Raw genomic sequence first — 56,990 nt, 5'->3', positions numbered from 1 at the left:
GCAATCTGGTCATGGTTGACAGCTGGCCGGGCCAGTCCCGTTCCGTTTTTGGTGACCACGACCGTTTTGTCCAAACCTACTTCTCCACCTTCCGTGGCATGTACTTCACCGGTGACGGTGCCCGTCGTGACGAAGATGGTTATTACTGGATCACTGGCCGTGTTGATGATGTCATCAACGTTTCCGGCCACCGCATGGGTACCGCAGAAGTGGAAAGTGCCCTGGTTGCTCACCCGAAAGTGGCTGAAGCAGCCGTGGTCGGTTACCCGCACGATATCAAGGGTCAGGGTATCTATGTTTACGTCACTCTGAACTCGGGTGAAGAAGGCAGTGATGAGCTGGTGCAGGAGCTGCGCAAGTGGGTTCGTACCGAGATTGGTCCGGTGGCAACGCCGGATCTGATCCAGATTACCCCTGGACTGCCAAAAACCCGTTCCGGCAAGATCATGCGTCGTATTTTGCGCAAGATTGCCGCCAACGAGCACGATGCATTGGGTGATGTCTCAACGCTGGCGGATCCTACCGTGGTCGACAGCCTGATTGAGAATCGTAAAAATCGCTGATTAACAGACGTTGATTCACAGACGCTGATCGATCAGACTCAAACACGCCGATTGCAGTTGGTTCTGCAGTCGGCGTTGTTTTTTGTCGGCTTCCCAGCCCGTTTAAGATGATCCGGCCTGACCGACCGGAGGCATCACCGAGCAGCGATACGCTGTTCGCTCAGGAGGACCCCATGCAGCTTGCCCAAAAAATAATTATTGCAGACGATCACCCGTTATTTCGTACCGCGATGCATCAGGCCGTGAAACAGTTGGTACCTGATGCCGATATCCCCCAGGCGGACTCGCTGCCGGAATTACAACGCGTCGTTGAACAACATTCCGATGCCGATCTGATCTTGCTCGATCTGCAAATGCCCGGTGCTCACGGTTATTCCGGGCTGGTATATTTACGCTCCCACTACCCGGAAATTCCCGTAATTGTGGTATCGGCCTGTGAAGACCCGGCCATTATGTGTCAGGCGCTGGATCACCAGGCGTCGGGATACATTGCCAAATCCTCGCCGTTAGAAGACATCGCCATCGCGATTCGCAAGGTACTGGAAGGAGAGTTGTATTTACCCGATATTGCGCGTCGTCATCAGCATCACCCTAACCAGAATGCATTGGACATCGCTGCGCGCCTCGCCAGTCTGACGCCACAGCAATTTCGTGTTCTGACCATGATGGCGGAAGGGATGTTGAACAAGCAGATAGCCTACGATCTTGACGTCAGCGAAGCTACCATCAAGGCCCACGTCACCGCTATTTTTCGCAAGCTGGGTGTGCGTACCCGAACCCAGGCGGTGATTGCGGTGCAAAGTCTGGATATTGAAAAGCCAGATACCCAGATGGCGAACGCACAATCCGGGAGTTGATCGTTAGCCTGTTCGGCACGTGATACGCGGTGATAGAGGCCGATGTTGTGGTTCAACAGAACAGGGCGGAACAGGTTAAACCAATCGTCGGATCAAGGCCCTCAAGGCTGCCGGGCGTATCGGTTTACGCAAAAAGTAATACCCCAGCGCCTTGGCTTCTTCGGCTACTGACTGGCGCGGGTCGGCTGAAATCAGAATGCCTGGAATCGCCTGGTCGCCAAACCGCTCGCGCAGGTACGACATGGCCTGCAGGCCGGTTTCATCGTTGTCCAACTGATAGTCCGCCAGCATAATGGCGGGCTTGAAGGGAATCTGTCGGGTCATTTCCAGATCCTTGCAGGCGTACACATCACAATGCCAACTGCCCAGCAATGCCTGCATGCCCGCGAGCACCTCATCATCGTTGTCGATACAAAAGGTGGGAATGCCCTCGAAACTGGCGGTAGCGATAACGGTCTGGTCGTGATTGTCCTGACGGGTAACATCGGCCTGGGCGAGGGGTAGGGTCAGGCTGAAGCAGGTGCCTTTGCCTGGGATGGATCGTACGCTGACCTGGTGATCCATGCGTTTGGTCATCCGGTCGACAATCGCCAGACCGAGCCCGAGGCCTTTGATATCCTGTTTGCCTTCGTTCAGCCGTTTGAATTCACCAAAAATTTCCTGCAGCTTGTTGGCCGGTATACCCTGACCGGTATCCCATACCTGTACTACAATGCGGTTGTGGCGGCGTCGATAGCCCAATAATACGCTGCCATGGTGGGTATAGCGCACCGCGTTACTGAGCAGGTTCTGTAAAATGCGGCGCAGCCAGTGAGCGTCACTGGTGACCCAGATATCCTCACAGGGGCGTACCCTCAGTTGCAGGCCCTTGTCGGCTGCCAGCGCGGTAAATTCATCACGCAGGGGTTTCAGCACGGTACTCAGTTGCACCGGGTGCAACACCGGTTCCATGGCACCAGCATCCAGCTTGGCAATTTCGACCAGTACCGATAACACATCTTCTGACGATTGTAAGGCACCTTCGAGGTGGTTCAGCAGGCCCTGTTGTTCTTCATTGAGGTGCTTCTGGCTGAGTGTTGAGGCAAACAGCTTGGCGGCGTTGAGTGGCTGCATCAAGTCGTGACTGGTGGCCGCCAGAAAGCGGGTTTTGGAGTTGTTTGCTTCAATTAACTGGGAAGTTAAATCGTCCAGTTTCTGAGAACTTTTTTCTACCCGGCGCTCCAGTGAGACATTCGCTTCCTTTAACGCCTGTTCGGCCCGGCGGTGCACGGTAATATCGGTGAAGCTGGTAACAAATCCGCCGTCGGGCATCGGATGCCCCTGCATATAAATCACCACACCATTCGGTAACAGCCGTTCAAACTGGTGGGCTGACCCGGAACTGAGGAAAACCATACGGCGGTTTACCTGCTCGGCGATGTCTCCAGTACCGCAGAAACCACGCCCGGCATTAAACGCAATGACTTCCTGAATAGGTTTGCCGGTATGGATAAAACTGGACGGGTAATTGAATATTTCCAGGTAACGCCGGTTCCAGGCCACCAGTTTCAGATCACGGTCCACCACACTGACGCCTTGTTGCAGGTTTTCCAGTGCCGCCTGCAGTTGTTCCCTGCTCATTGAAAAGGCCTGACTGGCTTCGCTGGCAAGGAATGTCAGATCGCGAATCTGGATGCGCTCGCCACCCAGCAGGGTTGAGAAAATCACCCGTGCTGATGAAGAACCAACGACCGAAGCCAGCAGTTTTTCGGCTTCCTGAATCAGGGTGCTGGTAGCGATGGCATTGTCGTACTGGATGCCGTGGCGAGATTGATAGTCGTTGAAAAAATCATCGGTTTTGCGGAAGCCGAGAATACGTTCCAGTACCACCCGCACGTCATCTACCTTGCAGTCAAAGGCGGGAGTCAGTCGATCATTCTGATTCATGGCATGGGCGCTGGTGAAATCACCGGCGAGCATTCGCTCACGCACCGATGCATTGGTGACGACCGAGAACAGCACATAGAAAAACAGGTTGGCCAGCAAGCTGAGCATGACACCGGTACTGAAGTCATCAAGGTTCAGGTCACTGGCCATATGCACCAGATTGTTACTCCCCATGCCGGGTAAATTCTGGGTGATAAATGGCCACATCAGGCCATAAAACCAGACACTGGTCCCGGCGATCAAACCGGCAATTGCGCCCTGTCGATTGCCTCCCTGCCACAGCAGACCGCCGATCAGCGGCGGTGCAAACTGCGCTGCGGCGGCAAACGACAGCATCCCGATCGCCGCTAGTGAGTCGAACTCGCCGACCAGCCGATAAAACAGATAAGAGCCCAGAATCATCACCAGAATCACCAGCCGCCGCACGGTCAGCACCAGTGTCCTTACCTTGCTGGAATGTTGTAGATCCTCGTTGTCTTGCTGGCGGAAAAAGGCCGGCAGGATCAGTTCGTTGGAGACCATGGTACTGACGGCAATGGTCGCGACAATGATCATGCCAGTGGCGGCACTGCCACCGCCAATAAAGGCCATAACGGCCAGGCTTTCCTGGCCGAGGGCAACGGGCAGGCTGAGGACATAGGTATCCGGGGCAAAACCGATGTCTTGCATAAACAGGTGCCCTGTCAGGGCGATCGGCACCACAAACAGCATCATCAGAAACAGATAAAGCGGGAACAGAATGCGCGCCGTACGAATATGCTGGGACGATTCGTTTTCAATAACCGATACCTGAAACTGCCGTGGCAAGCCCAGTACGGCAAACCCTGCCAGTAAGGTTTGCAGCAGAAACGACAGACTGATGATGTTGTTATTCAGCAATGGGTGATCGGGCAACACCTGGGTGGTCAGCTCCAGCAGTTCCGACGGGTAGTCATAAAGAAAGGTCATGACCCAGATGCCGACGGCAACAAAGGCGACCAGCTTGATCACCGACTCAAAGGCGATAGCCAGGATCATGCCGGGGTGCTGTTCACTGGCATCGATATCACGGGTACCAAAGATAATCACAAACGAGGCCATCGCCAGGCTGATGTAAAACGCTGTGTCTTCCCAGAAATGGTGCACCCCCATGACATTACGCCCGAGTGGCAGCGTTAGCAGCTCAAAGGTGGTCGAAATGGCTTTGAGTTGCAGCGCTATATAAGGTACGACGCAGAGAATGGCGACCAGGGTAACCAGTACCGCCAGGGTATGGTCACGGCCATAGCGAGTAGCAATAAAGTCAGCAATGGAGGTGATGCGCTTTTCTTTGGCGATGCGGGTGATTTTGGCCAGTAAACGCCAATAAAAGAGCAAAAACAGCATGGGGCCGATGTAGATCGACAAAAAGCTCCAGCCACTGGATGCAGCCTGACCTACAGCACCATAAAACGTCCATGAGGTACAGTACACTGCCAGAGACAAGCTGTAGACCAGTCCGGTGTTATGAATCGGACGGCCTTCATGGGAGCGCCGGTCACCGTACCAGGCAATCCAGAATAGCGTGGCTATATACAGAACAGAAATAGTCACCAGTTGCCATACCGGGATCATAAGCACCCTTATTGTTAGAAGTGGTTGGCGTGAGTAGCAGCGCCGCATGGCGAACGGGCGAGCATACCATGTGAGCCGCACAGGTCGGTTAGCCCGCCCGTGATGGTAATACTAAGGTAGCACAGTGTCGGTATGCAGGAATCCGTCAGCTGTGGCCGGGGTGTCTGCTTTAGTCACATGGTTTGATCACGGACAATCCGCCACTATGCCAATAGCAGCAAACAGAACAACAATAACGAGCGGCTCAACCGCCGTTGGAGGCCTGTATGACCATTCAGATCAACCTCAACCAGCCGCCATTTTCTTTTCTTGATGCTGATCAACTCGATTGGCTGACCAGCCGTCTTGATCTGGTGTTTTTTAATGCTGGCGCACCGATTCTGCAACAGGGTGATCAGGCTCCCGGTATCTACATTATTTACAAAGGAGTGGTGGAAGAGCGTGACCCTGAAAGTGGTCAGGTATTCTCCCAATACGGCAAGGAAGACTTGTTTGACGTCCGTGCGGTACTGGAAAAGAGTTGCAAACATACCTTCGCGGCGGTGGAAGAAACGCTGTGCTACTTGTTGCGGGCTGACGATTTTATCCAGTTGCTGGAGCAGTCGGGCGATTTTTCCATCTATTTTAATACCGACCTCGGCACCCAGCAGTCGATGGTGGAGCGCCAGGACTCCAGCGTGTCGGAATTTATTCTGTCGCGGGTGGATGACGATGTGATTCGTCCGCCGGTGTATGTCTCGGCCCAAACCAGTCTGGCACGCGTTGCGGCGTTGATGTTCGAGAAAAAACACGATGCCCTGCTGGTTCGTAACGGCCAGGACATCGGCATTCTGACCGGCACGGATCTGATCAAGGCGACCCTGATTGGCGACAAGACCAAACAGACTCGCGCCGCCGACATCGCCCAGTTCAACCTGATCGGCGTTGAGTATGGCGAGTTTTTGTTCAGCGCCCTGCTCAAAATGACCCAGCATAAAATCGAACGGGTAGTGGTGCGCAAGGAAGGCCAGATCGTCGGCTTGCTGGAGCTGATGGATATGCTCAGTACCTTTTCTACCCACTCGCACATCATCGCCATGCGAATCGATCAGGCCAAGTCGCTGAAAGAACTGGTCGTAGCGGCGAAACGGGTGGAAACCCTGATCGAAACCCTGAATGGCCAAGGTGTGAAAATCACCGCACTGATGGAGCTGGTGACCACGCTCAACCGGCGGCTGATATTCAAGGCGTTCGAACTGGTCTTTCCGCAACGTTTGCGCCAGTCGGTTTGTATTCTGGTCTTGGGTAGTGAGGGGCGCGGCGAGCAGATCCTCAAAACCGATCAGGACAACGCCATTATTCTGGATAACGAACACGACCGCGAAGCGGTATTACCCCTGCTGCAACAATTACATCAGGCATTGCTGGATTTTGGTTACCCGCCCTGTCCGGGTGGGGTGATGTTTATTAACGACAGCTGGATTCATACCGTTGAAGGCTGGCAAGAGCGAGTGGATCGCTGGCTGCATTCCGGCAAGTCGGATGCAATGATGAATATGGCCATTTTTATGGATGGTGAACCGGTGTGTGGCAATCCGGAATTGTTCTGGCCGATCAAGGCCAGCTGGCAACTGGAGACCCTGCGTTCCAGTATCGTGTCAGCGCGCTTTGCCAAATCGGCGTTGCAGTTTGAAACCCCGCTGACCTTTTTGGGTAACATTCGTGAGGATCATGGCAAGATCGACATCAAGAAAGGGGCGATTTTCCCATTGGTTCACGGCGTGCGGGCGTTGGCATTCGAACATGCGATAGACGAATGCAACAGCCTCGAACGGCTGGCTATATTGACGGAAAAAGGCGTTCTGGATAGCGAGACCGCGCAGGGCTTGCGTGATGCGCTGGTGTTCTTTTTACGGGTGCGGTTACGGCAGCAGCTGGAGAGTGAAACCCCCAATCGTGGCCTCAGCCAGCAATTGGATATCAACCAGCTACGCAGCGTCGATCGCAACATGTTGCGCCATGCCTTGCATCGGGTGAAAAAATTCAAGCAGCAACTGGTGCAGCACTTTCATCTGGAGAACTTCTGATGCTACGTCGCTGGATAGAAGAGCGTCTGCCACGGCGGATGCTGCCGGAAGGCCGTTGGTCTCATCTTGCCGATCCATATGATGGTGATGAGGTGGTGGTGCTGGATTGCGAAACCAGTGTGTTCGACAAAAAAAAAGGCGAATTACTGAGTGTCGCGGCGGTACGGGTGCGCGGTAATCAGATCCGTTTGACCGAAGCACTGGATCTGACCATTCGCTCGGACGCCGTGACCGACCCGAAAGCGGTGCGGGTGCACTACTTGCGTCGTGAAGACCGCATGGAAGGGGTTGCGCTGGCGGAAGCGATTGAAAAGTTACTGGATTTTATCGGCAATCGGCCAATCTGCGGGTTTTATATCGAATACGACCGCGCCATTCTGAATCGCTATATTCGTGAACTGTACAACTTCAAGCTGCCCAATCGTTTTATTGAAGTGTCGGAAATCTACGTCAAGAGCAAGCGCCGCCACCATATTCACGAAGTGCACCTGGATCTGACGTTCGAAGGGTTGGCCAGAGACCTGCAAGTGCCCATCGTCGAGCGTCATACCGCCCTGGGGGATGTGATCTCCACGGCGCTGATGTACATCAAACTCACCGGCTTTGGTCAGCCGCGCTGAGCTGGCGGATATTGGCGGCGGTCAGCTGAACGATATTCTGGCGGGCTGGCGGACTGATCCAGGCGTTATGAGGCGTTACCATCAGATTCAGCCCGGTATTGAGCGCTTGCAGCAGCGGATGACCCGCGACGGGTGGCTCGGTTGGCAAGACATCCACCGCCAGTCCGCCCAGCTGCCCTTGTTGCAAGGCGTTCAGGGCAGCCTCTTCATCAATGATGCTGCCCCTGGCACAGTTCACCACCAGACAGCCGGGTTTGATCCGTGCCAGATTGTCGGCATTCAGCAGGTGTCGGGTGTGCTCGGTGAGAGGGCAGTGAAAACTCAGTAGATCTGCCGTTGGCAGCAGGCTGTTAAGGGTCGGGCGGGGATCCTTTGCCTGGCCTGGACGTGCCGCAAACTCTACCTGCAGACCGAAGGCTTCAGCCAGACGTGCCACCGCACGGCCAAGTGTACCTTCTCCGACCAGAATCAGGCGTTTGTTGGTTAACTCCAGCGTTGGATGGTTCAACAAACAAAAGAACGGACTCTGTTGCCAGGCACCAGCGGACAAATCCTGTTGATACAAGGGTAGCCGGGCGGCTAATGCCAGCATCAGCATCAAGGTGTGTTGGGCGACTGAAGCGGTGCCGTAATTCTGGACATTCAGCACTGGCAGCTGCAGCTGCCGAGCGGCTTCGAGGTCGACGTTATTGAGCCCGGTGGCAACAATCAGAATGCCTTTTCTACCCGCCATCACCTCCGCCGGAATTCTGACCTTATTGGTGATAATCAGCTCGGCATCCCCAATATGCTGGTGGAGTTCGGCTGGCAAGGTGGTGCCGTAAACGGTCAACTCACTCACACAATCCCGAATCGGCGTCAGATCGACATCGTTCAGCGTGTCGGCATCCAGAAATACGGCTTTCATCTTTATTTCTCGTCTGAGTGGGTGTCACTCCGGCTGTTGGCCAAAGAGGGAGAGTGGTTATCAACCACGGTGTAACTCGTACAGGCTCATGTTCACGGCAGCGGCCAGATTCAGCGACTCAATCTGGCCGCTGCCGTGAATAGTAAACGCCGTCACTCTCAGTGATTCAAGCAAGGCGTGCGGTACGCCACGTGCTTCATTGCCAAACAGGTAGGCATCAAATTCAGCGAAGCGGTGAGACGACAGCGGCTCGCCGTCCATATCCAGAGTGGCGATTCTGGGGTAACGGGCCTGTAACTGATCGAGTGTTATATCCAGCTCCACCGGCACATGAAAGGTCGCTCCCATGCTGCTGCGCACTACCTTGGGATTAAACGGATCAACACTGTCGGGGCTGAGCAGTAAACGCCAGCCGCCAAACCAGGCCAGCGTTCGCAAGATGGTGCCGAGGTTACCGGGGTCTTGCACCTGATACAGGTATAACACCCGTTCGACACGAGCTGTCACCTGACTGGCTTCCTGACTGGCTTCCTGACTGACTTGTTGTGCCCGCGCCAGGGTTTCCTGCATTGGCACGACCGCGACCAGCCCCTGCGGGGAGTGGGTATCCGACAGTTGCGTCATCTGACGCTCACCAATCAGCGTTTTGCGGAACCGGGTTGGCCAGTGCTCATGGGCTGCGGTGACAAACAGCTCGGCTTGCTGAATGGCAGATTTTTCCAGCTCCAGCAGCAGGTGCTCGCCTTCCACCAGATAACAGCCGGTCTCGGTACGGTATTTTTTCTGATGCAGCTTTTTGGCGAGATCAACTTTCATCTGGATATTCCGACGGTTATTAAGCCGGACATTGTACGGTCTGGGCTGCTGTCAGGGAATTTTCCCGGTCTGCTGTTGCCAACTCAGGTGAATTTTCCTGTCTCGTGAATTGGCCAGATTGGGGAGTTGAGACTGGTTTTGGCTTGCATGTGCTCAACTCAACCGTCAGCCTTTGATCGGACAGCAACCGCCAAGAGGTCCTTATGGCTCTTCGAAATGCCGTCCAGATGATCTGTTACCCCGACCGACTCGGGAACAGCCTGAAAGATTTGCATACCGTTCTTAATACTCACTTCACCGACGCCATTGGTGGCGTTCATATTTTGCCGTTTTACCCGTCCAACGCCGACGCCGGTTTCTCGCCTCTGACCCACAAGGAAGTTGACCCTGTTTATGGCGACTGGGGCGACATCGAAGCAATTGCGGCGGAATACGATGTGTGTGCCGATGTCACGGTGAATCATATCTCTGATGAATCGGTAGAATTTATTGATTACCTCGCCAACGGCAAGGCATCGCCATACGCTTCGTTGTTTGTGGATGTCGATGAAATGGGGGAAATCAGTCACGACGACCTGATGAAAATCCACATTCGTAAAGAGAAAGAGCCGTTTCGGGACGTGGTATTTGCTGACGGCAGTACGGGGCGGGTGTGGTGCACCTTTACTGAACACCAGATCGACCTGAATTACGATTCTGAGCAGACCTTTGATTATATTGCCAACACCTTCCGCTTTCTGACCGACAAGGGCGTCAAACTGTTTCGCCTGGATGCCTTTGGTTACACCACCAAGCGTATTGGTACCAGTTGCTTCCTGGTGGAGCCGGATGTGTACCAGACTCTTGACTGGTGTAATGAAGTGGCGCAGAGCCTGGGAGCAGAAATCCTGCCCGAAGTGCATGACCACTCCAGCTACCAGTACGCCATTGGCCGACGTAATATGCACCCGTATGGCTTCGCCTTGCCGCCGTTGCTGCTCTATTCGCTGTTAGATGGCAACAGTGAATACCTCAAACACTGGTTACGCATGTGTCCGCGTAACATGGTCACCGTGCTGGATACCCACGATGGTATCTGTATTCCAGATGTCGAAGGGGTCTTGCCGGATGAAAAAATCCGCATCCTGATCGACAATATCAACGACCGCTCGGCCGATCCGATTTTGCGCCGGTCGGCAGCCAATATTCACAGTGTCGGGGCGATTTACCAGCTCACCTGTACTTTTTACGATGCTTTGATGCAGAACGACGATGCCTACATTGCCGCTCGCGCCGTGCAGTTTTTCACCCCAGGTATTCCGCAGGTGTATTACGTTGGCTTGCTGGCCGGTGAAAACGATCACGAATTGATGGAGCAGACGGGCGAGTTACGTGACATCAATCGGCATTACTACAGCATGGATGAAGTGGGTGAGGCAGTGCAAAAACCGGTGGTGCAACGGTTGCTGAAACTGATGCGCTTCCGCAATTCACATCCGGCCTTTGATGGTCACTTCGAGCTGAATTTCTCCAATGACGCCAGTGTGGATATGGCCTGGCGCCATGGTGAGCACTACTGTCGGGCGTTTGTGGATTTGCAGTTCAATACCGCACGATTGAATTACACCGACCTTGAAAGTGGTGAAATGCAGGAATTTCAGGCCTGATCCAGAACTGACCTTCTCCCGGCTTCCCCTTATCAAGGGGAGGGCCGGGGTGGGGTTGCAGGGCCTGTTCTGAAAAATGCGAATCACCATCCAGCTCAATCACCAGTTTCCACTCAGAGCGATAAAAATAGACAATGTAATGGCCAATGCCATGCAGCTGCCGAAACCTGGAACCCGGTACGTTCACGCGGCATCATGATCGTGGCACTCCCATGACCGCCCACTGCTATCTGGATTTGCTGGGTGAGTTGACGATGACGGCCAGTCATAGCCGCCCCCGAGTGAGCAACGACAACGCGATGAGTGAAGCACAGTTCAAGACCCTGAAATATCAGCCGGACTACCCGGGCCGCTTCGACAGCTACGACCATGCGGTACATTGGAATGAGGACTATGTCCGCTGGTACAACCATGATCACCACCACAGCAGCCTGGCCGGTTTTACGCCCCATCAGGTGTTTAGCGGGGAATACCTTGAAATCGCTCACCTCCGGCAAGCGGCACTGGACGAGATGTACGCTCAGCACCCTGAGCGCTTCAGTAAAGGCCGTTCAAACGTGCCGCTGCCACCGGCCGAAGTCTGCATCAATCCGGTGCCAGAGGATGCTGATCAGGCGACAATCGAAAAAGGCGTTAACTTCCCAACGTTGCCACGGGCGATCACAAAAGCAATGTAATGTTTAAAAAACTGGCTCAAATGACGTTGACACGTTCCGCATGGCTCGAAAGAGACAGCCTCCGGCGAGTGCGTATAAGCAGTAGCAGGGCTTAAGTTAATGGCATTGCTGTCATAATCGTTATAAAAGAATCAAGGTATAGTGAATTAAGTTAAACGCGAGATGCTTCTGAGAACAATCAAATGAAGAGTAGAATTTATTCATATCGACGGCCTGTATCTGCTAACCTCTCGCGTTTATCGAATAGACAAACTTAAATGCAAGGAACGCAAAACGACCCAAACTACGTAAGACGCCTGAAACCAAAAAAGATTTTTTTCTGGTTCGTACGGCTGTTGCTGGCCATCATCTCTGCGCTGTTTATCGCGCCTTACGTTGCTATGTTTTTCCGTGCGGGTCGATACCTGTCATTTGCAGAAACGCCAATTGACATGTGGCTGAATCTGTCCGTGTTTCCACTCTGGTATCTGGCGCACTGGAAACAATGGTCCTGGCCTTTGGCTGGCTTAATGGCGACGGTTTTTGGTGCTCAAACAGCAGTACTGCTGCTCTATTTTTATCAGCTCCATACAGTCAGCCTGATCATCGTTCCCATTGCAATACTAGGCATACTGGCCATAGCTCGTCTGCCAACGCGCATGGACTGGATGGTTACTTTCCCTATCCTGTTCTGGGCTCACTGGTGCGGCCTTTGGGATATGAGTTTTGATACCGAGGATGCTTATCTGGAGCCTTGGGACAGTGTGGAAATCAGCATTTCAGAAGGCTATCTCAGATTACGGCCGCATGGTGTTATTCCTTACGACTACCCGTTCCAATCCTTTGATGGTCTGATCGATCTGAGCCAATGTAACCTGTCGCGACGCTATCCTGAGAGATCCGATAACCTGACCGGAGAATGTACCGTCGCAGGCTTTAACGTAGAGCTCTGGATACCAAAGAAGTCTATTGTCATAACTTATGACCAGCTGCCACGATTCCAGCAAATCGTTTACGGTGATTGCCACAAAAACGAGTGTTTAAGCCATAGCAGTAACAGTATTGGCTGTTATAGCAAACAGGATTTACGTTATATTCCTCTTAATGAAATTGAGTTCACTTGCGATACAGGCTGGTAAGCCGATAGGCATGGCTCACAGCTCCAATGCCTGAAAACCTTCGCAGTGAGTTCGCTCTGTTTCCTGTACAGATAGTGGTACAATCCAGAATCACCCTGACTGAATCTATCTAACGACCGCTTTATGCAATCCATCGCGCGCTACCCAACAGAGCAGTCGTACCGGGTAGCTCTGGCGGTAAGTATCGACGAAGCGATATTTCACTTCATTTCTTTCGCAAAGAAAGCGGAAGCTTTTTTAAAATCTCTTTCTCCATACGCACTCGTCCCTGCAAAAGTGGGCATTTCGTCAAGCGGCCCATTCCCTAGCCTGTTCCCATTCGAATTCAGACTCGTACGCCCCATCTATTACCCCTGATAACACCCAGAATATGAGCGCAAAAAGAGACCTCAGGTGCCTCAGAATTCTTCTCAGGTTCTGACCAACTCCGCACAGCAGAGCGTGGATGCAATCTCCAACAACCCCTTTCAGCCAGTTTCTTTTCATGAGTCCGTCTGACTTCATGTGACCGATGATCGGTTCTATGCCATTGCGCCTTGACTGTTCCGGGTGCGCTTTGCCTCGTCCTTTCTTTTGATGGCTGATGCAGACATCGACGGCGGCTATACTGCTGTCGTGTTGCGCTCCCCGGTACCCTCGGTCGACCAGGATCTCTTGCGGTTTAATCCCGGTGTTTAGCCAGCTTTGAATCAGATTCCAGTACAGGGGATGGCCGTCGTAGGGGTTGTCAGGGACACAGTAGCAGGCGGTGATGAAGTGACTATCAGCACGGCCACTTTTTGACCAAATTCATAGCGTGTCGACTCTTGCCTTTGGCGATGCACTGAACGTCTGGTTCATGCAGGCTGTACCGTTTCGGGCCTTCCCAGTCTTGCTGTGTTTGCTTGATGAGTTGAGAGGCTTGCACGGCTTTTTCAAGAATAAGCCGGCTTTGCTCGGTGACTGGCAGCTTGCGCAGGATGTCTCGCGTCAGTCGCCCAACCAGCGTCGCCATTTTCTTGAGAGCCTTCTTCAAACGCTTGAACTGTCGGGCATGGGCGTAGCCCGCCGCTTTGTGTTTGAGATGAGTCAGTTCTTTTTCGTAGCTCTGACGTAACGAAATGCCTTGGGCTTTGGCTAACATCCCCCGCTGTTCCTGTACACGTTTGAAGAGTCGGCTGTCGGTCGGATAGGCAATGGCTTTTTCCATCACGGTCGTGTCCGCGACCAAGGTCTGACAGCTGGCTTCGTCGATGATATTCAGTTCCAACCCTAGGCGAACCGTCATTTTCATCAGTGTCTTTAACCCGTCCTCGCCGAGACGTCGGCGGAAACGCCCGAACGTGGTGGAATCAATCGGCGGTCGATGTTGGAAATACTGCTCGCCGCGAAGTGCTGCCAGTAGGGGTTTTCTACCCAGCGGGCGATGCAGTGTTCATCCGATAGCGCGTAGATGTGTTTGAGGAGTCAGGCCAATCATTAATCGGGACGATGATCCAGGGCGTCTGTTGTTTGAGCAGTAAAAACTCTGGCAGTGACGCTCCAGTTCAGCCCAGCCGATACGTTGACTGAGCTGAACAAGTTCATGCCTGGGGTCGATCAGGTCAAGCAGCTCCGGGCGCAGGAAATCTTTCTGTTTATCGTGCTGTTTGTCCTTGGGAGTCATGGCGATCTACCAGATTTTGATATCGTAATATGATTTTACGGGTAGAAAGTCTGGCCGTAACAGGCGTGAAAGGCTGTTGAATGCTGGCGTCGAAGGTGTTGCAGGGACGACTAGCTAAGGTTGATGATGTTTTGAAAGAGTCAGGGGTTCGGGAGTTCCAACACAAAATGTATACTTCCAAGGGTATGGACATGTCCCCTATTCCGATAATGGCCATGAACTGTATGGGGGTAAGGGGAGGCTTTATGGACACATCATCCGTAGCGATGATTTGCCTGCCCATCTCAAGGCCAGTTTATTGGGCCATAGTGTGATGATTCCGATCACTGGCGGTGAGCTGAATATGGGTATCTGGCAAGGAATTTACCTCGGCGAACACCGTGACAGTGGTGGTAGCCGCCGTGTATTGGCAACCCTGCAGGGTCAGGGTCCGGGCCAGTAACCTGGAACGAATGTATTTTTACTGACTTGTTTGTAGCGGTTGCCGGAGTAACCTGATGATTGTTCGTGAACGCCCGCATACGCTGGCGCTGTTATTTGTTTGGCGTGGTTCTATTTTGCCCGATATTGCGTTGCACCTGCTGGCGTTGCTGTTGTTTGCTGCCGGGGTGGTGGTGATTCATACCGATCACTGGGCCAATCTGGCGCAGTATTCAGTCGCTCCTTTTACCTTACTGGGCATTGCGTTATCGCTGTTTCTCGGTTTTCGTAATAACGCCTGTTATGACCGCTGGTGGGAAGGTCGTCAGCAATGGGGCCAGATGATTTCTAACGTGCGTTCGTTAGCGCGCTCGGCACATATTCTGTTGCCCGCATCCCGTCGTTTAACATTATTGGCCTGGTGCTCGGTGTTTTATCACGCCTTGCGGCTGCAATTACGTCAGCAGCCTCTGTCTATGGATGTCTTGCAGCAACAATTACCTGCCTGGGTGCTGGCGTGTTTGCCCGTTGCTGAACTGGAACAGGTGATCGGCAGCGGTAATGTCGCTGACGGTGTGTGTCAGAACATGGCAGAACAGTTGCGTCAGGCGTATGCCGCCAACGAGCTGGATACTCAGGGGATTCGTATTCTGGATGACCATGTGTCGGGCCTGGCGGCAGTACAGGCCGGTTGTGAGCGGCTGTCATCGACCCCTTTGCCCTTCGCCTATTCCTTGCTGACTCATCGCACGGCGTATCTGTATTGTTATTTATTGCCCTTCGGGCTGGTCGGCAGTATGGGTTGGATGACACCGGTATTTCTGGTCATTGTTGCTTACACTTTTTTTGGTCTGGATGCCCTGGCGCAACAGCTGGAAGAGCCGTTTGGCAGCGCCTCCAATCATTTGCCACTGGATGCCCTGTGCCGGGTGAATGACCGCTCGCTGGCACAAGCGTTGGGATTGCCTGTGCCGGATTTAATGACACCGGAACATCATGTGTTGCGGTAGAGGGGTATGATCCCGTCACTCTTCGGTTACTCAACCCGCTGTTCGATGCACTGCTCAAAGTACCGTTCGATACGGCGGTAGCCGTATTCCTGCGCCACCATATCCATCGACATAACGGTCAGAAAAAACAGCATGGGACCGTGTCGTGATTCCGGTGTGGTGTGTTTCAGCAGCCAGCTGACGACTCGGGCAGCAGTCACCGGAATATGGGTGATACGTGGTTTCGAGTTCCCTGCGGCCACAAAAGCGAGTCGGGCAATTTCTTGATGAGTGAGCGTTTCCGGGCCTCCGATGGGAAGCTCCAGCAGTGGCTGGAAGGGGGCGTTGACACACATACGCGCCAGGTCTTCGCCATGAATCGGATTGTAGCGTTGCTGACCATTCCCCAGCAGCCAGATTCGTCCTCGCTGAGCCATGGCCAGCATCTCGTTCAGCTCGGGAAAAAAACCGTTCGGTCGTATGACTCGATAGTTAAGACCGGATAGCCTGAGCTGGTCGACAAAGGCTTCCTTGGCGTCGCATATGGCCAGATGACGTAAGTACTCACCATTGAGTAGCGAAACGTAAACAAAACAGTCGACGCCTGATCGTTGGGCTTCTTGCAGCAAGTTCAAGTTGGCCTGGTAGTCTACTTCGCGATAACGCAGGCCATCCTGTTGCCGGTTGATTCCCAGTGTTGAAATGACGAGATCCACCCCTTCGCAGCAATCTCTCAGGCTGGCTGGGTGAGTCACTTCGACGGTTCGTACGTCACTGAGGCGAGCCAGTAACGGGTCTACTTTGTCTGGGTTGCGCACCAGTGCACGGACCCGATAACCCTGTTGCAGCAGTAACTGCCAGATATGGCCACCCAGGTACCCGGTTCCTCCAGCGAGCAGTACGGTTTTCATAAACTTCCTCTGCAACCGGGTGATGACAGTGATTGGGTCAGTGGTGCCCAGGCTATGTCCAGTCTGGTGTCGTCCGTGTTTTTACGCTGTTCCCTGGTCGAGAACGGTACGTTGATATAAACCGGAATCGCTTATCTTCAAACCATACGGCAGCACTACTGACATAATACTCATTAATGGTGTCAAACTCGATATCGGAGGACAGTTGCTTGCGACAAGGTCTGCCATGCTCCTGGGTCAGCTTACCAACCAACAATACATTGCACGTTGGGTACTTCAGGCAGCGCCAGAGTCAATCTCTCGGCAGTGTTGGTTGGTTAGCGCGGCACGCAACCGATTTGAGATAGTGGCCGTCGCAGGTGTCAGGGTGATGGCTACCGGTGCGGTACGGTTGTTCCCCAATCGCGCCTGTTTATGGTAAAGAACCCCGTTCGCTATTGAAAAAGTACCCAATGGTCTGGCTGGCTGTGTCGTAGCCATCACCGTTATTTCGCACATCGATAATCAATTCTTCCGTATCGATCAACTTTGCGACGGCTTGTGTCCTGTTGGCATTCCGGGCGTCGAGATCCTGCCTCAACAACGCTGTGGCGATATTACTTATAGCCAGTTCCGGGCTGAATCCGAACCTATTTTCGATCACCAGCACGCTGTCGGAACGATTGTCCGCTTCGCTGATGTACCAAAGGAGGTTGCAATTTTGAAGTCATAAATCAGGCAGCCGTCGTTGGTGTACTGAACGGCTACTATGCCGAACGCGACACCCGCAGGATCCTGTGATGGCAATCGCATCGGTCTGGCTGGTATTGGCCGAGCATCCAGGTGGTGATGGTGATCCGGGCTTTGGCACTAAAACCCTGTTTGAACCTTTTGTACAAGGAGATAAAAGCCCTACCGGAACGACCGGCGGCTTTGAATTGTGGCTTTGAATTGTGGCTGGCGATTGTGGATTTGAGCTGTGGCGCAAATGATCAAACGCCATGGCGGGGTTATGCAGATATCAGCCAACGATCTTGGTGCTGTCTGTTTTGAATTTGGGTGGCAGGCAACCGTTAGAAACTGGCCCGGTTGCCTTGAAATCCAATGCTCAGCCCGCTTTTTGCAGGCAGTCTGGACAAAAGCCGACTTCGGGGAAATAGCCATTCGCGAGTTTGTAAGCGACTTCTGCGGAAGCGTAGGAACCCAGATACATCAGACTCTCGGGTTCTGGCAACTGGCTGCAAGTCGACAGGTGAACAGCGGCGATGACGCCCTCGCCAACGGGCTTTTTGACATAAAATTCGGCCATGATAGGACTCCAGTGCAGGTGGTAGGTATCGCAGCGACAAGGTTTTCACCTTAGCGGCGCTGACGCTTTGCTAACGCCAAACCGACATTAACTGCAAAGGACTGTTGCCAACTTTATGCCAGCAGGGAATTATCCGCAGCGGTTTGAAATCGGCAGATTTTATTGCGGTAAATCAGTTGGTTAGCAAACACCAGTGATTGCTGATGGAAAAGGGCGATAGAAGTTGATCTGACTCAAGGCAAAAAATGTTGTTGTGCCTGTCGTTTTTGTCGACAACGCAACAGGTACTCTGTTCAGCCCCATTCATTCGGATATTCGCGTTGCACGTACTACTTCCGGGCGGAAGCCAGTGCAACCTCGAACGGTTGGCTCGGCCAGCAACCACGACGTTTGAATAGCTCGACCTGGAATACATCCGCTTGTAGCCGTTTGATCCCTAACCGCAAGGTGGCCGGAGAGTTGCCGGGGTCAAAGCCAGTGTGTGGCCACAGCCAGCAGTGGCTGTTGGTGTCGCTGGCAGCAAGTTGCAGCCGTTGGACATGTCTTTCATGCGATTCGTGGAGCCATCCCAGTACTGCACTGCAATGGCCACTGCGGAGACCTTCTTCCAGACACCAGATAGCTTCTTGGTAAGACTTTGGATGCACCACCAGAATGTGTTTTAACCTGACACCAGCCAATGTCAGGGTCGGGGCGTAAGGAATGGCAGGGGGAGCGACCCAGAGAATCCATTTGGGCTGCTGACTCAAGCTGGCCAGTGCCGGTAATATCAGGCTTAATTCACCGGCCTCAAGTCCCTGGTGATACACCTCACATACTTGCCCGGCTTGCCAGCCACCGCCGGGCAGTTGCGTATCAAGGCTGGTAAAGCCACTGGACAGAAGCGCTTGTTGGTGATCTGGCAAGCGTTGGTCTTGCCAGATCTGACTCTGATCGAGCACCTGTTCCAGCGGGGTGTTACCGCTGTTGATCAGGGATGAGCCGGACAGATTCATGATGACTCCTGGCGTACTGAATCGGTACGCAGCGAAAACTGAAAAATACTGTACAAATAAACAGTATTATTGCAGGTTGTTCAAGCTCTGTTATGTAACCGGGATCATCCTGTATTGAGGGTTTGGCTGTGCGGCAGATGCGATAGCGTCGTATAATGCCCCGTTACGTTGTACCTATTTGGGAGATTTCCATGAGTCAGCCAGATCGTCTGGTCATTTTTGATACCACTATGCGCGACGGTGAGCAGAGCCCTGGCGCGTCCATGACCAAAGAAGAAAAGGTTCGTATCGGCAAGGCGCTGGAAAAGATGCGAGTGGATGTCATTGAGGCGGGTTTTGCTGCGGCAAGCCCGGGAGATTTCTCCGCCATTGAGGCGGTTGCCCAGGCGGTGCGTGAAAGCACCGTTTGCAGCTTGGCACGGGCGATAGATAACGATATTGAGCGTGCAGCAGCATCTCTGGCAAAAGCCGAACGTGCCCGCATTCATACGTTTATTGCGACCTCGCCCATTCATATGCAGTACAAGTTGCGTATGCAACCTGATCAGGTGTTAGAACAAGCGGTGTATGCGGTGAAAAAAGCCCGCAACCTCGTTGCCGATGTGGAGTTTTCCTGTGAAGACGCTGGGCGTTCCGAAATCGATTTCCTCTGCCGTATTATCGAAGCCGCGATCAATGCCGGTGCGCGTACGATCAATATTCCAGACACGGTAGGCTATGCCATTCCGGAAGAATTTGGCCACACCATCAAGACCTTGCTGCAGCGTATCCCCAACGCTGACAAGGCAATCTTCTCCGTGCATTGTCATAATGACCTCGGGCTGGCGGTGGCCAACTCCCTTGCCGCCGTTGCCAATGGCGCTCGCCAGGTAGAATGCACCATTAATGGTCTGGGTGAGCGGGCCGGTAACGCTGCGCTGGAAGAGATCGTGATGGCGACCCGCACCCGTCATGACCTGTTTAATATTTCAACTGCTATTGATACCACCCAGATTGTGCCGACCTCCCGTCTGGTGTCGTCCATTACCGGCTTCCCGGTGCAGCCGAACAAGGCCATCGTCGGAGCCAACGCCTTTGCCCATGAATCCGGTATTCACCAGGATGGGGTACTCAAGCACCGCGAAACCTACGAAATCATGAAGGCCGAAGACGTTGGTTGGGGTGCTAATAAAATGGTGATGGGCAAACACTCGGGTCGTGCGGCTTTCCGCAGTCGTCTGGAAGAGCTGGGAATGAGTTTTGATTCTGACGTCGCCCTCAACGAAGCGTTTGCCCGCTTCAAGGAACTGGCGGATAAAAAGCACGAAATTTTTGATGAAGACTTGCAGGCCCTGGTCAGCGAAGTCGCTGCAGATGCCGCTCCGGATGTGTACAAGCTGGTGGCACTGGAATGCCGTTCGGCCACTGGAGAAATGCCGCTGGCATCGCTGGTAGTCAGCCAGGATGGTGTTGAGCACAAGGTGACCAGTGAAGGCTCTGGCCCGGTTGATGCGGCATTAAAAGCCATTGATCAAGTGGCTGGCTCAGGTGCCAATCTGCTGCTGTATTCAGTGAATAACATTACCAAGGGCACCGATTCCCAGGGTGAAGTTACGGTACGTCTTGAAAAAGGCGGTCGTATTGTCAACGGCAGTGGTGCTGATACCGATATCGTCGTGGCGTCGGCCAAGGCCTACATCCATGCTCTGAACCTGCTTTACTCTGGCAAGGATCGTCAGCATCCACAAAACGACGGTGTCTGATTCCGATGCGTGAAGCCGTTCGTTGCCAGTATCTTCATGCCATGGGTATCCCGATATGGGTGCCCCGGCACGAGCTGCCTAACGCAGCACCGAGTCAGTTGTTACCCTGGCTCGGAGAGCAAGGTGGCCCGCATGGCAGTGAACTGCCAACGGGTCATCTGCCCAACTACCATCATGCCGAAGATCACTCTCCGGGAGGTCATTTCGCGGCAGAATTGCTGCAGCATCGTGGTACATCCACGGCGATAGCAGAGACTCGTGGTAACGCGCCTGCGGTACCCGCAAATGTACTCGCCAGGAACCCCGCAACGGCAAGCCTTAAAGTTCCACCAGTCGAACCAGCGCGGACTCCGTCTGCACCGCTGCCCTTCGAAGCGGTGACGGTTGTTGATTTGACCCCGCCGCGTTTTGAACTGCATTTTGTGGCGATGGGAGGTGGTGCCATCTGGGTGTGTGATGGCAGAGAACAGCTCCAGGCGATGCAGGCCTTTGCCTTGCGGGTGGCAGCAGGGATGGGATGGAATCAGGAAAGAGGCGAACCGCTCTCCTTTCGTTGGCCCTTTATCGAGCATGGCAAGGAAGATCAGAGTGCCGCAGTGGCGGAACAGGCACTGCGGGCACAATGGCAATTTTTTGTCCATCATGGTGGCCGTTTTGTAATTGGCTTTGGCCCTCGCTCCGGTCAGTGGCTCACACGTATCCAGGTGCCTGGCTGCTATCAGGACGGTGATGTCTTCAGCGTGATGAATAGTGCGGAACAGAAAAAACAACTGTGGCTGGCATTGCTGAAGCTGCCGATGGAACAACTGCCGGTGGAGCAATCATGAGCAACAGTGTCCGTATTGTCGCGGCCAGTCCGGAAGACCTGCAAGCACTGATGGCAATTGAACAGCGCTGTCAGTCTCATCCATGGAGTAGTGCAGTGATGGTTCGCTACCTGAATAAAAAACAGGTGGTGTGGCGGCTGGAGCTCACCGAGGCCATTGTCGGTTTTGCTGTCGTGACCCAGGTGGCCGGGGAGGCTGAACTGCTGGATATTGCCATTCACCCTGATTATCAGGGACACGGTCTGGGACAGCAGTTATTGCAACATCTGCTGGATACGGTTGCAGCCAACGGCAATGAACGTATGTTTCTTGAAGTGCGCGAAAGTAACCGTGCGGCGATCGCGGTTTATGAAAAGCTGGGTTTTTGCCAGGTTGGTGTCCGAAGCAACTACTATCCGGCCAAACAGGGACGCGAAGACGCCCTGATGTATTGCCAGGAACTGATCGTCTGACCTTTCAATAACCTGATAATCCGCAGGAGCACCCCCTCATGAGTCCAATGCTGCCAGGCTGGTTACTGGGGTTGATGTCACTTGCCAGCCTTGCTCTGCTGGGCTGGAGTATCTACAGCTATCGCTGGTCGGCGCTGATTGAACACCGCCCTGCCCAACATCTGTTTTTTGGCAGTGTGCTGGTGATGATTTTATTCTGGCAAGCACAGGCAGGCATTGTGCCGGGGCTGGGTTTTCATATTCTGGCGCTCACCTCCGTCACTCTGATGATGGGCTGGCGGCTGGCGCTGGTGGCGACCGCCATGATGCAGCTGGTGTTGGCGTTGCTGGGGCAATTTGAGTGGTCGGCACTGGGTTATCATTACCTGGTACAGAATGCAGCACCTATCGGGTTTACCTACGGTTTTTACTCACTGGTCTATCGACGCCTGCCCCATAACCCGTTTATCTATATTCTTGTTGCCGGGTTTCTGAATGCCGGGGTTACTCATGCCTTTCTGGATGTGCTGCAAAGCAGTGTTTATGCACTCAGTGATACCTATACCACAGACCGTATCTGGCATGATTACCTGCGCTATTTGCCTTTGATGATGTTTCCCGAGGGAGTGGTTAACGGTATGTTTATTGCCGGTATGGTAGCGTTCCATACGGAATGGCTCAGTACTTTTAACGAAGAGTCTTACTTCAAGTAAGCGTCGAATACTTCAGGTGTTTGGTTTGGTTATATCGGCCTGAAGTTGTGACTTTCATAGCAAGGAATAGAATATGAAGACGATGATTGGTGTGTTGGCCGGATTGCTGATGGTCTCATCTGCTTATGCGCGTGATGATGTGGGTAGCTATTCTATTGATGATGCAATGTCTCAGGAACAAGCGAAGCCTCGGCTGGGAACGTCAATACAATTCTATTTCGGCAATCAGCAACATAAGGCAGTGAGCAAAAATTTTGGTGAGTTTCGCACCAACAAAAAAACCAATGCCTTTGGCAAATCCGACAAGAAAGCCTGTGAGTGGGCGTTTCTGTCAGCAATGATTTCGTTACGCGATCGAGCCGTGAAAGAAGGCGGCAATGCGGTGGTGAATATCCGTTCGAACTACAAAAACAACCTGACCAGTAGTGACACTACCTTCCAGTGTGGGGCTGGTGCCATTATGGCGGGTGTTGCCCTGGTGGGGGATGTCGTCATTCTGGTGGACTGAGCCAAGTTTCCATTATAGCAAGGTGCACCGTGCCGAGGCTTACCTCGGCGCGTACTTTTGCAGCTTCCGCTGCAGGGTTCTGCGGTGCATGTTCAGGGCACGGGCGGTGGCGGATACATTGCCATCGTTTTCATTCAGCACTCGCTGGATGTGCTCCCATTCCAGTTGATCCACTGACATCACCTGTGCGTGTTCTGCTGAAGTTTCAGCCGATCGGCCATTATCATCCTTGAAGGCAGCCAGCAGCTCTTGCAAGGTGGCAGGCTTGTGCAGGTAGTTGTGGGCACCCAGCTTGATCGCTTCCACTGCCGTGGCGATGCTGGCGTAGCCGGTCAACATCACGATTTTTATCTCAGGCTGTTGTTGCAACAGTTGGGGAATCAGAGTCAGACCGGATTCCTGTGCCATGCGTAAATCCAGGGTGGCCCATTGCGGCTGGAAGTCTGCTTGGGTAGCCAGTGCGGCGCTGCTGTTGTGTGCTGGCCGGGCAGTAAAGCCCTGTCGTTCCAGACTGCGGCACAATACCTGGCTGAAGTGGACGTCGTCGTCGATCACCAGGATACGGGGAAGGGCCGGGGTCGGGGTCATGATAGTGGTTCCGGTAAGGGAGAAATTGGCAGGCTGAGGGTGCAACGACTGCCGCCGTTGGCCAGTGCCCGCAGTTCGATATTACCGCCAAACTGCTCAACGCTGGCGTTACTCAGGTAAAGACCAATACCCAGTCCGGTTTGCTTGCTGCTGCTGTAGGGTGTGTAACGGCTCAGAGCCGCAGCGGCGTGGGGATCGGGTTGAACGATATCTAACACCCAGTAGTCTTGCGCTTCACGGGTCTGGAGTTCAATCGCTTGTTGGCCGGCTTCAGCGGCGTTATCGAGCAGGTTCAGTAATGCCTGATCCAGCAGGGGAGAAGTATGAATCATGGCCGAGCTATGGTGTTCGAACGGCTGCCACACGGCATTGGGTTGACTCAGCTGCCAGCGCTGTAGCTGTTCATCGAGCCAGTCACTGGCGAGTTGTTGCCTGGCATTACGTGCCTCTCGGCCTTGCTTGGCCAGAGCCTGTAATGAATTCTGGCAGCGGTTGACCTGTTCTCGTAATAACGTCAGGTCGGATTGAATAGCAGGTGCCGCCTGGCTGTCGATCAGATCATCCAGCAGCATGCCCATGGTCATCAATGGCGTACCCATCTCATGGGCAGTTCCTGCGGCTAACGTGCCGATACCCACCAGTTGTTCGTTTTTGAGTTGCTGCTCGCGCAATTGCTGGATTTCCAGTTGCTGGCGTTGACGGGTGCGTAACAGCTGCGGAATCAGGGTAGCCAGAATCAGGGCGCTGAGTACAAAGGTCAGCCACATACCGGCGAGGTGCCAGTCCACCAGTGACAAACTGCTCAGTGTGTGGCTTTGGTGTAACAGCAGCGGCTGATACCAGACACTGAGCAGGCTGTAATCGGCGACACACAGTGCCGTCATCCAGATGGCCAGTAACCAGGGCAAGCCATAGCTGGCCAGTACCAGCAACACCAGAAAATAAGAGATCAGCGGGTTGGTTGCACCGCCGGTAAAAAACAGCAACCCGGTAAACAGCTGGCATTCCAGCGACAAATGTAAAAACAGCTGCCAATCCTGAATATTCCGACGGGTGACTTGCCATTGGCTGAATACCTGCAGCGGCACATATAACGCCAGCAGCACCCAGGCAGAGCCGAGGTTGGCGACCTCCTGAGTCTGCAGATAACTCAGAAATAGCAGCCAGACGGTGGCGATGGCCAGCTGCAGCAGGGCGAGTCGTTGCAGTACCGGGTTCAGTCCGGTGGAAGGAGAGGCCAGCGAGCGCATGAAAAAGACGATGTCCAATGGGCATTGGAGGCCAGTATAAGGGATTCTGGCCGTCTTGATTCTGCCGGGTATGATCTGCCCTGCGTTATTTGGTCGCAGGGGCAAACAGTTATTCCGCCGGATGGGAGTCTGTGTTCCATTCAGTTCCTGACGCTGGCGTGACAAAATGCGACTTTCTGCGCGTACAGTGCGTAGCTTATGCCTGTTACAGGCTTCTCGTTCGGAGTACTCCCATGACGCAAGCGGTATCGGTCAAGGCAGACCTGGTATTGGTGCTGGTGACCCTGCTGGCGGCAGCTGGCTGGATTTTTTCCAAGGAGGCACTGGCAGGGTTGGCGCCCTTGATGTTTATTTTTATACGCTTTGTCAGCGCTGGTGTGGTGGTGGGAGCGGTTGGCTGGAAAGATGTACAAGCCATGAGCCAAGCGGAGTGGATTCGAGCACTGCGCTCCGGTGCCTGTTTCGGGATGGCGATTGCGTTCTGGATTATGGGATTGAAACACGGCCAGCATATGGGAGTCGGTGCTTTTTTGACTTGTTTGGGTGTGGTCATGGTACCGCTGGTGATCTTGTTGTTTGGTGATCGACCCCCTTCTACAACCTGGGTATCGCTACCACTGGCAGCCGCAGGCTTGGGATGTTTGTCGCTGGATGGGACATTTGTCTTTGGCTTTGGTGAATTGTGCTATTTGGCCGCTGCTTGTCTGTTTGCCCTGACCTTTGTGCTGACCAGTCGGGCAGCGGCCTCGATTCCGGCGATTGCCCTGACTTCGGTGCAGCTGACCGTCGTGGGGCTGGTGGCTTTGCCACTGTCGCTGGCATTTGAAACCTGGCAGCTGCCGGGGGTACTGAATATCTGGCTCTGGGTGCTGGCCAGTACGCTGATAGCCACCTGTCTGCGATTTTTTTTGCAAACCTGGGCGCAGGGTAAAACTTCTTCCAGTTCAGCGGCGTTGATTATGATGCTGGAACCGGTCTGGACGGCTTTCTTGGCGGCATTCTGGTTTGGCGAGCAGATGACGCTGATGCAGATGTTGGGCTGTGGACTGATCTTTACGGCGCTATTGGCAAGCCGTTGGCGCTCGGTGATCCGGGTTGCAGGAAAGCTGGTACCCGCAACAGCCCGCTCCTGGTGATGCTGGACAAACAGAGCTCCGATTGTTTGTCTGCTGTTTCTGGGCGCTCCGGGAATCCGAGAGTTGAAGCCGCCTGGCACAGGCGAGTCTCTTTATTTTGACGTACGCTATCCAAAAAAATTAACCCTTACGAATCAACCCCGAATCAACACAGGAGGTCATTGATGCAACCAGACCAGAGCACCGTCACCGTAGCCATGCAGGTAACACCCCTCCAACCAACCTTCGAGTTGCGCCGGATACTTGTTTATACCCTGATCGCTGTCAGTTTTGCTGCTTCGATGTGGGTCAACCAGACCAAGGCAGAGGCGGTGACGCCGGCGGACTTTCAAGCATTTATCGACAGTGATGCCCGGCAAGATGACCGTGTTCGGGATATATACCGTCATCCGGCTGCGACCTTGGCATTTTTTGATGTCGAGCCAGATATGAGCGTGGTGGAAATCTGGCCCGGTGGCGGCTGGTATGCGGATATTCTGGGGCCATATCTGAGTGATCATGGCCGGTATGTCGCAGCGCATTTTGACCCGGATTCTGACGTTGAATACTTCCGTAACAGTCGTGCGCGTTTTGCTGCCAAAGTCACCCGCCAGCCCAAGCGCTTTGGCAGTACCACTCTGGCGGTGTTTGATCCGGGCAGCGAACAGGCCATTGCGCCGGACGGCAGTGCCGACAGGGTACTGAGTTTCCGTAATGTGCATAACTGGTACATGCGCGGTGGCGGTGATGAACGAGTGCTGGCAGCCTTCAAAACGTTTTATCGTGCACTGAAACCCGGTGGCGTCCTGGGTATTGTGGAACATCGCCTGGCAGCCGATCGCCCGTTAGTCGATCAGCAAAGTAGTGGTTATCTGCACCAGGATTATGTGATTCGTATGGCTGAACAGGCCGGTTTTATCTTGCAAGCCAGCAGTGAAATCAACGCCAACCCGGCAGATAGCACTCGTTATCCTGAGGGTGTCTGGACGTTACCCCCTTCGTATCGGCTGGGGGAACAGGATCGCGCTCGTTATCAGGCCATCGGTGAAAGCGACCGGATGACGTTGAAGTTTATCAAGCCGGTACGTAGTTAGGTACGCCGTTAAACTGTGTGCAGAGTGCTTGCGGCAAGGCATCAAGTTCAAGCCTCGGGCGGCAGGTCGGGATAACGGGTTGCTTTCAGGCTGTCCTTGATTTTCTTCAGGTGGGCCTGGAATTCCACTCCCCGACGTAGTGTCACCCCAGTGGCCAGCACATCCAATAAAATCAGCTGCACGATACGTGATGTCATCGGCATGTATTTGTCAGTGTCTTCCGGGGTAGGAAACGACAGACAGACACTGCTGGATGCTGCCAGAGGCGATTTGTCGGCAGTCAGTCCAATCACGGTTGCACCGTTGCTGCGAGCGATTTGGGCAATCTCAACCATATCGCGGGTACGGCCAGTGTAGGAGATGGCGACAATCACATCGCCGGTATGAGCAGCCGCAGCCACCATCCGCATCATCAACACGTCGTCGTAGGCGGTGACCGGCAGATTGAAACGGAAAAACTTGTGCTGGGCATCCATCGCTACCGGGCCAGACGCCCCCAGACCAAAAAATGAAATCTGTTTGGCCTGAATCAGAAAGTCGACGGCCTTTTCAACCGCGCTCATACATACATGTTTGCGGGCATTTTCCATCGCCGCAATGGTCGAGGTGAAAATTTTGTCGGTGTATTCCTCGGTATTGTCATTCTGCTCCACATCACGACTGACGTAGGGCGTCCCGGTGGCCAGGCTCTGGGCCAGCTGGATCTTGAAATCCGGGAAGCCGGAAGTCTCGAAGTTACGACAAAAACGGTTAACCGTCGGCTCGCTGACCAGAGAGGCATTGGCGAGCGCTGAAATGCTCATACGGGTGGCGCTTTTCGGGTCGTTCAGAATCACATCAGCGACCTTGCGTTCAGACTTGTTCAGATTTTCCAGCCGCTCGCCGATTTGATCGAGAAGACTCATGACAACCTCGTGGCAAAGACTTTTGGGTCGCGCAGTGGTTATTTTACTACAAGGGCGCGTAGCGAGTGACTATACCTCTGCTGATAGGGCAAGGCCAGAGAGTGGGTGGGCGTATTGAGAATGCCAGGACGTTGGCCAAAGCGGATGAGATGGACTTGTATTTGGAATATCACGCTGAAAAACGCAGGATGTCAACGTATCAGCCTTGGTTGGCTATTCACGGCTTGATCGTGGACAATAGCGACCAACTTTGGTGGCGGTAGTCGTTTGGACTGCTCAACCGTTATACAGAACCCAGAAGACAAAACGAAGCGAATGGCCAGTCAATTCCAGCAAGAAGTCGGACGTCGTCGTACGTTCGGCATTATTTCCCACCCCGATGCGGGTAAAACCACTATTACTGAAAAGCTGTTGCTGTTTGGCAACGCTATCCAGCTAGCCGGTACGGTCAAAGGCAGGAAGACGGGCCGTATGGCGACGTCGGACTGGATGCAGATGGAGCAAGAGCGCGGTATCTCGATTACCACCTCGGTAATGCAGTTCCCTTATCGTGATCGTATGGTCAATCTGCTTGATACGCCAGGACACGAAGACTTCTCGGAAGATACCTATCGTACCCTGACCGCTGTCGATTCCGTGTTGATGGTGATCGATGGGGCCAAGGGTGTCGAAGACCGCACCATCAAGCTGATGGATGTCTGTCGTCTGCGTGATACCCCGATCTTCACCTTCATTAACAAGATGGATCGGGAAGTTCGTGACCATATTGAAGTGCTGGATGAAATTGAAACCATCTTGAAAATCAAGTGCGCGCCAGTGACCTGGCCGATTGGTATGGGCAAGGCGTTCAAGGGTGTGTACAACCTGGTCACTGACACGATTCACGTGTTCCGGCCCGGGCAGGCCAGCATCATTCCGGACGATGTCCAGATTCAGGGCATTGAATCTGCCGAAGCGCTGGCACTGCTGGGCGAAGAGCTGGTGGAAGAATTGGTGGAAGAAATCGAGCTGGTACGGGGTGCCAGTTATGAATTTGATCTGGATGAATACCTTGCAGGCACGATGACGCCGGTATTCTTCGGCACCGCCTTGTCGAACTTTGGGGTGCGCGAAATGCTCAATTACTTTGTTGAGTGGGCACCCGCGCCGATTCCGCGTCAGACCAATGAGCGCGAAGTGCCACCAATGGAAGAAACGTTCTCCGGTTTTATTTTCAAGATCCAGGCTAATATGGATCCGAAACATCGTGACCGTATTGCCTTTATGCGGGTGTGCTCTGGCGCTTATACCCGTGGTATGAAGATGAAACACACGCGGATTGGCAAAGACATCAAGATTGCCGACGCAGTGACCTTTCTTGCAGGCGACCGCTCAGCGGTAGAAGAAGCCATTTCCGGTGACATCATCGGGCTGCACAACCATGGCACCATCCAGATTGGCGATACCTTCACTGAGGGTGAAAACCTGCGGTTCACTGGTATTCCTCACTTTGCCCCGGAACTGTTCAAGCGAGTGCGGTTGAAAGATCCGTTAAAAATGAAGCAGCTGCAGAAGGGATTGCAGCAGCTGTCGGAAGAAGGCGCAACCCAGTTATTTATGCCGGTTAATAACAACGATCTGATCCTTGGTGCGGTCGGGGTGTTGCAGTTTGATGTGGTACAGCAGCGCCTGCGCGACGAGTATAAAGTGGAATGTATTTATGAGCCGGTCAGTGTGAATACGGCACGCTGGGTGTATTGCGCAGATAGCAAGATGCTGGAAGATTTCAAACGTAAGGCAGCAGATAACCTGGCGATTGATGGCGGCGGCTATCTGACCTACATCGCACCGACGCGGGTGAACCTGAGTTTGATTCAGGAGCGCTGGCCCGAGGTGGAATTCCGCGCAACCCGTGAGCACTGATTGCTGCCTGACCGCTCCGTAGGGACGCCCTCCATGGCTGTCTGTAACGGCACGGCAGGGTGTGCAGGGTGATAGGTATGAGCGTCAGTTCTTTGGAGGCGGCTAGGCCGTGCCGGTTTGATGCGGACGAAGCCAATCTGGCGGGCAATAAAAATCTGTCGACAATTCATTTTTCGAGTGGATTATTTTCTGCACTAAAGATACAATCCGCGCCCCTTTATGAAAAGACGGCTCCTTTCTGGCACTTGTGTCGTGACGGCTGATCCGTGACTTACTGTGTTAAAAATACACAGATGGTTGCGTGGGTAATAACCGTCCTGTAGAATGCCGCCCTCTTTTCTGATCAACATGCCCTTGAAGGCGAGAATTTGATGAAAACTTACAGCGCAAAACCCGAAGCCGTAAAACGTGAATGGTTTGTTGTTGATGCAGCTGATCAGACGCTGGGTCGCCTGGCTACCGAGGTTGCTCGCCGTTTGAGAGGCAAGCACAAGCCAGAATACACACCACACGTTGATACCGGCGATTACATCGTCGTGATCAATGCTGAAAAAGTAAAAGTCACTGGCAATAAAACCAGCGACAAAATGTATTACCGTCACACTGGTTACCCCGGTGGCCTGAAGTCGATCTCTTTTGAGAAGCTGATCGACTACAAGCCGCAGGACGTAATTGAGACAGCGGTAAAAGGCATGCTGCCCAAGAATCCTCTTGGACGCGCCATGTTCAAGAAAATGAAAGTTTACGCAGGTAGCGAGCATCCACACACCGCTCAGCAGCCTCAAGAACTGAAGCTGGGAGAATAATATGGCCGTAACTCAATACTACGGTACCGGTCGTCGCAAGACGTCCACTGCTCGCGTTTTCTTGCGTCCAGGTACTGGCTCTATCGTGATCAACAAGCGCACACTGGAAGAATATTTCGGTCGTGAAACTGCTCGTATGGTTGTCCGTCAGCCTCTGGAACTGACTGAGAGTCTGGAGAAGTTTGACATTGTTGTTAATGTTAACGGCGGTGGTGGTAATGGTCAGGCGGGTGCTATCCGTCACGGCATTACTCGCGCCCTGATGCAATACGACGAAACGCTACGTCCATCTCTGCGTGCTGCGGGTTACGTTACTCGTGACGCTCGTGAGGTTGAACGTAAGAAGGTTGGTCTGCGTAAAGCACGTAAGAAGCCGCAGTTCTCCAAGCGTTAAGCTATTTTTTGCTGATAAAAAAGGCGTCCCTTGGCTTATGTCAATGGACGCTTTTTTTGTTTTTATATCCCTACAGCACGTATGTCTTCCCGGTTGTTTCAAATCCTCAATTTCTTTACTATGTGCGCCGCTCTGCATTCTACGCCGGGTCTGCCGACCGTAGTCCCTCTCAGGCAAACGACCTCGCGGCAGAAAAGAATTTTAATGATGGGAGAAGATGGTAATGAGTCAAGACGGCGTTAATAAAGGTCGGCGCACCCTGTTGGTGGGCGTGACTTCTGCTGTCGGCGCAGTTGGTGCTGGCTTTGTCGCTGTACCCTTCGTCAAATCTTGGGTTCCAAGTGAAAAGGCGAAAGCGGCGGGCGCTCCGGCCAAGGTCGATGTCAGCAAAGTCGAACTGGGTTCGATGCTGACTGCCGAATGGCGTGGCAAGCCGGTATACATCGTGCACCGTACAGATGCGATGCTGGAAAATCTGCCAGAGCATAATGACCGGCTGAAAGATCCGGATAACAGCAACAAGGCTCAGCAACCAGCCTACGCTGACAACATCAATCGCTCACGCAAGCCTGAAATCCTGGTTTTGCTGGGTGTTTGTACTCACCTGGGTTGTGCCCCCAAGTACTTTGGCGAAGTCAAACCTCAGCAGTTTGATGCAAACTGGCCTGGAGGCTGGTTTTGTCCATGTCACGGTTCCCGTTTTGATCTGTCTGGTCGTGTTTTTCAGGGATCTCCGGCTGCGGCCAACCTGGAAGTTCCGCCGTACAGCTACGAAAGCGCCAGTGTGGTTGTAATCGGTGTGGATGAGGAGAACGCCTGATGAGTAACAAGCAAAATACCTTCATGGGCTGGATTGATGACCGCTTGCCGGTAACCAGTGCCTATGAAAAGCATATGTCCAAGTACTATGCGCCGAAGAACTTCAACTTCTGGTACTTCTTCGGCGTATTGTCGATGTTGATGCTGGTTAACCAGATCCTGACCGGTGTCTGGTTAACCATGAACTTCACTCCGAGTGCCGAAGCAGCGTTTGCCTCTGTTGAATACATCATGCGAGATGTTGAGTGGGGCTGGCTGATTCGCTATATGCACTCCACTGGCGCTACCTTCTTCTTTATCGCTATTTATCTGCACATGATGCGCGCCATTCTGTATGGTTCCTACCAGAAGCCTCGTGAATTGATCTGGATCTTCGGTATGGCCATTTACTTGGCTCTGATGGCAGAAGCTTTCATGGGCTACGTACTGCCATGGGGTCAAATGTCTTACTGGGGTGCGCAGGTAATTATCTCTCTGTTCTCTGTTCTGCCTTACGGTAATGAACTGACTGAATGGATTCGTGGTGACTTCCTGATTTCTGGTGCAACTCTGAACCGCTTTTTTGCCTTACACGTTGTCGCTGTGCCGCTGGTGATTGTCGGTCTGGTGGTTATGCACTTGCTGGCGTTGCATGAAGTGGGTTCCAACAACCCTGACGGTATCGACATCAAAAAACTGAAAGACGAAAACGGGGTTCCTCTGGATGGCGTGCCATTCCACCCTTACTACTCAGTACACGACCTGGTCGGCATCGTTGTCTTCCTGATGGTGTTCTGTACCGTAATGTTCTTCTTCCCTGAAGGCGGCGGTTTCATGTTGGAACACGCCAACTTTGAACCAGCTAATGGTTTGAAAACTCCTGAGCACATTGCTCCAGTTTGGTATTTTGGTGCGTTCTACGCGATTCTGCGTGCAGTGCCAGACAAACTGATGGGTGTTGCTGCAATGGGGGCTGCGATTGCGGTGTTGTTCGTACTACCATGGCTGGATCGTAGTCCTGTGCGTAGCTGGCGTTATAAGGGCTGGATGAGCAGAACCTTTATTCTGGTGTTTGCCGTGGCCTTTGTTCTGCTGACTTGGTTGGGTACTCAGCCTACCAATGAGCTGAATACCTTCCTGGCTCGTGCTTCATCGTTTATCTACTTCGGTTTCTTCTTGTTGATGCCTTTCTATACTCGTATGGAAAAAACCAAACCAGTGCCAGAACGCGTAACAGGAGGCCACTAATGAAAACGTTATTTGCATTGATCGCTGCACTGCTTCCTGCAGTTGCAATGGCCTCCAGTGAAGGTGTGCATCTGGATAAGCACCTGACCGATCTGACGGATAAGGCCTCACTGCAACGTGGCGCCCAGACCTTTATGAACTACTGCATGGGCTGTCATTCGATGGAACACGCCCGGTTTAACCGCATGGCTCGTGACCTGGATATCCCAGAAGAGCTGATGATAGAAAACCTGGTGTTTGACACCGACAAAAAGTTCGGTTCGCTGGCGACCATCGCCATGCGCAAGGAAGATTCCAAAAAATGGTTTGGTGCCACACCACCAGACCTGACGCTGGTTGCCCGTGTACGACGTCCAGATTGGCTATACACCTACCTGCGCAGCTTTTATGTCGACCCAACACGCCCATGGGGTGTTAATAATGCAGTCTTCAAGGACGTGGGCATGCCTAACGTACTGGCTGAGCTGCAGGGTCTTCAGCATGAAGGTACCGCACCGGTAGCCGTGGGTTATGACACACTGACGGGTCAGGAAATCACCGAAGAGCACGAAGATGTGCTATATCTGGCAGAACCTGGCACGCTGAGTGTTAAAGAGTATGATGACCTGATCTTCGATCTGGTTAACTTTTTGACTTACTCCGCTGAACCTATTGCGGTTGAGCGTGAGAGACTGGGTTGGTGGGTACTTTTGTTCCTGGCAATCTTCTTAGTGCCTGTGTACATGTTGAACAAGGAATACTGGCGCGACGTCCATTAATCGCACTGTATTCTGATGCTAGCCTGGCCGTTTTTGCGGCCGGGCTATCTTTGTTTTTAGGTAATCGAATTTTTTAGCAAGCGAGGAAATTATGGGGGTTGTAGCCAAGCGCTCTACCATGACGTTTTATTCCGATGCCAAGGATCATTTCAGCCACCGTGTACGTATCGTACTGGCTGAAAAGGGTGTCGCCGTCGAAATTATGGATGTAGATCCGGACAACCTGCCCGAAGATCTGACATCCCTGAATCCTTACAACACCCTGCCAACCCTGGTTGATCGGGAGCTGACGCTCTACGAAGACCCGAACATCATGATGGAATACCTCGACGAGCGTTTCCCGCACCCACCGCTGTTGCCCGTCTACCCTGTGGCACGGGCAGAAAGCCGGTTATGGATCAAACGCATCGAGAAAGACTGGTGTGGCCTGGTGGCCAGCATTCTGGCTGGCGGTGACTCTGCTGAGGCAGCCCGCAAGGATCTGACCGAAAGCCTGGTTGGCATTGCACCCATTTTCACCGAGATGTCCTACTTTATGAGTGACGACTTCTCGATTGTGGATTGCTGCGTTGCTCCCATCTTGTGGCGTTTGCCGGTACTGGGCATTGAACTGCCAGAGCGGCAGTGCAAACCGCTGCTGCAATATATGGAGCGGTTATTTGAACGTGAATCGTTTCAGGCCAGTCTGACCGAAGCCGAACGGGAAATGCACGAGTAATGAAAACAATGACCCCAAGCCGACCTTACCTGGTGCGCGCCCTGAACGAGTGGATTCTCGATAATCAGTGCACACCCTATGTACTGGTAGATGCCTCGCTGGCTGGGGTTCAGGTGCCTCAGGACTACGTGAACAAAGGCCAGATTGTACTGAATATCAGCATGACAGCAGTTCAGAATCTGCTGATAGACGATCAAGGGCTGTCCTTTAATGCCCGCTTTGGAGGTGTACCTATGTCGGTATACGTACCTACTGTGGCCATTCTGGCGATATATGCCAAGGAAAACGGTCAGGGCATGGTGTTTGGATCGGAAGCCGGTGCTCCTGATCCCAACGACCCACCCGAACCGCCAAAACCGAAGCAGACAGAGTCAGAGACAAAAGCCAGTTCTGGCCGACCTTCGCTGAAAGTGGTGAAGTGACCTGTCGGGTGTCTGAAGCTGGATGTCTGACGCAATAAAAAACCGCCTTCGGGCGGTTTTTTATTGGCTGCTTTTCTAACCGATTCGATGTAATACGCCGACGGCTATTGGCATCCTCGGGCAGTATTATTCAGCCACATGAGTGCCAGGCATATACGCGAATGGCTGTTAACGCGAGTGCATTATGTCTGTGCTATCAGCATCACTGCTTTCTCTTCTTCCCTCAAGGTCAATACCTCGTAGCCTCCAGCCGTCACTGCAATGGTGTGCTCCCACTGAGCCGATAGTTTCTTGTCACGGGTAATGACTGTCCAGCCATCTTTCATATGCTTCAGTTTATGGCTGCCCTGATTGATCATCGGTTCAATCGTGAAGGTCATGCCTTCTGCCAACGTCATCCCCATACCGGGTTTGCCATAATGGGTTACTTGCGGCTCTTCGTGCATCTCGCGGCCAATGCCGTGGCCACAATATTCCCGCACCACACTGTAACCGGCTTTTTCAGCCACCTGCTGAACGGCGTGGCCAATGTCGCCTAACGTCGCACCAGGCTTGACCGTCCGAATGCCAGCCCACATTGCCTCGTAGGTGGTCTCAACCAGACGCCGCGCCATCGGCGTAATCTTGCCGATGCAATACATCTTGCTGGAATCAGCGATAAAACCATTTTTCTCCAACGTAATATCGCAGTTGATGATATCGCCGTTGCGTAAAATCTGGCTGGCCTTTGGAATGCCGTGACACACCACATGATTCACTGAGGTATTCAGGCAATAAGGGAAGTCATACTGACCTCGGCTGGCAGGACGGGCCTGCAGCTCGTTTTCAATAAAATCTTCCACCGCCAGGTTGATGTCCATGGTGCTGATGCCTGCCACAACAAACTCATCCAGCATGGCAAATACCTGCGCCAGCAAGCGGCCGGATTCCCGCATCAGCTCGACTTCTTGCGGTGTTTTTGTAATGGCGTTCATCAGCTGGCCTCCTGTCGGGGTCGGGTTTCGGCCTTGAATTCAGACTTCAGGGCTGCCAGTGGCAATTCTGCGCTGGTCAACAGCTTGCGAGTCAGCTGGGCGTAAGTCAGATTCGGATAGAACTCCGCCAGCATACCCATCTTGATCCAGAACTCCGCCTGGGCGTTGATCGACCGCGCCATCAGCGCACTGGCGTCGCGGATTTCTTCGTGCAGCCCGTCCGAGATTTTGACGATCCCCATAACGTTACGTCCTCCTGGCCAGAAGCTGAGATCAGCCTCGACACTACAAAATATATATGAATTGTATATTGATTAGATGCTGGAGATTGTTCGGGTTTGAGGGATGGTGCGTTGTGGGTTGAACTGTATTTACAGTGAACCTGTTGGATTGGTGCAGGAGGTTGCGTGGTAATGGCAGCGGTATTGGACTCCACGCCGGAGCGTGGGAGCCAGACAAAAACAAGTTTCTATCATTGATCTCAGATGGTGCTTCAGCCTATCCGACCCACAAGGCCGAATGAATTGCGTCAGACGTCCGACTGCAGACCTCTGACGCACCAAAAGATTACCCCAACTCTTCCAGCTTTTTCTTCAGTACTTCCATCACCACTTGCGGGTTGACTCCCTTGGCGGCTTTACGGGTCAGGCCAATAAAGGGGCCCATGGCTTTGCCGCGTTTTTCCACCGGCGTGTTGAGGTAGCCTTCCACCAGTTTCGGGTTATCGGCCAGTACTTGCGCCACGATGGCTTCAATCGCGCCGCTGTCGGACACTTGTTTCAGGCCCATGCTGTCGACCAGGGCGTCGACTTGCGCTTCTCCACCGTCACCTGCTGTACCTGCCTCAACCAGTGCATTAAAGACTTCCTTGGCCCCACCGTTGTTGAGGGTGCTGTTTTTGATCAACTGCAGGATGCGACCCAGTTGTGCGGCATTGACAGGCAGTTCGGCAATGCTGATTTCCAGGCGGTTGAGGGTGGCAGAGACGTCGCCCTGTACCCAGTTGGCCGCCAGCTGGTAGTCGTTGACGGCTTGTGCCACGGCTTCAAAGTAGTCGGCCAGTGCCCGGTTGGAAGCGAGTACGGCGGCGTCGTTGGCCGATAAACCGTGCTGTTCGACAAAGCGTTTACGCTTGGCATCGGGCAGTTCAGGCAGGGTGCCTCGGACGGCTTCAATGTAGTCATCATCAATAATGATGGGCAGCAGGTCGGGGCAGGGGAAGTAGCGGTAGTCGTTTTCTACTTCCTTGGAGCGCATGGAGCGAGTCTCGTTTTTGTCGGCGTCGTAGAGGCGGGTTTCCTGGGTGATGGTGCCACCGTCTTCCAGTACGTCCATCTGGCGCTCAATTTCGACGTCGATCGCCCGTTCGACGTTGCGGAAGGAGTTGACGTTTTTGATTTCGGTACGGGTGCCGAATGCTTGTTGGCCTTTCGGCCGCAGGGAGACGTTGCAGTCGCAGCGCATGGATCCCTGGGACAGGTCGCCGTCACAGATGCCGAGGTAGGTGACGATGCTGTGCATTTTTTTGAAGTAGGCGGAGGCTTCTTTGGAGCTGCGTAATTCCGGTTCGGAGACAATTTCTACCAGCGGTGTTCCGGCCCGGTTGAGGTCGATGCCGGACATGCCGCCAAAGCCTTCGTGTACGGATTTACCGGCATCTTCTTCCAGGTGGGCACGGGTGACGTTGATGCGTTTACTGCTACCGTCGTCGAGTTCGATATCGATATGACCCATGCCGACGATCGGGTGGTGCAGCTGGGTGGTCTGGTAGCCTTTGGGTGAATCCGGGTAAAAGTAGTTCTTGCGGTCAAAGACGGAGCGTTTGCCGATGTCGGCGTCGATGGCCAGGCCAAATTTCACCGCCATGCGCAGGGCGGCTTCGTTAAATACCGGTAATACGCCGGGCAGGCCGAGGTCGACGGCGCAAGCCTGGGTATTGGCGTCGGCACCGTAGGCAGTGGATGCGCCGGAGAAAATCTTCGATTGGGTGGCCAGCTGAGCGTGAATCTCAAGGCCGATGACAACTTCCCATTCCATGCTGTGGCTCCTTATACCAGACCGGCTGGCGCTTGCTGATGCCAGTCGGTGACTTGTTGGAATTGATGGCCGAGGTTGAGCAGGCGGCTTTCGTCAAAGTAGTTGCCAATCAGTTGCAGGCCGACCGGCAGGTTGTCGATCTGGCCACAAGGAATTGACATGGCTGGCAGGCCTGCCAGGTTGATGGCGATGGTAAAAATATCTTCGAGGTACATGGCGACGGGATCACTGGTTTTTTCACCGGCTCGAAACGCCGGGCTGGGGGTGGTCGGGCTCATGATGACGTCGACTTGTTTGAAGGCTTCGACAAAGTCATTTTTGATCAGGCGGCGTACCTGCTGGGCTTTTTTGTAGTAGGCGTCGTAGAAACCGGCAGACAGGGCATAGGTGCCAACCATGATGCGGCGTTTGACTTCTTCACCAAAACCTTCGCCGCGTGAACGTTTGAACAGGTCGTTGACGTCTTGCGGATCTTCGCAGCGATGACCAAAGCGCACACCGTCCATGCGAGACAGGTTGGCGGAACATTCAGACGGTGCAATCACGTAGTACACCGGAATCGCCAAATGGGTGTTCGGCAGGCTGATTTCTTTGACGGTAGCGCCCAGTTTTTCGTATTCGGCAATGGCGTTGCGTACTTGCTGTTGCATGGCACTGCTGAGGTCGTCGCGGAAATATTCTTTCGGCAAGCCAATGGTCAGACCGGCAATGCTGTCGTTCAGGTTGGCGGTGTAGTCGGGGACATCTCGCTGCATGGAGGTGGAATCTTTGGGGTCGAATCCGGCCATCACGTTGAGCATCATGGCGGAGTCTTCGGCTGTTCGGGTAATAGTGCCGCCCTGATCGAGGCTGGAGGCGAAGGCAATCATGCCCCAGCGGGAAACCCGGCCGTAGGTTGGCTTGATGCCAGTGACGCCACAAAAAGCCGCTGGCTGGCGAATCGAGCCGCCGGTATCGGTGGCGGTGGCGCCGGGTATCAGGCGGGCAGCGACCGCCGCTGCGGAACCACCGGAAGATCCACCGGGTACGTGTTCCAGATGCCAGGGGTTTTTGACGGCCCCGAAGAACGAGCTTTCGTTGGATGAGCCCATGGCAAATTCATCCATGTTGAGCTTACCCAGGCTCACTGCGCCCGCGCTGTTGAAGTTGGATACCACCGTGGCATTGTAGGGAGCAACAAAGTTACCGAGCATTTTGGAGCCGCAGGTGGTCAGCACGCCATCGGTACAAAAAATATCTTTGTGTGCCATGGGAACACCGCTCCACGGGGTGGCGTTGCCAGCTACACGGGCGGCGTCGGCCGCAGCGGCCTGGGCCAGTGCTTGCTCGGCAGTCACGGTAATAAAGCTGTTATAACGGCTGTCCAGCTGGTGAATGCGATCCAGATAAGCCTGGGTGACTTCGACGCTGGAATATTCGCCTGCGGCCAGGTCGCGGGAAATCTGGGCGATGGTTTTGTTGTGCATGGGGTCTTTGTCCTGTAAATCGTCCTGTGAACCGTCCTGTGACGCTGATCCAGATGTGGAACGTGCCTGAAAACGATCCGGCTATTCAAAAAGGCCGGACGGGATTATGTGCTGCGCTTATTCGACCACACGGGGTACGAGGTAATGGCCACGTTCTGTGGCCGGAGCAATCTGCTGGAAATGCTCGCGCTGGTTTTCTTCGGTTACCTGGTCGGTGCGCAGACGCTGCACTGCATCGAGCGGGTGGGCCATGGGGGCAACATTGCTGGTATCGACAGCGGCTAGCTGGTCGACCAGGCCCAGTATGTTGCTGAGGTTCTTCTGGTATTCGGCGATTTGGGCGTCATCAATTTGCAAACGGCACAATTCGGCAATATTGCGCACTTGATCTTGTTCCAGAGCCATACAGCTTCTCCAGTATCTCTGTCTATTTAAAACGCTCGAGACTAGCACAAATGCGCCTTGCTCTAAATCCCTGCCATTGCTAGAGTTAGCGCACTTTTTTATGCCAGATGCAAACAGGAAACGGCGGGATGTTCAAAGCTCTTAGAGGCATGTTCTCCAGCGATCTGTCGATCGACCTGGGGACAGCAAATACCCTGATTTACATGCGCGACAAGGGTATTGTTCTTAACGAACCATCGGTCGTTGCCATTCGTCTCCAGGGACACCAGAAGAGTGTTGCTGCGGTCGGGATGGAAGCCAAGCGAATGCTGGGCCGTACTCCGGCTAATATACAGGCCATTCGGCCAATGAAGGACGGTGTGATTGCCGACTTCGAAGTTACCGAAAAAATGCTGCAGTATTTTATCAAGCGGGTGCATGAGTCCAGCTTTATGCCGCCTAGCCCGCGGGTTGTGGTGTGTGTGCCGTATCAGGCCACCAAGGTTGAGCGGCGGGCGATTCGTGAATCGGTACTGAATGCCGGGGCCAGCAAGGTTTATCTTATTCATGAACCGATGGCAGCGGCCATCGGGGCTGGTTTACCGGTTGATGAAGCCCGTGGCTCGATGGTGGTGGATGTCGGTGGTGGTACCACAGAAATTGCCATTATCTCGTTGAGCGGTGTGGTATACGCCGAGTCTGTGAAGATTGGTGGTGACCGTTTTGATGAATCCATCGTCGCCTATGTACGTCGACATTACGGCAGCCTGATTGGTGAAGCCACGGCTGAACGCATCAAGCAGGAAATCGGTACCGCTTATCCCGGCGCTGAAATTCGTGAGATTGATGTGCGTGGTCGTAATCTGGCGGAAGGCATTCCGCGCAGTTTTACGCTGAATTCCAACGAGATTCTGGAAGCCTTGCAAGAGTCGCTGGCGGCTATTGTGCAGGCGGTCAAGAGTGCTCTGGAGCAAGCGCCACCAGAACTGGCTTCCGATGTGGCGGAACGCGGCATGGTGTTGACCGGTGGTGGTGCCTTGCTGCGCGATCTCGACAAGTTGCTGAGCGAGGAAACCGGCTTGCCGGTGCTGGTCGCGGATGATCCGCTGACGTGTGTGGCGCGTGGAGGCGGTCGTTTCCTTGAAACAGCGTCGGAACAAGCGCTGGATATACTGTCTCAGGAATAATTCGGGTAAAAAGATTACTCCGTCACCTGCTCAGGCGGGCGGAGTGTTCTTGTCCTTTTTTATTACTTTTACAGATTGCCTAGTCGTTCGGGAGTCGGGTTATCAGACCGCAATTTCAGATGCCCCCGTATCAGGGCCAACGCACCTTGTTGGTCTGCTTGCTAGCGCTTGCCCTGATGTGGGCGGATCAACGCTATGCCGTATTCCAGTCTTTGCGTTATGTCGCCGGATACGCCCTGTATCCTGCCCAACAGCTCGCTATCCTGCCGTCTTCGCTGGCCAACTGGATGGACGAGTCCACCACTTCGCGGCGGGATCTGCTGGATCAGAACAAGCAGCTTTCTGCACGTAATCTGGTGCTTGAATTAAAAGCCCAACGGCTTGCCTCGCTGGAAGCGGAGAACATTGAGCTGCGGGAGTTGCTCAGTGCCTCTGAACAGGTCGACGACAAGGTGCTGGTGACCACGGTGATGGCCGTGGATCCTGATCCCTATACCCAGCAAATCCTGATTAACAAGGGCGGCGATGACGGCGTCTTTATTGGCCAGCCGGTACTGGATGCCTATGGTCTGTTGGGGCAGGTAGTGGATGTGCTTCCTCATACGTCTCGCGTGATGATGATTGCCGATTCCAACCATGCCATTCCGGTGCAAATCAATCGTAACGGTGTCCGTGCAATAGCGACGGGTACCGGTGCGCTGGATCGGCTTGAGCTGATTTATGTGCCTAATACCGCAGATATCAAAGTGGGAGATTTGCTGGTCAGCTCCGGTCTTGGAGGTCGTTACCCCCGTGGTTATCCGGTTGCGACGGTAGAGCAAGTGGAGCATCAGGCTGGGCAGTTGTTTGCCAGTGTGACCGCTACTCCGAGTGCCCGGATGGATCGTAGTCGATTATTGCTCCTGGTGTTCAGCCAGGGAGCGGGCAAGGTGCCTTCGGACGAATTGTGGAGGAATGACCGGTGACGTCTATTCAGTCGTTTGTTATCGGTATGCTTTCGCTGTTTCTGGGGTTTGTGCTGGAGCACCTGCCGCTGCCGGATTTGCTGAGCTGGTTCCAGCCGTTGTGGATACTGGTGATTATCACCTTGCTGGTGTTTCAGTCCCCGCAAACGTTTGGTTTGTGGCTGGCAATTCCTGCCGGACTAATGATGGATGCCGAGCAGGGAGCCTTGTTGGGAACCCACGTCTTCACCTTGTCGATTCATATTTTTCTGGTGCAGTTTTTTTTCCGCCGCATAGAAGTTTTTAACCTGTTCCAGCAAATGGCGGTGGTGTTGGTGCTGGCGTTGTTGCATCAGCTGCTCAGTTTCTGGCTGGCGCAAGTGATGCTCGATTTCCCGCACCCGGTGAATATGTGGGGGCCTGCCTTCAGTTCGATGTTTGTCTGGCCCTGGGTCTTTGCCCTGACACGACTGACCTTGCGGCGGATTTCGGCATGATAGTACTGGCTTCGGCTTCTCCGCGCCGTCAGGAATTACTGCGCCAGATCGGTGTGCCGCATCGGGTAGCGCCAGCAAATATTGATGAAACCCCTGTTGCCAATGAAGATCCCAGTGAGTACGTCGTGCGGATGGCGGAGACGAAAGCCCGTGCCGTCGCCGCGCAGTTGGATGCGGTGGCGACAGTGCTGGCTGCCGATACCAGTGTGATTATGGACGGGTGTATTCTGGGCAAACCGGAAAATCCTGAGCATCATCGCGCCATGCTGCAGCAGCTGTCGGGTAATACCCAGCAGGTGTTGTCGGCGATTGCGGTGGTGAGCGGCTCGCGCTGCGATACTCAGGTGGTGATGACCCATGTGACGTTTCGCCAATTGGATGACGGGCTGATCAGTCGGTATCTTGCCTGCGGGGAAGGTGATGACAAGGCCGGTGGCTATGGCATTCAGGGCAAAGGAGCGGTTCTGGTGGCTTCCATCCATGGCAGTTACAGCAATGTGGTGGGCCTGCCGCTGGCAGAAACAGCCCTCTTGCTTGAACAACATGGCATATCATACTGGCAGTCTTGACGAGCGTGCCGCGAATGGCAGCCTGACGGCCCTGGAGTCCGGCTGACCTTGGTTTGCTGCGCCATTAGTGACCCGCCAATACAATAAAAGGATCCGGTAATGAACGCAGAAATCTTGATGAATATTACACCCACCGAGACACGGGTTGCGGTGGTGGAAAACGGTGTGTTGCAGGAGATTGTCATTGAGCGCACCAATCACCGCGGCCTGGTCGGCAATATCTACAAGGGGAAGGTGGTTCGGGTGTTGCCGGGTATGCAGGCTGCGTTTGTGAATATTGGCCTCGAGCGGGCGGCGTTTATTCATGCTGCGGAGCTGGGTCATCCGGATAGCCAGACGCCGATCAACCAGTTATTACACGAAGGCCAGTCACTGGTGGTTCAGGTGACCAAAGACCCTATCGGCACCAAGGGTGCGCGGCTGACCACTCAACTGACCATTCCATCCCGTTATCTGGTGTATATGCCCGGCGCGGATCATGTGGGTGTTTCCCAACGCATTGATGACGGTGGCGAACGCGATCGTCTCAAACAGATGGTGCAGGATTGCATGGAAGCAGAAGGCCTGACCGGAGAGGCCGGGTTTATTTTGCGTACGGCGGCGGAAGGGGTGGGCGAAGAAGAAATACTGGCTGACACCCGTTATTTGCGCCGCTTGTGGCGCAAGCTGGAAGAACGCATCAGCGAGTACTCGTCTCCGGCAGTGGTCTACGATGAGCTACCCTTGTATCTGCGCACCTTGCGAGACTACGCGCGCCCGGAAGTGGACAAGATTCTGGTGGATTCTCGCGAGACCTTTGAAAAAATCCTGCAGTTTTCTCAGCAATATGTGCCGGAAATTGAAGATCACCTGAACTACTACGCCGGGCCTAGACCGGTGTTTGAATTGTACAGCGTTGAAGATGAAATCCAGCGCGCACTGGAACGCAAGGTGCCGCTCAAGAGTGGTGGCTATCTGGTCATCGACCAAACTGAAGCCATGACCACCATTGACGTCAACACCGGTGGTTTTGTTGGCAGACGTAACCTTGAAGAAACCATCTACAAGACCAACCTGGAAGCCGCCAACGCCATTGGGCGACAGCTGCGGCTGCGTAATCTGGGTGGCATTATTATTCTCGATTTTATCGACATGACTGATCCAGAACATCAGCGGCAGGTATTGCGGATGCTGGAAAAGGCACTGGAAAAAGACCACGCTAAAACCAAGATCAGTGGTGTGTCGGAGCTGGGTCTGGTGGAGATGACCCGCAAGCGTATCCGTGAAAGTCTCGAACAGATGCTGATGGAACCGTGCAAGGCCTGTGATGGCCGAGGCTCGGTAAAAACGCCCGAGACGGTGTGCTACGAAATTTTTCGGGAAATCTTGCGGGAAGACCGTGCCTATGGTGCCGGAACCTATCTGGTACTGGCCAGCCAGCCAGTACTTGATCGGTTGCAAGACGAAGACAGCGACGGGCTGGCAGATTTGGAAGCATTTATTGGCAAAACCATTAAACTGCAGGTCGAATCCCTGTACGCACAGGATTACTACGACATCATTTTGCAATAACTTTTTCAATAGGAATCGGCATGAGGTTTCTCGGTGCCTGCTGGACGCAGCTCTGGATAACACTGGTTGTTGGACTGGTGATGACGGCGCTCTATACCAGCGCCGGGCGCCAGTTAATCCCGCTGGTGGAGACCTGGCAGCCGGATCTGGAGCAGCAGCTTGCCCGGCAGCTCGGCCAGCCTGTCACCATTGGCCAGATGGAAGGCGACTGGCGTTATTTATCGCCGATTCTGCGGCTGCGTGACATCATCGTGGGCGTGGCACCAGATCAAGTGTACTTGCAGCGCGTCGAGCTAGAGCTGGACGTCAGCGCCAGCGCGTTTTATCAGCTCCCGGTGTTCAAGCGTATCGAAGTCGAAGGGCTGGAACTATCGTTACGGCGCCATCAACAGCAGTGGTTTATTGGCCAGAACTGGATGCTGCCATGGCAAGAAGGCGACTCTGGCGACGTTGCAGAGCCCACAAACTCAAGCCAGCCCCAGACGCTTGGCCCTCGCCAGCCGGAACAACGGCCGCTGTGGGCAAGGTTGCTGGAATTACAGCAGCGGATGGAAATCACCGACTCTCATATTCAGGTGCTCAACGACAATGGCAAAACCGATCGTTTACTGATCAAACAGCTGTTGTGGCGTCATCAGGGGGGCAGCCAATCCATACGTGGCAATCTGGCTTGGGGGCGAGAGCAGCTGGCCGATATCTCGCTGAATGCCGTATTGGATGGCCAGATCTGGCCCTGGAGCGAGCAGAGCGGGGAGGTGTTCGCCTACGTTGAGCCACAAAGCTGGACACGCTGGATTCCAGATGATCTGCCACTGGGGCTGACATTTGACAATCTCGATGCGGGTGCCGAAATCTGGTTGAAAATCCGTAAGGGCGACCTGTATCAGGTCTACGCCGATCTTAATCTTGAACAGCTGGATCTGACCACTCGCGAGCAGCCGCTGAGTCTGACCGAAGGCCGCATCCAGCTGGGCGGCGAACATAATGGCGATGACTGGCATATGCGCATCATGCCTGCGCTGGGTGACACGATCCCTTTTCATGACTTTACCATCAGTGCCATCAGCCTGCCGGATCAGCGTGGCTGGCAACTGGGGTTAGCGCAGCTGGAGATCAATCAGGCGCTTGACTATCTGTTAGGGCATGGCCTGCTGCCGGATCCTTTTGATCGCTATCTGAGTCATATCCAGCCTGGCGGTCAGGCGCAGGATGTTCGTATCTCCTTTTTGCCAGGGGCAACCGACACGGTAGATGTACGGGCGGATTTACGTGGTGTGCACGGCACTACCTATAAGGGCATTCCCGGAGTACAGGGCCTGAATGGCCAGTTGCATTTGCAGCCTCGGATTGGGCGTATCAACTTCAAGGACCAGGCAGTAACGGTCGATTTACAAGGCGTTTATCAGCAACCGTGGCAGATGGATGCGGTTTCTGGTGCGTTGCATTGGCGTATCCAGCCGGACGAATCCCGTATCTGGCTCACTGACATGCGGGGACGCTGGCAACACTTGCAGTTGCGCAGTGAACTGTCCATGACCTTGCCATCCCGCGCTTCGGGGCGGGACAGCAGTTTCAGCTTGTTGCTGGGATTACCCGCTGCCAGTATGGCGGATCGTAGTCGCTTGCTGCCTGATTTGCTGGAGCCCGAAGTCCGACAGTGGCTGGATACCGCCTTGTTGGCGGGTTCTTTCTCCAATGGCGCCTTTTTACTGAATGGTGTGCTGGAAGAAGGTCGCCCAAACAACAGCCTGACCACTCAGCTGTACATGGATATCAAACAAGGCGAACTGGAATACCTCAAAGGCTGGCCGTTGATGCGTAACGTGACGGGCCGGATTTTACTGGATACACCGTCGGTGGATGCCTGGGTCGATGGCGCTGATACGCTGGGTGGACATATCGCTCCGCAAGGCGGCCACATCCGTTTACGTAGCACGCCGGATAAGCCAACCCGCTTGTTTATCGATGGTCAGCTGACTGGAGAAAGTGGCGAAGCGCTGCGCTATTTTACTGAAACGCCGTTGCAAGATATGGTCGGTCATGCTTTTGACCACTGGCAAGGACAGGGCAGCCTGAACGCCAAGATGAGTCTGGAAATGGCATTGGGCAGCTCTGATGATAATCCGCTGGTGCGTATTGCCGCGCAGCTGGACAATAACCGGCTGCGTCTGGATGACCTGAATCTGGATATCTCGTCGTTGACTGGCTCGCTGATCTACGATTCGGTCGCCGGTTTATCATCGACGGATCTGCAGGGTGAGGTAATGGGCGGCAAGGTGACTGCGGTGATGACATCCACCACGATGGCCAACGGTTTCACCACCCGTCTCCGTGCAGATGGTCGGGCGACACTGGCTGCATTCAAGCAATGGATGCCGATGTTTTTGCTCGATCCGATATCCGGTGAATTGGGCTACCGGGCGACACTGGATCTGAATACCGTCTCCAGTGATGTACGTTTTGCCCTGGATACGACACTGGATGGCACCCGGATTGATTATCCGGCCCCACTAGGCAAAGCGGCAGACGACGCGACACATCCCTTGTATATCACCGTTCGGCCTGGCCGCGAAACCCGCATCACTATGAACTATGACGACCGTATTCGTGGTGTGTTTGCACTGGATAATCAGGGGCTCAATCGTGGTCAGGTGTACCTGGGTAACAGCGAACCGTTTTTGCCCAGCGACGCCGGGGTCGAGATTCGTGGCCAACTTGATACGCCAGTCAAGGCCGAAGAATGGTGGGCCATGTGGTTACGACTGCAGCCGTTGGTTGCCGCCGAAACAAGCGTGAACACCAAGTCAGGTAGCGCCACAGCAACAGGTACTGGCAGTAGCGGAGCCACTACCGCTAATCCGTTACGACTGGTGGATCTGACCTTTACCCGGCTCGATGCCTGGACACTGGCAACCGGGCAGACCCATGTGGTGGCAGGTCAGAACTGGGGTGAGTGGCAAACACATATTGATAGTGATCTGATCAGCGGTGATGTGGTGCTGGGTGCCGGTTCAGAACCCGTGGCCATTGCTCTGGATTATCTGCATTTGCCGCAAACCGATGAGGTCGTTGAAGAGCCCGATGCCCGAGGATTATTATTGGGCGAAACCCCAGCCAATAAGCAGCTGGAAACAGTGCTTGCCAACGATGCACTGAAGGATCTGGTGCCCGCCGAGCTATTACCAATGGATATTAATATTGCTGAATTTATTGTCGGCAGTCGTAATTTTGGCCGTTGGTCATTGAGTAGTCGAGCCGTGGAAAATGGGCTGGCACTGACAATAAACGATAGTGATATGAAGGGGTTGCATTTCAGCGGTGATATTCGCTGGTTGTTGGAAAATGATGGTCATCACACCTATATCGATAGGCTGCAAGTGCGCGGCAAGGATCTCGGCAAGGTTCAAAAAGCCTTCCGTCAGGAACCCATTATTGAAGGCAAGGAGTTGTCATCGTCGATGAGTTTGAGTTGGCGGGGTTCTCCATTGGCATTTAACCCCATGAGCTTGAATGGTCTGGCGACCTTGCGAATTAATGATGGCGTTTGGAAAACCGAAGGCACCGGGGCACTCAAGGCGTTTGGTATCCTGAACTTCAATTCCATCACCCGTCGATTACAGTTGGATTTTACCGATCTGTATCAGTCTGGACTGGCGTTTGATGTGATGAAAGCCAAAGCCAGTATTCTGCAGGGTAAATTGACCTTTTCCGAGCCACTGGTGGTGGATGGCCCTGGGGCCAAATTTCTGATGTCTGGCAGTACCGATCTGGTCGCCGAGACGCTGGATATGAAACTGGCGGTGACTTTTCCCGTAACCGGCTCTTTGCCACTGGTGGCCATCTTGGCGGGTTTTGCCGCGCCAGTTGCCGGGGCGATTTATGTTACGGAAAAGCTGATTGGTGATGAACTGGAAAAGTTTACCAGCGCCAGTTATGACGTTACCGGGCGCTGGAGCGCACCTAAAATGCAAATTCGCCAGGCTTTTGATAATGAAGTCGATGGCAAGAAAAGCCGCAGTTTCAAACAGCGTTTTCTGAGTATTTTTGGACTGGAGGAATCCCGATGACCAAGGTCGCAGCAATTCAGATGAACAGTCTGGCAGAACCGGAAGACAATTTTCTTCAGGCCGTGGCGTTATTGCGGCAAGCTCGGGATCAGGGGGCGGTATTGGCGCTACTGCCAGAGATGTTTCTCAGCATGGACGGTAAGCGTTATCAGGATTTGGCTCGGGATCTGAGCTGGGTAGATCGTCTCGGTGACGTGGCCCGTGATCTCGGACTTTGGCTGGTGGCCGGAGCGGTGCCACAGCCAGCCCCCGATCCGGCTGAACCCAGAGTGCGTTCGGCCTGTTTGGTGTTTGATGATCAGGGTGAACTGGTGGCGCGTTACGACAAAGTACACCTGTTTGATGTCGCGGTAGGGGATTCCCAGGGACAGTATCGTGAGTCGGAGCGTTTTTGCCCTGGCGATGCGGTGGTGGTGGTCGATACACCCGCAGGCCGCCTTGGGCTGAGTATCTGCTATGACCTGAGGTTTGCCGAGTTATACCGGCTGCTGCGAGAGCAGGGGGCAGAATTATTGGCTGTGCCAGCAGCTTTTACCTGGAAAACCGGAGCGGCGCATTGGGAAATATTACTGCGCGCCCGTGCTATTGAGCAGCAATGTTATCTGCTTGCTGCAGACCAGTGTGGTTGGCATGACAGCAGGCGTCAGACCTGGGGACACAGCCAGATTATTGACCCTTGGGGAACAACGCTCGCGCAACTGGAGCATGAGCCCGGTGTGGTTTGCAGTAATATTGATCTGGCCGAATTGCAGCACTTGCGGCAGAACATGCCGGTGGTTGAGCATCGGCGCTTCTGATCAGGCTTCTGACTGTTGCCGATACTGACTGGGAGATAACCCGGTCTGGCGGCGAAAAAAACGGGTGAAATAGGCCGGATCCTGAAAGCCCAGCTGGTAAGCAATCGCACTGACAGGTTGAACGGTATAACTGAGGCTGCGGCAAGCTTCCAGCGTCAGACGTTCGTGAATCAGGCTCAGCGCTGTCCGGTGCAATTGCTGTTTGCACAAACTGTTCAGGTGTGGAGCGCTGATTCCCAGCTCATCGGCGTAACTGGCGGTCGTTCTCTGGCGGGCATAGTCCCGATTGATGAGACAGGTAAAGTCGGTCAGATAGCGGGTTTCTCTACACCATCCCGGTGTCTGCTTTACCGCTTGTTGATAATGCTGGCGTGCCAGTACGGTGGTAATCAGTTGGAGCCAGCTTTTTAAGGCATCGCCACGTTGTGCATCAGCAGTGGCGTGGTATTCCTCCAGTAGGCCATGCATATGGCTGGCGATTTTTTCGCAGGCGCTGGCATCATCCACTCGCTGGGTGATACGCCAGGTAGCTGACTTGTCCAGTTGCTCCATCAGCGAGTGGCTCAGCGACAACACAAATCCCTCGACGTCTTCTGACCACAAAAAATCGTGAATACACAGCGCTGCAATGACGATCACCGTCGGAGCTTCTGCGGTAAACGACCCACCGTCGATATTGGCTTCCCCTGAGCCACGCGTCAGGCAAAACAGTTGCGTCAGTCCCTGATGTCGATGTGGCCGAATGGTGAATTGATGCTGACGACTGCGCAGACTGAGCGTTTCGCAATGCAACAAATCAGGCGTAAAGCCGCTGCTGTTATCGCCATACTGGTGGACTGTCGGAACCTGGTGGTGGTTTGTCGGTTGCATAGGCCGTTGTGGTTACTTTTGTGGTTGCCCTGGTGGCTGCTCTGTCCCGTTTGGATACATTGGCTGCTGGCGGCTGATTGATCTGTATCAGGAAAATATCAGGCAATACCATGATCTTCGAAATGTACAAGTAAGAGTGGCTTATTTCCATGTTTTATTGCTAGGCATTGATTAAAACTGCAACCAGCTGATTCACCGGATCATCAATAATAATTCCTGGTAACGGATTGGAGGTTGCAGTCATGAACTGGCAACAACACGAATACGACGCTATTCCGGGCACTTATGTGTTCGACGGCAAACGCTCTCATTCTGGCTACAACCTGAACCGGATGGCGTTTTCTTTTAACCAGAAAGTCAATCGGGATGAGTTTTCTGCCGATATGGACGCCTATTGCCGTAAATACCGGCTCTCTGACGAGCAGCGTGAAGCGGTACTGGCGGGTGATTTTCTCACCCTGATGCGGCTGGGGGGCAATGTCTATTACCTGGCCAAGATCGCGGTATTCCACGGTTTGACGGTGCAGGATGCCGGAGCCGCTTTTCACGGTATTTCGACCGACGAATTCAAGCAAATGCTGCTGAATAATGCCGCAGGATTTGAAGAAAAACTGAATCAAGAAGGAGGGTTCTGGCATGGCTAAGATCATCGGTGGTATCACCACGTCTCATATTCCGGCGATTGGCAACGCCATGGCCAACAAACAGGAAAACGATCCCTACTGGCAGCGCTTTTTTGCCGGTTATGAACCGGTCAAACAGTGGCTGGCAGAAGTGAAGCCCGATCTGGCCATTATTGTGTATAACGATCATGGTCTGAATTTTTTCCTCAATCAGGTGCCGACCTTTGCCATGGGCTGTGCCGACGAATATCGTAATGCCGATGAAGGCTGGGGTATTCCTGAAATGCCGTCGTTCAAAGGCGATGCGCCTTTTTCCTGGCATGTGGCCGAGAGCCTGATCAATCAGGGCGTGGATATGTGTACCTGTCAGGAAATGCTGGTTGACCATGGCTTTACTGTACCGATGGCCCTGATGTGGAGACATTTGCCCGAGTGGCCAGTCAAGACGCTGCCTTTTGCTGTCAACACGGTTCAGCATCCACTGACCAGTGCCAAGCGCTGTTACGAGGTTGGCAAGGCGCTACGTACGGCGGTGGAATCCTATCCCGAAGATATGAAAGTCGTGATTATCGGTACTGGCGGGTTGTCGCACCAGTTACAAGGGGAGCGTTCCGGGCTGATCGATGTTGAATACGACATCCAGTGCATGGATGCCATTGTGAATAACCCTGAATGGATGTGTAGCCAGAGCAACACCGAAATCATGGAAAAAGCCGGTACTGAAGGCATCGAAGTGATTATGTGGATGGTGATGCGGGGCGCTTTGAGCGACAAGGTCAATGTACTGCACAAGCACTATCATGCGCCGATTTCCAACACCGGAGCCGGGGTACTGTTGCTGACTAATAGCGAAGAGTAATAACGAAGACTAACGGCTGTGGGGGCCTGGCAGGGCTTGTTGTCATTGCAAAAAAACTGCTGGCAACAGCCCGGAAACATGGGTTGTGAAAAGACATCTAAGTCAATTTTTTGAATCACATCGAGTTATAGAGCTGTGGCGGTGCTTAGCACCGCCGCAGATGCTTAACGGGATGCTTCGACGATACGTTGCATATCGGTCATGTAACCACGCAGTTCCTGGCCAACCCATTCAACCGGGTGGTTGCGGATCAGTTCATTCACTTCAATCAGGCGTGCGTTATCAACCGAGTTGGTTTTCAGGTTCAGACCTTTACCAATCACGTCGGTGCTGATATGCGGCATGAACTTCTCGCGCAGCAGAGGCACGGCAGCGTGAGAGAACAGGTAGTTACCGTATTCGGCGGTGTCAGAAATCACCACGTTCATTTCGTACAGTTTGCGACGGGCGATGGTGTTGGCGATCAGTGGCGTTTCGTGCAGCGACTCGTAGTAAGCAGACTCTTCAACGATGCCGGATTCAACCATGGTTTCGAACGCCAGTTCAACACCGGCCTTGATCATGGCAACCAGCATGATGCCGTGATCAAAGTATTCCTGTTCGTTGATTTCAACATCCGAAGCCGGAGCTTTTTCAAAGCCGGTTTCTGCGGTTTCTTCACGCCAGGTCAGCAGGTTTTTGTCATTGTTGGCCCAGTCTTCCATCATGGTGCGGGAGAACTCGCCAGAGATAATGTCGTCCTGGTGCTTGCGGAACAATGGACGCATCAGTTCTTTCAGGTCTTCCGCCATGTCGAAGGCTTCGATTTTGGCTGGATTGGACAGACGATCCATCATGTTGGTGATGCCACCGTACTTCAGTGCTTCGGTGGTGGTTTCCCAACCGTATTGGATCAACTTGGCGGCGTAACCTTCGTCTATGCCATCTTCAACCATTTTCTCGAAGCCCAGAACCGCACCAGTTTGCAGCATGCCGCAGAGAATGGTTTGTTCGCCCATCAGGTCGGATTTTACTTCAGCAACGAAAGACGATTCCAGACAGCCTGCGCGGTGGCCGCCAGTACCCGCTGCCCAGGCCTTGGCGATTTCCAGGCCGTCGCCATTCGGATCATTTTCAGGATGAACCGCGAGCAGTGTCGGAACACCAAAACCACGCTTGTATTCTTCACGTACTTCCGATCCTGGGCACTTGGGTGCAACCATCACAACGGTCAGGTCTTCACGGATCTGCATGCCTTCTTCAACAATGTTGAAACCGTGGGAGTAGCCCAGGGTGGCACCTTGTTTCATTAGTGGCATAACTGTAGAGACAACGGCGGTATGCTGTTTGTCTGGCGTCAGGTTCATAACCAGATCCGCAGAGGGAACCAGTTCTTCATAAGTGCCAACCGTGAAACCGTTGTCGGTGGCGTTTTTCCAGGATTGGCGTTTTTCCGCAATGGCTTCTGCCCGCAGGGTGTAGGAAACATCCAGGCCGGAGTCGCGCATGTTCAGACCCTGGTTCAGACCCTGGGCACCACAACCGATAATGACAATTTTCTTGCCTTTCAGGTAATCGGCTTCGGATTCGAATTCTTCACGATCCATAAAGCGACAACGGCCCAGTTGATCCAGCTTTTCACGCAGGTTCAGGGTATTGAAGTAGTTATTGCCCATGTTTGTTTTCCTCATTGCGGGGTGATACAGAATGTCGATGGGCAGCATGGTAGGGGAATGCTGGTGTTGCGTAAAATGCTATATTTGCGTTGTAGTGTTGCGTTTTTTGCAATGAACGGGTGGTGATCGTTTCGATAGTGGCCAGTGATTTTTTTGATCAGGTGATTTTTTATGGATTACAAAGACTTGCAGTCTTTTATCAGTCTGGCATCAATGCTTCACCTGGGGCGAGCTGCTGAGCAGTTACATATGAGTCCATCGACGCTCAGTCGCAGGCTGGCGCGAATGGAGCAGGAAGTGGGGGCGCCATTGATTAGTCGTGACAGAGCGCCGCTGTCTCTGACCACTGCTGGCGAACGCTTTCGCCAGCACGCCGAGCAAACCCTGTTCGCCTGGCAAACATTGCGACATGAGGTCAATACCGGGGTGAGTGACTTGTCCGGCCGATTGACGCTGTTTTGTTCGGTGACGGCCAGTTTTACGGTTTTGCCGGATTTGCTGTCGCGATTTCGGGAGCGTTATCCCTGCATTGATCTGAATATTCTCACCGGTGATGCCGCAGAATCGATTCCCCGTCTGAGTTCGGGGGATGCTGATATTGTCGTGGCCGCCCGTCCGGAAACTCTGGATGGCGGTTTGTCATTTCGGGCACTGACGTCCAGTCCATTGCTGTTTATTGCGCCGAGAAACGTTGCCATCATTCCCGAACTGACACAATCGGAACCCGATTGGCAAACAGTCCCCATGGTGCTGTCGACCAGTGGGCTGGCACGTTCTCGTGTTGATCAGTGGTTTGCGGCTAAATCGATACAGCCACATATATATGCGCAGGTTTCCGGCAGTGAGGCGATTGTCAGTATGGTGGCGCTGGGCGTCGGGGTGGGGGTGGTGCCAGAGCTGGTACTGCGTCATAGTCCTATGTCGTCACGGGTGAGGGTCTTGGCGGTACAGCCTGAACTGGAGTCCTTTTTGATTGGCCTGTGTTCACACGCGCATTGCTTGAACGATCCGCTGATTCAGGCACTCTGGAAGACAGCCTTTGACGGATAACGCATAATAGCGGCCGTCAGGCCGTGCTCGGAGCGGCCTTATACCCATAAGACGGCAGATACCTTTCGGCGGCGCACGTATTTAACAGCGCTGCCAGTGCATGATAAGGCCATTGAATGAAACCAGTTCAGCAACACCCAAATGAAGAAGAATCAGTAACCGAATGCAACAGCAAAGACGGTGATCCCCAACGCCATACTGGCTGGGCCGGCAGCAGGGGTATTTATTTGTTGCCCAATCTGTTCACGACTGCAGCACTGTTTTCCGGATTTTATGCCATCACCGCGAGTATGAATGGGCATTTTGAAAAAGCTGCTGTGGCCATTTTTATTGCCATGATTCTGGATGGACTAGACGGTCGTGTCGCGCGAATGACCAATACCCAAAGTGATTTTGGGGCTGAATACGATAGTCTGTCCGACATGGTGTCGTTTGGTATGGCACCAGCACTGGTCGCCTTCAGTTGGGCGTTACAAGATCTGGGCAAGATCGGTTGGGTGGCAGCCTTTGTTTATGTTGCCGGAGCGGCCTTGCGTCTGGCTCGGTTTAATACGCAATTGGCAGTGGCAGACAAGAATTTTTTCACCGGACTAGCTAGCCCGTCGGCCGCTGCTGTTGTTGCCGGAACGGTGTGGATGTTTTCTGATGCCGGAGTCAGTGGTCAATCAGTGGCCTGGTTGATGGCTGTGCTGGTGCCCGTATCGGGTCTGCTGATGGTCAGTAATATTCGTTATCACAGCTTCAAGGGACTGGATCTGAAAGGTAAGGTACCTTTTGTGGCATTGCTGGCGGTGGTACTGGTGTTTGTCGTGGTGTCTATCGATCCGGCCAAGGTGCTGTTGCTGGTTTTTGTTGGTTATGCGCTGTCTGGCCCGGCATTTGAAATATGGGATCGACTGAAAAAGCGTAAGAATTAGCCGAACTCTGCGACTACCCTGTGTCAATGATTCAATTCTGTTTATCAGGGAGTCGCAGTAATGCTTATATTCAAACCCCGACGTAGCGATCCAAAGCCTTCGGAAATTACCCCTAAAGACACCTATCTTAACCGTCGTTCATTTATGGGAGCGTCGATTGGTACTGCGCTGGGTGTCTCTGCAGTCGTGACGGCAGCGACGATGAGTTTGCCAGCACTGGCATTAGCAACTCGAAAAGAGCCAGCGCTGGCTGGCCCCGATTGGCTCAAGCAGCAAATCTCCAGTGCCAGGGAAACCGCCTACGGTGCGGATGACATCCCCGCACCTTATAGTGCAATCACCAATTACAATAATTTTTATGAATTTGGTTACGACAAGGATGATCCTGCTCGATATGCCAACAAGCTGACAACAGACCTTTGGTCGGTAGAGATTGCCGGAGCTTGTGAAAACCCTGGCCGCTTGTCGCTGGAAGATCTGCTTAAAGGCATTGATCTCGAAGAACGTATTTATCGATTACGCTGTGTTGAAGCCTGGTCCATGGTGATTCCCTGGATTGGTTTTCCATTGGCTGAGCTGATTAAACGCTGCAAGCCCTTGTCCAATGCCAAGTATGTTCAGTTTCAAACCCTCGAAGATCCAAAGCAATTCCCCGAACAGCGCAGTCGCTTCTCGACAATCGACTGGCCCTATCAGGAAGCCCTGCGTATGGATGAGGCCATGCATCCGTTAACTATTTTAGCCGTGGGGCTTTATGGGGAAGTTCTGCCAAATCAGAACGGTGCGCCATTACGTCTGGTCGTGCCATGGAAATACGGCTTTAAAAGTATTAAATCGATTGTATCGCTACGCTTTAGCGAGACTCAGCCCACTACGACCTGGAGTGCCCTGGCTCCCAAAGAATACGGCTTTTATGCCAACGTGAATCCCGATGTCGATCATCCACGCTGGAGTCAGGCTCGTGAACGCCGGCTGCCCTCCGGCCTGTTGTCTGCCAATCGTGTCGAAACCCGGATGTTCAACGGCTATGCTGACGAAGTATCCAGTTTATACAAGGATATGGATTTACACCGGTTCTATTAAGGGGGAGATAGCGTGATGGCGTTATCAACAAAAGCCTGGCGTGGCTGGCTGGTGCTAACCGCAGGTTTGTTACCTTTGATCTATCTGGGGTGGCAGATTATCCGGCTACAGTCGGGGGAATGGGATGTACTAGGGCCGGAGCCGGGTAGGGCGATTGTCTTTTTTACCGGCAGTTGGGCATTTAACCTGCTGCTTGCAGGCCTT

At 53.5% G+C, this 56,990-nt stretch carries 55 protein-coding genes and 1 pseudogene (2 of these 56 cut by a window edge); 38 read left to right on the top strand and 18 right to left on the bottom strand.

All coding sequences use genetic code 11. The features are described from left to right. On the top strand, positions 1-563 hold the 3' portion of the coding sequence (acs, locus tag SOJ49_RS15885) for an acetate--CoA ligase (protein ID WP_369855468.1). Its footprint begins 1,387 nt before the window's first position; 563 of the gene's 1,950 nt are visible here — the last part of the coding sequence; its start codon lies off the left edge, out of view; its stop codon occupies positions 561-563. A 173-nt stretch (positions 564-736) separates the two neighbouring features. Beyond that, a complete protein-coding gene (locus tag SOJ49_RS15880; protein ID WP_369855467.1) occupies positions 737-1,420 on the top strand; it encodes a response regulator in 684 nt (227 codons plus the stop codon). A 75-nt stretch (positions 1,421-1,495) separates the two neighbouring features. Here SOJ49_RS15880 and SOJ49_RS15875 read toward each other — a convergent pair whose 3' ends face one another. Further along, positions 1,496-4,939 (bottom strand): NahK/ErcS family hybrid sensor histidine kinase/response regulator, encoded by a 3,444-nt coding sequence (locus tag SOJ49_RS15875; RefSeq protein ID WP_369855466.1) that lies wholly within the window; start codon positions 4,937-4,939, stop codon positions 1,496-1,498. Positions 4,940-5,205: 266 nt separating this feature from the next. Here SOJ49_RS15875 and SOJ49_RS15870 point away from each other — a divergent pair, with 266 nt between their 5' ends. After that, entirely contained in the window at positions 5,206-7,005 is a 1,800-nt protein-coding gene (locus tag SOJ49_RS15870; protein ID WP_369855465.1) for a DUF294 nucleotidyltransferase-like domain-containing protein, read from the top strand. Beyond that, complete coding sequence (locus tag SOJ49_RS15865) at positions 7,005-7,625, top strand: 3'-5' exonuclease (RefSeq protein ID WP_369855464.1); 621 nt, start codon at positions 7,005-7,007, stop codon at positions 7,623-7,625. The genes SOJ49_RS15870 and SOJ49_RS15865 overlap by 1 nt, the downstream gene beginning before the upstream one ends. On the opposite strand, the gene SOJ49_RS15860 is transcribed toward SOJ49_RS15865, so the two are convergent. Next, a complete protein-coding gene (locus tag SOJ49_RS15860) occupies positions 7,600-8,532 on the bottom strand; it encodes an NAD(P)-dependent oxidoreductase (RefSeq protein ID WP_369855463.1) in 933 nt (310 codons plus the stop codon). The two genes, SOJ49_RS15865 and SOJ49_RS15860, sit on opposite strands and share 26 nt — an antisense overlap. Before the next feature lie 60 nt (positions 8,533-8,592). Continuing rightward, the gene (locus tag SOJ49_RS15855) at positions 8,593-9,348 is read right to left on the bottom strand and encodes a TrmH family RNA methyltransferase (RefSeq protein WP_369855462.1); all 756 of its coding nucleotides are present in this window, start codon (positions 9,346-9,348) and stop codon (positions 8,593-8,595) included. Positions 9,349-9,551: 203 nt separating this feature from the next. On the opposite strand from SOJ49_RS15855, the gene gtfA reads away from it, so the two are divergent. After that, the gene (gtfA, locus tag SOJ49_RS15850) at positions 9,552-10,994 is read left to right on the top strand and encodes a sucrose phosphorylase (RefSeq protein ID WP_369855461.1); all 1,443 of its coding nucleotides are present in this window, start codon (positions 9,552-9,554) and stop codon (positions 10,992-10,994) included. Here the strand turns inward: gtfA and SOJ49_RS15845 are convergent. Then, a complete protein-coding gene (locus SOJ49_RS15845) occupies positions 10,930-11,181 on the bottom strand; it encodes a DUF559 domain-containing protein (protein ID WP_369855460.1) in 252 nt (83 codons plus the stop codon). The two genes, gtfA and SOJ49_RS15845, sit on opposite strands and share 65 nt — an antisense overlap. Before the next feature lie 25 nt (positions 11,182-11,206). Between SOJ49_RS15845 and SOJ49_RS15840 the strand changes: the two genes are divergently transcribed. Both SOJ49_RS15840 and SOJ49_RS15835 read left to right on the top strand, forming a co-directional pair. Beyond that, positions 11,207-11,671: an integrase core domain-containing protein gene (locus SOJ49_RS15840; RefSeq protein WP_369855459.1), complete on the top strand. Its 465-nt coding sequence runs from the start codon at positions 11,207-11,209 to the stop codon at positions 11,669-11,671. Between the two features lie 509 nt (positions 11,672-12,180). Beyond that, positions 12,181-12,789 (top strand): hypothetical protein, encoded by a 609-nt coding sequence (locus tag SOJ49_RS15835; RefSeq protein WP_369855458.1) that lies wholly within the window; start codon positions 12,181-12,183, stop codon positions 12,787-12,789. A 763-nt stretch (positions 12,790-13,552) separates the two neighbouring features. Here the strand turns inward: SOJ49_RS15835 and SOJ49_RS15830 are convergent. After that, positions 13,553-14,062, bottom strand: coding sequence for a hypothetical protein (locus tag SOJ49_RS15830; RefSeq protein ID WP_369855457.1), 510 nt, complete (start codon positions 14,060-14,062; stop codon positions 13,553-13,555). A 637-nt stretch (positions 14,063-14,699) separates the two neighbouring features. Here SOJ49_RS15830 and SOJ49_RS15825 point away from each other — a divergent pair. Beyond that, a pseudogene (locus SOJ49_RS15825) lies at positions 14,700-14,876 on the top strand (YjbQ family protein); the annotation flags it as partial. A gap of 55 nt (positions 14,877-14,931) precedes the next feature. Continuing rightward, on the top strand, positions 14,932-15,864 hold the full coding sequence (locus tag SOJ49_RS15820; protein WP_369855456.1) for a bestrophin family protein: 933 nt from the start codon (positions 14,932-14,934) through the stop codon (positions 15,862-15,864). A 26-nt stretch (positions 15,865-15,890) separates the two neighbouring features. Here the strand turns inward: SOJ49_RS15820 and SOJ49_RS15815 are convergent, their stop codons facing one another. Beyond that, positions 15,891-16,754 (bottom strand): SDR family oxidoreductase, encoded by an 864-nt coding sequence (locus SOJ49_RS15815; RefSeq protein WP_369855455.1) that lies wholly within the window; start codon positions 16,752-16,754, stop codon positions 15,891-15,893. A gap of 779 nt (positions 16,755-17,533) precedes the next feature. Between SOJ49_RS15815 and SOJ49_RS15810 the strand changes: the two genes are divergently transcribed. Next, a complete protein-coding gene (locus SOJ49_RS15810; protein ID WP_369855454.1) occupies positions 17,534-17,683 on the top strand; it encodes a hypothetical protein in 150 nt (49 codons plus the stop codon). Positions 17,684-17,841: 158 nt separating this feature from the next. Here the strand turns inward: SOJ49_RS15810 and SOJ49_RS15805 are convergent, their stop codons facing one another. Together SOJ49_RS15805 and imuA are read right to left on the bottom strand one after the other, a co-directional pair. Beyond that, the gene (locus tag SOJ49_RS15805) at positions 17,842-18,042 is read right to left on the bottom strand and encodes a hypothetical protein (RefSeq protein WP_369855453.1); all 201 of its coding nucleotides are present in this window, start codon (positions 18,040-18,042) and stop codon (positions 17,842-17,844) included. Positions 18,043-18,371: 329 nt separating this feature from the next. Further along, positions 18,372-19,037, bottom strand: coding sequence for a translesion DNA synthesis-associated protein ImuA (imuA, locus tag SOJ49_RS15800; protein WP_369855452.1), 666 nt, complete (start codon positions 19,035-19,037; stop codon positions 18,372-18,374). 191 nt (positions 19,038-19,228) lie between these two features. On the opposite strand from imuA, the gene SOJ49_RS15795 reads away from it, so the two are divergent. The 5 genes from SOJ49_RS15795 (at position 19,229) to SOJ49_RS15775 (ending at position 23,258) form a co-directional block, all read left to right on the top strand. Then, positions 19,229-20,779: a 2-isopropylmalate synthase gene (locus SOJ49_RS15795; protein ID WP_369855451.1), complete on the top strand. Its 1,551-nt coding sequence runs from the start codon at positions 19,229-19,231 to the stop codon at positions 20,777-20,779. 5 nt (positions 20,780-20,784) lie between these two features. Then, complete coding sequence (locus tag SOJ49_RS15790) at positions 20,785-21,606, top strand: hypothetical protein (RefSeq protein WP_369855450.1); 822 nt, start codon at positions 20,785-20,787, stop codon at positions 21,604-21,606. Continuing rightward, the gene (rimI, locus tag SOJ49_RS15785; RefSeq protein WP_369855449.1) at positions 21,603-22,058 is read left to right on the top strand and encodes a ribosomal protein S18-alanine N-acetyltransferase; all 456 of its coding nucleotides are present in this window, start codon (positions 21,603-21,605) and stop codon (positions 22,056-22,058) included. The genes SOJ49_RS15790 and rimI overlap by 4 nt, the downstream gene beginning before the upstream one ends. Positions 22,059-22,096: 38 nt before the next feature. Then, positions 22,097-22,750, top strand: a complete 654-nt coding sequence (locus tag SOJ49_RS15780; protein ID WP_369855448.1) for an energy-coupling factor ABC transporter permease — start codon at positions 22,097-22,099, stop codon at positions 22,748-22,750. A 73-nt stretch (positions 22,751-22,823) separates the two neighbouring features. Continuing rightward, on the top strand, positions 22,824-23,258 hold the full coding sequence (locus tag SOJ49_RS15775; RefSeq protein WP_369855447.1) for an excinuclease: 435 nt from the start codon (positions 22,824-22,826) through the stop codon (positions 23,256-23,258). Between the two features lie 39 nt (positions 23,259-23,297). Here SOJ49_RS15775 and SOJ49_RS15770 read toward each other — a convergent pair whose 3' ends face one another. Together SOJ49_RS15770 and SOJ49_RS15765 are read right to left on the bottom strand one after the other, a co-directional pair. After that, positions 23,298-23,846: a response regulator transcription factor gene (locus SOJ49_RS15770; RefSeq protein WP_369855446.1), complete on the bottom strand. Its 549-nt coding sequence runs from the start codon at positions 23,844-23,846 to the stop codon at positions 23,298-23,300. After that, a complete protein-coding gene (locus tag SOJ49_RS15765; RefSeq protein ID WP_369855445.1) occupies positions 23,843-25,096 on the bottom strand; it encodes an ATP-binding protein in 1,254 nt (417 codons plus the stop codon). Before SOJ49_RS15765 ends, SOJ49_RS15770 begins: the two co-directional genes overlap by 4 nt. Before the next feature lie 233 nt (positions 25,097-25,329). Here SOJ49_RS15765 and SOJ49_RS15760 point away from each other — a divergent pair, with 233 nt between their 5' ends. Both SOJ49_RS15760 and SOJ49_RS15755 read left to right on the top strand, forming a co-directional pair. After that, positions 25,330-26,232, top strand: coding sequence for a DMT family transporter (locus SOJ49_RS15760; protein ID WP_369855444.1), 903 nt, complete (start codon positions 25,330-25,332; stop codon positions 26,230-26,232). Positions 26,233-26,396: 164 nt separating this feature from the next. Further along, positions 26,397-27,305, top strand: coding sequence for a class I SAM-dependent methyltransferase (locus SOJ49_RS15755; RefSeq protein WP_369855443.1), 909 nt, complete (start codon positions 26,397-26,399; stop codon positions 27,303-27,305). Between the two features lie 47 nt (positions 27,306-27,352). On the opposite strand, the gene SOJ49_RS15750 is transcribed toward SOJ49_RS15755, so the two are convergent. Next, positions 27,353-28,210 (bottom strand): MurR/RpiR family transcriptional regulator, encoded by an 858-nt coding sequence (locus SOJ49_RS15750; RefSeq protein WP_369855442.1) that lies wholly within the window; start codon positions 28,208-28,210, stop codon positions 27,353-27,355. Between the two features lie 315 nt (positions 28,211-28,525). Between SOJ49_RS15750 and SOJ49_RS15745 the strand changes: the two genes are divergently transcribed. The 8 genes from SOJ49_RS15745 to SOJ49_RS15710 all read left to right on the top strand — a co-directional run bounded on the left by SOJ49_RS15745 (position 28,526) and on the right by SOJ49_RS15710 (position 35,256). After that, positions 28,526-30,112 carry a peptide chain release factor 3 gene (locus SOJ49_RS15745; protein ID WP_369855441.1) on the top strand — a complete coding sequence of 529 codons (1,587 nt, stop codon included), beginning with the start codon at positions 28,526-28,528 and terminating at the stop codon, positions 30,110-30,112. A 371-nt stretch (positions 30,113-30,483) separates the two neighbouring features. Next, positions 30,484-30,918, top strand: coding sequence for a 50S ribosomal protein L13 (gene rplM, locus SOJ49_RS15740; RefSeq protein ID WP_369855440.1), 435 nt, complete (start codon positions 30,484-30,486; stop codon positions 30,916-30,918). A gap of 1 nt (position 30,919) precedes the next feature. Then, positions 30,920-31,312 (top strand): 30S ribosomal protein S9, encoded by a 393-nt coding sequence (gene rpsI / locus SOJ49_RS15735; protein ID WP_303432715.1) that lies wholly within the window; start codon positions 30,920-30,922, stop codon positions 31,310-31,312. A gap of 223 nt (positions 31,313-31,535) precedes the next feature. After that, positions 31,536-32,132: a ubiquinol-cytochrome c reductase iron-sulfur subunit gene (petA, locus tag SOJ49_RS15730; protein ID WP_369855439.1), complete on the top strand. Its 597-nt coding sequence runs from the start codon at positions 31,536-31,538 to the stop codon at positions 32,130-32,132. Then, positions 32,132-33,358 carry a cytochrome bc complex cytochrome b subunit gene (locus SOJ49_RS15725; protein ID WP_369855438.1) on the top strand — a complete coding sequence of 409 codons (1,227 nt, stop codon included), beginning with the start codon at positions 32,132-32,134 and terminating at the stop codon, positions 33,356-33,358. The genes petA and SOJ49_RS15725 overlap by 1 nt, the downstream gene beginning before the upstream one ends. After that, entirely contained in the window at positions 33,358-34,116 is a 759-nt protein-coding gene (locus SOJ49_RS15720) for a cytochrome c1 (protein ID WP_369855437.1), read from the top strand. The genes SOJ49_RS15725 and SOJ49_RS15720 overlap by 1 nt, the downstream gene beginning before the upstream one ends. Before the next feature lie 91 nt (positions 34,117-34,207). Next, positions 34,208-34,834, top strand: a complete 627-nt coding sequence (gene sspA / locus SOJ49_RS15715) for a stringent starvation protein SspA (protein ID WP_369855436.1) — start codon at positions 34,208-34,210, stop codon at positions 34,832-34,834. Positions 34,835-34,842: 8 nt separating this feature from the next. Then, on the top strand, positions 34,843-35,256 hold the full coding sequence (locus SOJ49_RS15710) for a ClpXP protease specificity-enhancing factor (protein ID WP_369858081.1): 414 nt from the start codon (positions 34,843-34,845) through the stop codon (positions 35,254-35,256). 182 nt (positions 35,257-35,438) lie between these two features. Here SOJ49_RS15710 and map read toward each other — a convergent pair whose 3' ends face one another. The 5 genes from map to gatC form a co-directional block, all read right to left on the bottom strand. Next, positions 35,439-36,230, bottom strand: coding sequence for a type I methionyl aminopeptidase (map, locus tag SOJ49_RS15705; protein WP_369855435.1), 792 nt, complete (start codon positions 36,228-36,230; stop codon positions 35,439-35,441). After that, positions 36,230-36,472, bottom strand: a complete 243-nt coding sequence (locus tag SOJ49_RS15700; protein WP_369855434.1) for a ParD-like family protein — start codon at positions 36,470-36,472, stop codon at positions 36,230-36,232. Before SOJ49_RS15700 ends, map begins: the two co-directional genes overlap by 1 nt. Before the next feature lie 325 nt (positions 36,473-36,797). Beyond that, positions 36,798-38,267, bottom strand: a complete 1,470-nt coding sequence (gatB, locus tag SOJ49_RS15695; protein WP_369855433.1) for an Asp-tRNA(Asn)/Glu-tRNA(Gln) amidotransferase subunit GatB — start codon at positions 38,265-38,267, stop codon at positions 36,798-36,800. 11 nt (positions 38,268-38,278) lie between these two features. Continuing rightward, positions 38,279-39,733: an Asp-tRNA(Asn)/Glu-tRNA(Gln) amidotransferase subunit GatA gene (gene gatA, locus SOJ49_RS15690; RefSeq protein ID WP_369855432.1), complete on the bottom strand. Its 1,455-nt coding sequence runs from the start codon at positions 39,731-39,733 to the stop codon at positions 38,279-38,281. 117 nt (positions 39,734-39,850) lie between these two features. After that, a complete protein-coding gene (gene gatC / locus SOJ49_RS15685; RefSeq protein ID WP_369855431.1) occupies positions 39,851-40,138 on the bottom strand; it encodes an Asp-tRNA(Asn)/Glu-tRNA(Gln) amidotransferase subunit GatC in 288 nt (95 codons plus the stop codon). A gap of 128 nt (positions 40,139-40,266) precedes the next feature. Between gatC and SOJ49_RS15680 the strand changes: the two genes are divergently transcribed. The 7 genes from SOJ49_RS15680 (at position 40,267) to SOJ49_RS15650 (ending at position 49,729) form a co-directional block, all read left to right on the top strand. Beyond that, positions 40,267-41,304, top strand: a complete 1,038-nt coding sequence (locus SOJ49_RS15680) for a rod shape-determining protein (protein WP_369855430.1) — start codon at positions 40,267-40,269, stop codon at positions 41,302-41,304. Positions 41,305-41,423: 119 nt separating this feature from the next. Continuing rightward, the gene (mreC, locus tag SOJ49_RS15675; protein WP_369855429.1) at positions 41,424-42,269 is read left to right on the top strand and encodes a rod shape-determining protein MreC; all 846 of its coding nucleotides are present in this window, start codon (positions 41,424-41,426) and stop codon (positions 42,267-42,269) included. Then, positions 42,266-42,745, top strand: coding sequence for a rod shape-determining protein MreD (gene mreD / locus SOJ49_RS15670; RefSeq protein WP_369855428.1), 480 nt, complete (start codon positions 42,266-42,268; stop codon positions 42,743-42,745). Before mreC ends, mreD begins: the two co-directional genes overlap by 4 nt. Further along, a complete protein-coding gene (locus SOJ49_RS15665) occupies positions 42,742-43,314 on the top strand; it encodes a nucleoside triphosphate pyrophosphatase (RefSeq protein ID WP_369855427.1) in 573 nt (190 codons plus the stop codon). Before mreD ends, SOJ49_RS15665 begins: the two co-directional genes overlap by 4 nt. 99 nt (positions 43,315-43,413) lie before the next feature. Continuing rightward, positions 43,414-44,865 (top strand): ribonuclease G, encoded by a 1,452-nt coding sequence (gene rng, locus SOJ49_RS15660; RefSeq protein ID WP_369855426.1) that lies wholly within the window; start codon positions 43,414-43,416, stop codon positions 44,863-44,865. A gap of 20 nt (positions 44,866-44,885) precedes the next feature. Beyond that, complete coding sequence (locus tag SOJ49_RS15655; RefSeq protein WP_369855425.1) at positions 44,886-48,932, top strand: YhdP family protein; 4,047 nt, start codon at positions 44,886-44,888, stop codon at positions 48,930-48,932. Beyond that, positions 48,929-49,729 (top strand): carbon-nitrogen hydrolase family protein, encoded by an 801-nt coding sequence (locus tag SOJ49_RS15650; protein WP_369855424.1) that lies wholly within the window; start codon positions 48,929-48,931, stop codon positions 49,727-49,729. The genes SOJ49_RS15655 and SOJ49_RS15650 overlap by 4 nt, the downstream gene beginning before the upstream one ends. Here the strand turns inward: SOJ49_RS15650 and SOJ49_RS15645 are convergent, their stop codons facing one another. Next, positions 49,730-50,599 (bottom strand): helix-turn-helix domain-containing protein, encoded by an 870-nt coding sequence (locus tag SOJ49_RS15645; RefSeq protein WP_369855423.1) that lies wholly within the window; start codon positions 50,597-50,599, stop codon positions 49,730-49,732. It lies immediately after the preceding gene. Between the two features lie 242 nt (positions 50,600-50,841). Between SOJ49_RS15645 and SOJ49_RS15640 the strand changes: the two genes are divergently transcribed. Next, positions 50,842-51,243 carry a protocatechuate 3,4-dioxygenase gene (locus tag SOJ49_RS15640; protein WP_369855422.1) on the top strand — a complete coding sequence of 134 codons (402 nt, stop codon included), beginning with the start codon at positions 50,842-50,844 and terminating at the stop codon, positions 51,241-51,243. Next, entirely contained in the window at positions 51,236-52,081 is an 846-nt protein-coding gene (locus SOJ49_RS15635; RefSeq protein WP_369855421.1) for a class III extradiol dioxygenase family protein, read from the top strand. Before SOJ49_RS15640 ends, SOJ49_RS15635 begins: the two co-directional genes overlap by 8 nt. Before the next feature lie 164 nt (positions 52,082-52,245). Here SOJ49_RS15635 and ilvC read toward each other — a convergent pair whose 3' ends face one another. Beyond that, complete coding sequence (gene ilvC / locus SOJ49_RS15630) at positions 52,246-53,736, bottom strand: ketol-acid reductoisomerase (RefSeq protein ID WP_369855420.1); 1,491 nt, start codon at positions 53,734-53,736, stop codon at positions 52,246-52,248. Positions 53,737-53,907: 171 nt separating this feature from the next. Here ilvC and ilvY point away from each other — a divergent pair, with 171 nt between their 5' ends. The 4 genes from ilvY to SOJ49_RS15610 form a co-directional block, all read left to right on the top strand. Then, entirely contained in the window at positions 53,908-54,786 is an 879-nt protein-coding gene (gene ilvY, locus SOJ49_RS15625) for an HTH-type transcriptional activator IlvY (RefSeq protein ID WP_369855419.1), read from the top strand. Positions 54,787-54,902: 116 nt separating this feature from the next. Next, positions 54,903-55,703: a CDP-diacylglycerol--serine O-phosphatidyltransferase gene (gene pssA, locus SOJ49_RS15620; protein WP_369855418.1), complete on the top strand. Its 801-nt coding sequence runs from the start codon at positions 54,903-54,905 to the stop codon at positions 55,701-55,703. Between the two features lie 60 nt (positions 55,704-55,763). Then, a complete protein-coding gene (msrP, locus tag SOJ49_RS15615) occupies positions 55,764-56,786 on the top strand; it encodes a protein-methionine-sulfoxide reductase catalytic subunit MsrP (RefSeq protein WP_369855417.1) in 1,023 nt (340 codons plus the stop codon). 15 nt (positions 56,787-56,801) lie between these two features. Beyond that, positions 56,802-56,990, top strand: the start of a protein-coding gene (locus SOJ49_RS15610; protein ID WP_369855416.1) for a sulfite oxidase heme-binding subunit YedZ. The gene runs 462 nt beyond the window's last position; the window shows 189 of its 651 coding nt (coding positions 1-189); the start codon lies at positions 56,802-56,804; its stop codon lies beyond the right edge, outside the window.

This window comes from Candidatus Thalassolituus haligoni, from assembly GCF_041222825.1.
Lineage (GTDB): Bacteria > Pseudomonadota > Gammaproteobacteria > Pseudomonadales > Oceanobacteraceae > Oceanobacter > Oceanobacter antarcticus.
This window is presented reverse-complemented; position numbering and strand designations above follow the sequence as displayed.

Bases quoted from the DNA above. Each gene is read 5' to 3' on its own strand.
- SOJ49_RS15725 (WP_369855438.1), top strand. From the start codon at position 32,132: ATGAGTAACAAGCAAAATACCTTCATGGGCTGGATTGATGACCGCTTG.
- SOJ49_RS15875 (WP_369855466.1), bottom strand. From the start codon at position 4,939: ATGATCCCGGTATGGCAACTGGTGACTATTTCTGTTCTGTATATAGCC.
- SOJ49_RS15810 (WP_369855454.1), top strand. From the start codon at position 17,534: ATGGCAATCGCATCGGTCTGGCTGGTATTGGCCGAGCATCCAGGTGGT.
- SOJ49_RS15855 (WP_369855462.1), bottom strand. From the start codon at position 9,348: ATGAAAGTTGATCTCGCCAAAAAGCTGCATCAGAAAAAATACCGTACC.
- mreC (WP_369855429.1), top strand. From the start codon at position 41,424: ATGCCCCCGTATCAGGGCCAACGCACCTTGTTGGTCTGCTTGCTAGCG.
- SOJ49_RS15870 (WP_369855465.1), top strand. From the start codon at position 5,206: ATGACCATTCAGATCAACCTCAACCAGCCGCCATTTTCTTTTCTTGAT.
- ilvY (WP_369855419.1), top strand. From the start codon at position 53,908: ATGGATTACAAAGACTTGCAGTCTTTTATCAGTCTGGCATCAATGCTT.
- SOJ49_RS15805 (WP_369855453.1), bottom strand. From the start codon at position 18,042: ATGGCCGAATTTTATGTCAAAAAGCCCGTTGGCGAGGGCGTCATCGCC.
- rimI (WP_369855449.1), top strand. From the start codon at position 21,603: ATGAGCAACAGTGTCCGTATTGTCGCGGCCAGTCCGGAAGACCTGCAA.
- ilvC (WP_369855420.1), bottom strand. From the start codon at position 53,736: ATGGGCAATAACTACTTCAATACCCTGAACCTGCGTGAAAAGCTGGAT.
- pssA (WP_369855418.1), top strand. From the start codon at position 54,903: ATGAAACCAGTTCAGCAACACCCAAATGAAGAAGAATCAGTAACCGAA.
- SOJ49_RS15680 (WP_369855430.1), top strand. From the start codon at position 40,267: ATGTTCAAAGCTCTTAGAGGCATGTTCTCCAGCGATCTGTCGATCGAC.
- rng (WP_369855426.1), top strand. From the start codon at position 43,414: ATGAACGCAGAAATCTTGATGAATATTACACCCACCGAGACACGGGTT.
- gatA (WP_369855432.1), bottom strand. From the start codon at position 39,733: ATGCACAACAAAACCATCGCCCAGATTTCCCGCGACCTGGCCGCAGGC.
- gatC (WP_369855431.1), bottom strand. From the start codon at position 40,138: ATGGCTCTGGAACAAGATCAAGTGCGCAATATTGCCGAATTGTGCCGT.
- SOJ49_RS15790 (WP_369855450.1), top strand. From the start codon at position 20,785: ATGCGTGAAGCCGTTCGTTGCCAGTATCTTCATGCCATGGGTATCCCG.
- SOJ49_RS15720 (WP_369855437.1), top strand. From the start codon at position 33,358: ATGAAAACGTTATTTGCATTGATCGCTGCACTGCTTCCTGCAGTTGCA.
- gatB (WP_369855433.1), bottom strand. From the start codon at position 38,267: ATGGAATGGGAAGTTGTCATCGGCCTTGAGATTCACGCTCAGCTGGCC.
- SOJ49_RS15820 (WP_369855456.1), top strand. From the start codon at position 14,932: ATGATTGTTCGTGAACGCCCGCATACGCTGGCGCTGTTATTTGTTTGG.
- sspA (WP_369855436.1), top strand. From the start codon at position 34,208: ATGGGGGTTGTAGCCAAGCGCTCTACCATGACGTTTTATTCCGATGCC.
- SOJ49_RS15860 (WP_369855463.1), bottom strand. From the start codon at position 8,532: ATGAAAGCCGTATTTCTGGATGCCGACACGCTGAACGATGTCGATCTG.
- SOJ49_RS15635 (WP_369855421.1), top strand. From the start codon at position 51,236: ATGGCTAAGATCATCGGTGGTATCACCACGTCTCATATTCCGGCGATT.
- SOJ49_RS15765 (WP_369855445.1), bottom strand. From the start codon at position 25,096: ATGCGCTCGCTGGCCTCTCCTTCCACCGGACTGAACCCGGTACTGCAA.
- SOJ49_RS15815 (WP_369855455.1), bottom strand. From the start codon at position 16,754: ATGAAAACCGTACTGCTCGCTGGAGGAACCGGGTACCTGGGTGGCCAT.
- SOJ49_RS15795 (WP_369855451.1), top strand. From the start codon at position 19,229: ATGAGTCAGCCAGATCGTCTGGTCATTTTTGATACCACTATGCGCGAC.
- SOJ49_RS15830 (WP_369855457.1), bottom strand. From the start codon at position 14,062: ATGAAAATGACGGTTCGCCTAGGGTTGGAACTGAATATCATCGACGAA.
- SOJ49_RS15865 (WP_369855464.1), top strand. From the start codon at position 7,005: ATGCTACGTCGCTGGATAGAAGAGCGTCTGCCACGGCGGATGCTGCCG.
- SOJ49_RS15770 (WP_369855446.1), bottom strand. From the start codon at position 23,846: ATGACCCCGACCCCGGCCCTTCCCCGTATCCTGGTGATCGACGACGAC.
- SOJ49_RS15755 (WP_369855443.1), top strand. From the start codon at position 26,397: ATGCAACCAGACCAGAGCACCGTCACCGTAGCCATGCAGGTAACACCC.
- SOJ49_RS15655 (WP_369855425.1), top strand. From the start codon at position 44,886: ATGAGGTTTCTCGGTGCCTGCTGGACGCAGCTCTGGATAACACTGGTT.
- SOJ49_RS15880 (WP_369855467.1), top strand. From the start codon at position 737: ATGCAGCTTGCCCAAAAAATAATTATTGCAGACGATCACCCGTTATTT.
- SOJ49_RS15640 (WP_369855422.1), top strand. From the start codon at position 50,842: ATGAACTGGCAACAACACGAATACGACGCTATTCCGGGCACTTATGTG.
- SOJ49_RS15750 (WP_369855442.1), bottom strand. From the start codon at position 28,210: ATGAGTCTTCTCGATCAAATCGGCGAGCGGCTGGAAAATCTGAACAAG.
- SOJ49_RS15780 (WP_369855448.1), top strand. From the start codon at position 22,097: ATGAGTCCAATGCTGCCAGGCTGGTTACTGGGGTTGATGTCACTTGCC.
- SOJ49_RS15650 (WP_369855424.1), top strand. From the start codon at position 48,929: ATGACCAAGGTCGCAGCAATTCAGATGAACAGTCTGGCAGAACCGGAA.
- SOJ49_RS15710 (WP_369858081.1), top strand. From the start codon at position 34,843: ATGACCCCAAGCCGACCTTACCTGGTGCGCGCCCTGAACGAGTGGATT.
- gtfA (WP_369855461.1), top strand. From the start codon at position 9,552: ATGGCTCTTCGAAATGCCGTCCAGATGATCTGTTACCCCGACCGACTC.
- rpsI (WP_303432715.1), top strand. From the start codon at position 30,920: ATGGCCGTAACTCAATACTACGGTACCGGTCGTCGCAAGACGTCCACT.
- SOJ49_RS15700 (WP_369855434.1), bottom strand. From the start codon at position 36,472: ATGGGGATCGTCAAAATCTCGGACGGGCTGCACGAAGAAATCCGCGAC.
- SOJ49_RS15840 (WP_369855459.1), top strand. From the start codon at position 11,207: ATGACCGCCCACTGCTATCTGGATTTGCTGGGTGAGTTGACGATGACG.
- msrP (WP_369855417.1), top strand. From the start codon at position 55,764: ATGCTTATATTCAAACCCCGACGTAGCGATCCAAAGCCTTCGGAAATT.
- SOJ49_RS15760 (WP_369855444.1), top strand. From the start codon at position 25,330: ATGACGCAAGCGGTATCGGTCAAGGCAGACCTGGTATTGGTGCTGGTG.
- SOJ49_RS15835 (WP_369855458.1), top strand. From the start codon at position 12,181: ATGGCGACGGTTTTTGGTGCTCAAACAGCAGTACTGCTGCTCTATTTT.
- SOJ49_RS15745 (WP_369855441.1), top strand. From the start codon at position 28,526: ATGGCCAGTCAATTCCAGCAAGAAGTCGGACGTCGTCGTACGTTCGGC.
- map (WP_369855435.1), bottom strand. From the start codon at position 36,230: ATGAACGCCATTACAAAAACACCGCAAGAAGTCGAGCTGATGCGGGAA.
- imuA (WP_369855452.1), bottom strand. From the start codon at position 19,037: ATGAATCTGTCCGGCTCATCCCTGATCAACAGCGGTAACACCCCGCTG.
- petA (WP_369855439.1), top strand. From the start codon at position 31,536: ATGAGTCAAGACGGCGTTAATAAAGGTCGGCGCACCCTGTTGGTGGGC.
- SOJ49_RS15665 (WP_369855427.1), top strand. From the start codon at position 42,742: ATGATAGTACTGGCTTCGGCTTCTCCGCGCCGTCAGGAATTACTGCGC.
- SOJ49_RS15645 (WP_369855423.1), bottom strand. From the start codon at position 50,599: ATGCAACCGACAAACCACCACCAGGTTCCGACAGTCCACCAGTATGGC.
- SOJ49_RS15775 (WP_369855447.1), top strand. From the start codon at position 22,824: ATGAAGACGATGATTGGTGTGTTGGCCGGATTGCTGATGGTCTCATCT.
- rplM (WP_369855440.1), top strand. From the start codon at position 30,484: ATGAAAACTTACAGCGCAAAACCCGAAGCCGTAAAACGTGAATGGTTT.